Source organism: Thauera sp. WH-2, from assembly GCF_048321015.1.
Lineage (GTDB): Bacteria > Pseudomonadota > Gammaproteobacteria > Burkholderiales > Rhodocyclaceae > Thauera.
The window spans coordinates 1-55,976 of the sequence record NZ_JBLWFG010000011.1; the positions used below are offsets into that span (position 1 = coordinate 1).

At 65.0% G+C, this 55,976-nt stretch carries 53 protein-coding genes, 1 tRNA gene and 1 pseudogene; 32 read left to right on the forward strand and 23 right to left on the reverse strand.

The window, feature by feature from the left end:
- Positions 1-131: 131 nt before the first annotated feature.
- Complete coding sequence (locus tag ACNKW1_RS14545; RefSeq protein WP_418365323.1) at positions 132-1,100, reverse strand: TAXI family TRAP transporter solute-binding subunit; 969 nt, start codon at positions 1,098-1,100, stop codon at positions 132-134.
- A 158-nt stretch (positions 1,101-1,258) separates the two neighbouring features.
- On the opposite strand from ACNKW1_RS14545, the gene ACNKW1_RS14550 reads away from it, so the two are divergent.
- Positions 1,259-2,146 (forward strand): helical backbone metal receptor, encoded by an 888-nt coding sequence (locus ACNKW1_RS14550; RefSeq protein WP_418365324.1) that lies wholly within the window; start codon positions 1,259-1,261, stop codon positions 2,144-2,146.
- A gap of 96 nt (positions 2,147-2,242) precedes the next feature.
- Here ACNKW1_RS14550 and ACNKW1_RS14555 read toward each other — a convergent pair whose 3' ends face one another.
- The 3 genes from ACNKW1_RS14555 to ACNKW1_RS14565 form a co-directional block, all read right to left on the reverse strand.
- Positions 2,243-2,752 carry a putative toxin-antitoxin system toxin component, PIN family gene (locus ACNKW1_RS14555; protein ID WP_418365325.1) on the reverse strand — a complete coding sequence of 170 codons (510 nt, stop codon included), beginning with the start codon at positions 2,750-2,752 and terminating at the stop codon, positions 2,243-2,245.
- Between the two features lie 111 nt (positions 2,753-2,863).
- Complete coding sequence (phaC, locus tag ACNKW1_RS14560; RefSeq protein ID WP_418365326.1) at positions 2,864-4,687, reverse strand: class I poly(R)-hydroxyalkanoic acid synthase; 1,824 nt, start codon at positions 4,685-4,687, stop codon at positions 2,864-2,866.
- A 33-nt stretch (positions 4,688-4,720) separates the two neighbouring features.
- On the reverse strand, positions 4,721-5,767 hold the full coding sequence (locus ACNKW1_RS14565) for an MBL fold metallo-hydrolase (protein WP_418365327.1): 1,047 nt from the start codon (positions 5,765-5,767) through the stop codon (positions 4,721-4,723).
- Between the two features lie 200 nt (positions 5,768-5,967).
- Here ACNKW1_RS14565 and ACNKW1_RS14570 point away from each other — a divergent pair, with 200 nt between their 5' ends.
- The 6 genes from ACNKW1_RS14570 to ACNKW1_RS14595 all read left to right on the forward strand — a co-directional run bounded on the left by ACNKW1_RS14570 (position 5,968) and on the right by ACNKW1_RS14595 (position 11,412).
- Complete coding sequence (locus ACNKW1_RS14570; RefSeq protein WP_418365328.1) at positions 5,968-6,411, forward strand: MerR family transcriptional regulator; 444 nt, start codon at positions 5,968-5,970, stop codon at positions 6,409-6,411.
- Between the two features lie 93 nt (positions 6,412-6,504).
- Complete coding sequence (locus ACNKW1_RS14575) at positions 6,505-6,972, forward strand: PaaI family thioesterase (RefSeq protein ID WP_418365329.1); 468 nt, start codon at positions 6,505-6,507, stop codon at positions 6,970-6,972.
- Positions 6,973-7,034: 62 nt separating this feature from the next.
- On the forward strand, positions 7,035-8,177 hold the full coding sequence (gene can, locus ACNKW1_RS14580; protein WP_418365330.1) for a carbonate dehydratase: 1,143 nt from the start codon (positions 7,035-7,037) through the stop codon (positions 8,175-8,177).
- A gap of 35 nt (positions 8,178-8,212) precedes the next feature.
- Positions 8,213-9,424, forward strand: coding sequence for an acetyl-CoA C-acetyltransferase (locus ACNKW1_RS14585; protein ID WP_418365331.1), 1,212 nt, complete (start codon positions 8,213-8,215; stop codon positions 9,422-9,424).
- A gap of 11 nt (positions 9,425-9,435) precedes the next feature.
- Positions 9,436-10,569, forward strand: a complete 1,134-nt coding sequence (locus tag ACNKW1_RS14590) for an acyl-CoA dehydrogenase (RefSeq protein WP_287365913.1) — start codon at positions 9,436-9,438, stop codon at positions 10,567-10,569.
- Positions 10,570-10,719: 150 nt separating this feature from the next.
- Positions 10,720-11,412 (forward strand): DUF3334 family protein, encoded by a 693-nt coding sequence (locus ACNKW1_RS14595; RefSeq protein ID WP_418365332.1) that lies wholly within the window; start codon positions 10,720-10,722, stop codon positions 11,410-11,412.
- 88 nt (positions 11,413-11,500) lie between these two features.
- On the opposite strand, the gene ACNKW1_RS14600 is transcribed toward ACNKW1_RS14595, so the two are convergent.
- Positions 11,501-11,983, reverse strand: coding sequence for an acyl-CoA thioesterase (locus ACNKW1_RS14600; protein WP_418365333.1), 483 nt, complete (start codon positions 11,981-11,983; stop codon positions 11,501-11,503).
- A 207-nt stretch (positions 11,984-12,190) separates the two neighbouring features.
- Positions 12,191-13,237: an AraC family transcriptional regulator gene (locus ACNKW1_RS14605; protein WP_418365334.1), complete on the reverse strand. Its 1,047-nt coding sequence runs from the start codon at positions 13,235-13,237 to the stop codon at positions 12,191-12,193.
- Positions 13,238-13,398: 161 nt separating this feature from the next.
- Here ACNKW1_RS14605 and ACNKW1_RS14610 point away from each other — a divergent pair, with 161 nt between their 5' ends.
- From ACNKW1_RS14610 to ACNKW1_RS14675, 14 genes are all read left to right on the forward strand, one after another.
- Positions 13,399-14,580, forward strand: coding sequence for an isovaleryl-CoA dehydrogenase (locus ACNKW1_RS14610; protein WP_418365335.1), 1,182 nt, complete (start codon positions 13,399-13,401; stop codon positions 14,578-14,580).
- Between the two features lie 20 nt (positions 14,581-14,600).
- Entirely contained in the window at positions 14,601-15,203 is a 603-nt protein-coding gene (locus tag ACNKW1_RS14615; RefSeq protein ID WP_418365336.1) for a 2-hydroxychromene-2-carboxylate isomerase, read from the forward strand.
- Positions 15,204-15,318: 115 nt separating this feature from the next.
- Positions 15,319-16,926 carry a carboxyl transferase domain-containing protein gene (locus ACNKW1_RS14620; RefSeq protein WP_282809524.1) on the forward strand — a complete coding sequence of 536 codons (1,608 nt, stop codon included), beginning with the start codon at positions 15,319-15,321 and terminating at the stop codon, positions 16,924-16,926.
- Positions 16,927-16,935: 9 nt separating this feature from the next.
- Complete coding sequence (locus ACNKW1_RS14625) at positions 16,936-17,721, forward strand: enoyl-CoA hydratase/isomerase family protein (RefSeq protein ID WP_418365337.1); 786 nt, start codon at positions 16,936-16,938, stop codon at positions 17,719-17,721.
- Positions 17,722-17,837: 116 nt separating this feature from the next.
- Positions 17,838-19,850: an acetyl-CoA carboxylase biotin carboxylase subunit gene (locus tag ACNKW1_RS14630; RefSeq protein WP_418365338.1), complete on the forward strand. Its 2,013-nt coding sequence runs from the start codon at positions 17,838-17,840 to the stop codon at positions 19,848-19,850.
- Between the two features lie 105 nt (positions 19,851-19,955).
- Complete coding sequence (locus ACNKW1_RS14635) at positions 19,956-21,647, forward strand: AMP-binding protein (RefSeq protein WP_418365339.1); 1,692 nt, start codon at positions 19,956-19,958, stop codon at positions 21,645-21,647.
- Positions 21,648-21,663: 16 nt separating this feature from the next.
- Positions 21,664-22,599, forward strand: a complete 936-nt coding sequence (locus tag ACNKW1_RS14640; protein ID WP_418365340.1) for a hydroxymethylglutaryl-CoA lyase — start codon at positions 21,664-21,666, stop codon at positions 22,597-22,599.
- Positions 22,600-22,746: 147 nt separating this feature from the next.
- Complete coding sequence (locus ACNKW1_RS14645) at positions 22,747-22,944, forward strand: DUF1289 domain-containing protein (RefSeq protein WP_418365341.1); 198 nt, start codon at positions 22,747-22,749, stop codon at positions 22,942-22,944.
- Positions 22,941-23,138 carry a DUF1289 domain-containing protein gene (locus ACNKW1_RS14650; RefSeq protein ID WP_418365342.1) on the forward strand — a complete coding sequence of 66 codons (198 nt, stop codon included), beginning with the start codon at positions 22,941-22,943 and terminating at the stop codon, positions 23,136-23,138. Before ACNKW1_RS14645 ends, ACNKW1_RS14650 begins: the two co-directional genes overlap by 4 nt.
- Positions 23,135-24,055: an MBL fold metallo-hydrolase gene (locus tag ACNKW1_RS14655; RefSeq protein ID WP_418365343.1), complete on the forward strand. Its 921-nt coding sequence runs from the start codon at positions 23,135-23,137 to the stop codon at positions 24,053-24,055. Before ACNKW1_RS14650 ends, ACNKW1_RS14655 begins: the two co-directional genes overlap by 4 nt.
- Before the next feature lie 85 nt (positions 24,056-24,140).
- A complete protein-coding gene (locus ACNKW1_RS14660; protein ID WP_418365344.1) occupies positions 24,141-25,595 on the forward strand; it encodes an alanine/glycine:cation symporter family protein in 1,455 nt (484 codons plus the stop codon).
- 83 nt (positions 25,596-25,678) lie between these two features.
- On the forward strand, positions 25,679-26,578 hold the full coding sequence (gene rapZ, locus ACNKW1_RS14665) for an RNase adapter RapZ (protein WP_418365345.1): 900 nt from the start codon (positions 25,679-25,681) through the stop codon (positions 26,576-26,578).
- Entirely contained in the window at positions 26,575-26,964 is a 390-nt protein-coding gene (locus tag ACNKW1_RS14670) for a NusG domain II-containing protein (protein ID WP_418365346.1), read from the forward strand. Before rapZ ends, ACNKW1_RS14670 begins: the two co-directional genes overlap by 4 nt.
- Positions 26,945-27,511, forward strand: coding sequence for a Gx transporter family protein (locus tag ACNKW1_RS14675; protein WP_418365347.1), 567 nt, complete (start codon positions 26,945-26,947; stop codon positions 27,509-27,511). Before ACNKW1_RS14670 ends, ACNKW1_RS14675 begins: the two co-directional genes overlap by 20 nt.
- A 59-nt stretch (positions 27,512-27,570) precedes the next feature.
- Here the strand turns inward: ACNKW1_RS14675 and ACNKW1_RS14680 are convergent, their stop codons facing one another.
- Entirely contained in the window at positions 27,571-28,455 is an 885-nt protein-coding gene (locus tag ACNKW1_RS14680; protein ID WP_418365348.1) for a dienelactone hydrolase family protein, read from the reverse strand.
- Positions 28,456-28,599: 144 nt separating this feature from the next.
- Positions 28,600-28,863 (reverse strand): translation initiation factor IF-1, encoded by a 264-nt coding sequence (gene infA / locus ACNKW1_RS14685; RefSeq protein WP_418365349.1) that lies wholly within the window; start codon positions 28,861-28,863, stop codon positions 28,600-28,602.
- A 412-nt stretch (positions 28,864-29,275) separates the two neighbouring features.
- Here infA and ACNKW1_RS14690 point away from each other — a divergent pair, with 412 nt between their 5' ends.
- Complete coding sequence (locus ACNKW1_RS14690) at positions 29,276-30,247, forward strand: ABC transporter substrate-binding protein (protein ID WP_418365350.1); 972 nt, start codon at positions 29,276-29,278, stop codon at positions 30,245-30,247.
- 5 nt (positions 30,248-30,252) lie between these two features.
- Positions 30,253-31,854 (forward strand): diguanylate cyclase domain-containing protein, encoded by a 1,602-nt coding sequence (locus tag ACNKW1_RS14695; protein ID WP_418365351.1) that lies wholly within the window; start codon positions 30,253-30,255, stop codon positions 31,852-31,854.
- A 126-nt stretch (positions 31,855-31,980) separates the two neighbouring features.
- Here ACNKW1_RS14695 and ACNKW1_RS14700 read toward each other — a convergent pair.
- The 11 genes from ACNKW1_RS14700 to ybgC form a co-directional block, all read right to left on the reverse strand.
- A tRNA-Lys gene (locus ACNKW1_RS14700) sits at positions 31,981-32,056 on the reverse strand.
- Positions 32,057-32,172: 116 nt separating this feature from the next.
- Complete coding sequence (locus ACNKW1_RS14705) at positions 32,173-33,285, reverse strand: YeeE/YedE family protein (protein WP_418365352.1); 1,113 nt, start codon at positions 33,283-33,285, stop codon at positions 32,173-32,175.
- Between the two features lie 90 nt (positions 33,286-33,375).
- On the reverse strand, positions 33,376-34,083 hold the full coding sequence (queC, locus tag ACNKW1_RS14710) for a 7-cyano-7-deazaguanine synthase QueC (RefSeq protein ID WP_418365353.1): 708 nt from the start codon (positions 34,081-34,083) through the stop codon (positions 33,376-33,378).
- 58 nt (positions 34,084-34,141) lie between these two features.
- Positions 34,142-34,813: a 7-carboxy-7-deazaguanine synthase QueE gene (gene queE, locus ACNKW1_RS14715; RefSeq protein WP_418365354.1), complete on the reverse strand. Its 672-nt coding sequence runs from the start codon at positions 34,811-34,813 to the stop codon at positions 34,142-34,144.
- 4 nt (positions 34,814-34,817) lie between these two features.
- A complete protein-coding gene (ybgF, locus tag ACNKW1_RS14720; protein ID WP_418365355.1) occupies positions 34,818-35,543 on the reverse strand; it encodes a tol-pal system protein YbgF in 726 nt (241 codons plus the stop codon).
- A gap of 12 nt (positions 35,544-35,555) precedes the next feature.
- Positions 35,556-36,065 (reverse strand): peptidoglycan-associated lipoprotein Pal, encoded by a 510-nt coding sequence (pal, locus tag ACNKW1_RS14725; protein ID WP_418365356.1) that lies wholly within the window; start codon positions 36,063-36,065, stop codon positions 35,556-35,558.
- A 67-nt stretch (positions 36,066-36,132) separates the two neighbouring features.
- Positions 36,133-37,410 carry a Tol-Pal system beta propeller repeat protein TolB gene (gene tolB, locus ACNKW1_RS14730; protein ID WP_418365357.1) on the reverse strand — a complete coding sequence of 426 codons (1,278 nt, stop codon included), beginning with the start codon at positions 37,408-37,410 and terminating at the stop codon, positions 36,133-36,135.
- A 39-nt stretch (positions 37,411-37,449) separates the two neighbouring features.
- Complete coding sequence (locus tag ACNKW1_RS14735; protein ID WP_418365358.1) at positions 37,450-38,355, reverse strand: energy transducer TonB; 906 nt, start codon at positions 38,353-38,355, stop codon at positions 37,450-37,452.
- A complete protein-coding gene (tolR, locus tag ACNKW1_RS14740) occupies positions 38,352-38,768 on the reverse strand; it encodes a protein TolR (protein WP_418365359.1) in 417 nt (138 codons plus the stop codon). Before tolR ends, ACNKW1_RS14735 begins: the two co-directional genes overlap by 4 nt.
- A gap of 18 nt (positions 38,769-38,786) precedes the next feature.
- On the reverse strand, positions 38,787-39,455 hold the full coding sequence (gene tolQ, locus ACNKW1_RS14745; RefSeq protein WP_418365360.1) for a protein TolQ: 669 nt from the start codon (positions 39,453-39,455) through the stop codon (positions 38,787-38,789).
- Complete coding sequence (gene ybgC / locus ACNKW1_RS14750; protein WP_418365361.1) at positions 39,452-39,835, reverse strand: tol-pal system-associated acyl-CoA thioesterase; 384 nt, start codon at positions 39,833-39,835, stop codon at positions 39,452-39,454. The genes tolQ and ybgC overlap by 4 nt, the downstream gene beginning before the upstream one ends.
- A 265-nt stretch (positions 39,836-40,100) precedes the next feature.
- Here ybgC and ACNKW1_RS14755 point away from each other — a divergent pair, with 265 nt between their 5' ends.
- The 4 genes from ACNKW1_RS14755 to ACNKW1_RS14770 all read left to right on the forward strand — a co-directional run bounded on the left by ACNKW1_RS14755 (position 40,101) and on the right by ACNKW1_RS14770 (position 44,228).
- Positions 40,101-41,252: an STAS domain-containing protein gene (locus ACNKW1_RS14755; RefSeq protein ID WP_418365362.1), complete on the forward strand. Its 1,152-nt coding sequence runs from the start codon at positions 40,101-40,103 to the stop codon at positions 41,250-41,252.
- Positions 41,253-41,321: 69 nt separating this feature from the next.
- Positions 41,322-41,858 (forward strand): ATP-dependent protease subunit HslV, encoded by a 537-nt coding sequence (hslV, locus tag ACNKW1_RS14760; protein ID WP_418365363.1) that lies wholly within the window; start codon positions 41,322-41,324, stop codon positions 41,856-41,858.
- Positions 41,859-41,868: 10 nt separating this feature from the next.
- Positions 41,869-43,206 carry an ATP-dependent protease ATPase subunit HslU gene (gene hslU, locus ACNKW1_RS14765; RefSeq protein ID WP_418365364.1) on the forward strand — a complete coding sequence of 446 codons (1,338 nt, stop codon included), beginning with the start codon at positions 41,869-41,871 and terminating at the stop codon, positions 43,204-43,206.
- Between the two features lie 146 nt (positions 43,207-43,352).
- On the forward strand, positions 43,353-44,228 hold the full coding sequence (locus ACNKW1_RS14770) for an AEC family transporter (protein ID WP_418365365.1): 876 nt from the start codon (positions 43,353-43,355) through the stop codon (positions 44,226-44,228).
- A 39-nt stretch (positions 44,229-44,267) separates the two neighbouring features.
- On the opposite strand, the gene ACNKW1_RS14775 is transcribed toward ACNKW1_RS14770, so the two are convergent.
- The 4 genes and pseudogenes from ACNKW1_RS14775 to ACNKW1_RS14790 form a co-directional block, all read right to left on the reverse strand.
- Positions 44,268-45,047 (reverse strand): slipin family protein, encoded by a 780-nt coding sequence (locus ACNKW1_RS14775; protein ID WP_418365366.1) that lies wholly within the window; start codon positions 45,045-45,047, stop codon positions 44,268-44,270.
- Positions 45,041-46,594 carry an NfeD family protein gene (locus ACNKW1_RS14780; protein ID WP_418365367.1) on the reverse strand — a complete coding sequence of 518 codons (1,554 nt, stop codon included), beginning with the start codon at positions 46,592-46,594 and terminating at the stop codon, positions 45,041-45,043. Before ACNKW1_RS14780 ends, ACNKW1_RS14775 begins: the two co-directional genes overlap by 7 nt.
- Before the next feature lie 106 nt (positions 46,595-46,700).
- Positions 46,701-47,111, reverse strand: a complete 411-nt coding sequence (locus ACNKW1_RS14785) for an RNA-binding S4 domain-containing protein (protein WP_418365368.1) — start codon at positions 47,109-47,111, stop codon at positions 46,701-46,703.
- 137 nt (positions 47,112-47,248) lie between these two features.
- Positions 47,249-47,875 (reverse strand): annotated as a pseudogene (locus ACNKW1_RS14790) (complement resistance protein TraT); the annotation flags it as partial.
- Positions 47,876-47,994: 119 nt separating this feature from the next.
- Between ACNKW1_RS14790 and ACNKW1_RS14795 the strand changes: the two are divergent.
- From ACNKW1_RS14795 to gmtX, 5 genes are read left to right on the forward strand one after another with little or no spacing between them, the layout of a single operon-like run.
- Positions 47,995-48,435: a VPA1267 family protein gene (locus ACNKW1_RS14795; RefSeq protein WP_418365369.1), complete on the forward strand. Its 441-nt coding sequence runs from the start codon at positions 47,995-47,997 to the stop codon at positions 48,433-48,435.
- Positions 48,432-50,630: an AAA family ATPase gene (locus ACNKW1_RS14800; protein ID WP_418365370.1), complete on the forward strand. Its 2,199-nt coding sequence runs from the start codon at positions 48,432-48,434 to the stop codon at positions 50,628-50,630. Before ACNKW1_RS14795 ends, ACNKW1_RS14800 begins: the two co-directional genes overlap by 4 nt.
- Positions 50,627-52,108, forward strand: a complete 1,482-nt coding sequence (gmtY, locus tag ACNKW1_RS14805) for a gamma-mobile-trio recombinase GmtY (RefSeq protein WP_418365371.1) — start codon at positions 50,627-50,629, stop codon at positions 52,106-52,108. The genes ACNKW1_RS14800 and gmtY overlap by 4 nt, the downstream gene beginning before the upstream one ends.
- Positions 52,105-55,056 carry a VPA1269 family protein gene (locus ACNKW1_RS14810; RefSeq protein ID WP_418365372.1) on the forward strand — a complete coding sequence of 984 codons (2,952 nt, stop codon included), beginning with the start codon at positions 52,105-52,107 and terminating at the stop codon, positions 55,054-55,056. Before gmtY ends, ACNKW1_RS14810 begins: the two co-directional genes overlap by 4 nt.
- Positions 55,040-55,753, forward strand: coding sequence for a gamma-mobile-trio protein GmtX (gmtX, locus tag ACNKW1_RS14815; protein WP_418365373.1), 714 nt, complete (start codon positions 55,040-55,042; stop codon positions 55,751-55,753). The genes ACNKW1_RS14810 and gmtX overlap by 17 nt, the downstream gene beginning before the upstream one ends.
- Positions 55,754-55,976 lie beyond the last annotated feature (223 nt).

The window sequence follows — 55,976 nt, forward strand, 5'->3', positions numbered from 1 at the left end:
TTTCGTCCTGGCGGTTCATGTGCGCTGCCTCGAATCCATGCACTCAGGGACAAAAACGGCGGGGAGCCGGGGCCCGCCGCCGCTTCTGCTACAGGGTACGGCGCTCTGCCCCAGGGCGCCGCAAGGAGGAATTACATCCAGCCTTTTTCCTTGTAGTACTTCACCGCACCCTCGTGCAGCGGTGCGGACATGCCGTCCTTGATCATCTTCTGCGGTTCAAGGTTGGAAAAAGCCGGATGCAGTTTCTTGAAGTCTTCGAAGTTCTCGAACACGGCCTTGACCATGGTGTAAACCGCGTCCGGGGATACCTTGGCAGAGGTCACGATGCTCGCAACCACGCCGAAGGTCTGGGTCGACTCGGGATTGCCGGCATACATGCCACCCGGGATGGTGGCCGGGGCGAAGTAGGGGTACTGGGCGAGGATCTTGTCTACGCCTTCGCCGGCGACGTTCACCAGCTTGGCGCCGCAGGTGGTGGTCGGATCCTGGATGTTGGCGGCCGGGTGGCCGACGACGTAGGCGAAGCCGTCGATCTTGTTGTCGCACAGGGCTGCGCCGTGCTCGTCGGGTTTGAGCTCGGAGGCAAGCGAGAAATCGGAGAAGCTCATGCCCATGGCCGGCAGCAGCACCTCGAGTGTGGCGCGCTGGCCCGAGCCCGGATTGCCGATGTTGAAGCGCTTGCCCTTGAAGTCTTCCATCTTGGTGATGTTGGCTTCCTTGCGCGCGAGCACGGTCAGCGGCTCGCCATGAAGCGAGAACACGGAGCGCAGGTCGGCGAAGGCCCCGCTGTCCTTGAACTGGACTTCGCCGTTCAGGGCGTTGTACTGGATATCGGACTGCGAGACGCCGAAGTCGAGCTCGCCTGCCTTGATGGTGTTGACGTTGTATACCGAACCGCCGGTGCTTTCGACCGAGCAGCGGAAGCCGTGCTGGGCACGGTCCTTGTTGATCAGACGGCAGATTGCGCCGCCGGCGGCGTAATACACGCCGGTCACGCCCCCGGTGCCGATGGTGACGAACTTCTGCTGGGCGTGCGCAGGCGCTGCCCCAAGGGTGCCGACAAGTGCGAAGGCGGCTGCCAGGGCGGTCAGTTTCTTCATGAAGCTCTCCTGTGAGTGAATTGACGAGCCGGCGATCGGCTCGGGGCCATGGCGACACATGCGCCGCGGGTTCGTTGGGGCGAAGCATCCCACAAAACGTGGGATGCGGGCACTCGGGGTTTCCCGAAGAGGGGGTGGTGTCGCGCTAGAATCGGTGCATGAACGGAAACAACGATATGGGGCCCACGGCCGCTGGTGCCGGGGCTCGGGCGTGCCCGACGAGTCTTGTCGGGCTGATTGACGCGGCGGGGACGCAGCACGCGTATGCGGGCACATCGGCGCGCATCGTGTCGCTGGTACCATCGCTCACGGAGCTGTTGTTCGATCTTGGGCTGGGCGATCAACTGGTAGGGCGGACGGGGTTCTGCGTGCATCCGCGGGACGCGCTGCGTACCGTCCCCAAGGTTGGTGGCACCAAGGACGTCCGGATCGAGCGCGTGCGCGCGCTTTCGCCGACACATGTGCTGGTCAACATGGACGAGAATCGGCGCGAGACGGTCGAAGAACTCGCAGCCTTCGTGCCGAACATCATCGTTACCCATCCCGGTACGCCACTCGACAATCTGGCGCTCTTCCACCTGCTTGGCGGTGTCTTCGGGGCTGAGCGGGCGGCCCTGCAGCTCGGCGAGGATCTGCGTGCGGCGCTGGCCGAGGCGTCGGCGTTGCGCACGGAGGTGCCGGATGAAGCGGTGCTGTACCTGATCTGGCGTGAGCCGTGGATGACCGTCGCGCGTGATACCTACATCGCCGCGACCCTTGCCGCGGTCGGCTGGCATACGCTGCCGGAAGTGGCGGGTGGGGAGACGGGTGCCGCGCGCTACCCGGCCTTCACCTGGGACGCGCCGTGGCTGCTTGGGGTCGAGCGCGTGCTGCTGTCCACCGAGCCCTATCGTTTCCGTGACGCACATATCGGCGAGGTGGCGGGTCTGGCCGGGCGGCCGGCGGCGCTGGTGGACGGCGAGATGGTGTCCTGGTACGGCAGCCGTGCGGCCAGGGGGGTGCGCTGGCTCTGCGCACTGCGCCGCAGCCTTGCGGTGGGCGCCTGAGCGTAGTCTGCCTGCCAGCGATAAGGGTGATTGCGACCGGGCGCTTGCGACAGGGGCGCCTGCATTCAGGGCGCCTACCTCGGCGCCGGGGCAGGTTCAGGCGCCTGCTGCGGCGGTGACCGTCTGCTGGAAGCGTTCCGGCGTTTCGACAGCGAAGTACGGTCGGATGGCCACGTGGCGACGCAGGCGGAGCAGCGCCTTGTCGCGTGTCAGCAGGTGTTTGGCCTGGCTTGCCCAGGCGATTTCGAGGAACTTCTGGTCGTCTGCGTCACTGCAGCGCGGCAAAGGTCTCGCCATCGCGTCGGCGACGTCTCGCGTTTCTGTGGCGAGCGTGACGCGGGCGCAGTATGCGGCGAGGAGGCTTGCCTGTGCTGCTTCGCCCTGAGCGAACTGGCGGTAGGCGAGCACGCGCCGCAACTCCTCCAGCGCATCTTCACGGCTGAACAAACGGCAATTTGCGGCCTCGATCCAGTCGCGCAGCCCGCGGAGCGCCGGGTCGCGGAACATCCATAGGGCGAGCACGGCATTGGTGTCGAGCACAAGGCCCGGCGGCGGTGCCGCAACAAGGGCGTCAGGCGAGAGCAGAGGGGTGGGAGGCGCGGTCACGTCCGGGAGCGTGGAGGGGCGGGGTAGTCAGGGGGCGCGAGGCAGGGTAACGCGCACCGGTAAACGGAAAAACGGGGAGGGTTGCCCCTCCCCGCTTCAGTGCTGCGATTCTCAGCTTGCGGCCGTGGCGTCGATGCGAATCTTGACGAAGCTTCCCGGTGCATCCTCTAGCGCCTTCAGCTTTCCGCTGGCGGGGTCGCGTGCGTCGACCTGCTCGTTGTCGTGCGCAGTGACCCAGGCCTGCCAGTCGGTCCACCACGACCCCGGATGTTGCTGGCTGCCCTCGAGCCAAGCGTCAGCTGTTTCCGGCAGTTTGGCGGTGGGGTTGAGCCAGTAGCCGTACTTGTTCGCGGCGGGCGGGTTGACGATGCCGGCGATGTGGCCGGAGCCGCCCAGCACGAAGCGGGTCGGGCCGCCGAAGCGACGGGCACCCATGTAGGTGCTCTTCCAGGGGGCGATGTGGTCTTCGATCGTGGAGATGAAGTAGCACGGCACCTTGATCTTGCCGAGGTCGATCGGGGTGCCGTCGATCTCGATACCACCCGGCTCGATGAGGCGGTTTTCCATGTACATCTTGCGCAGGTAGAAGCTATGCATGGTGGCGGGCATGCGGGTGGAGTCCGAGTTCCAATACAGCAGATCGAACGGGAACGGGTCCTTGCCCATCAGGTAGTTGTTCACCACGAAGGACCAGATCAGGTCGTTGGCCCGCAGCATGTTGAAGGTGCCGGCCATCTCCGAGCCTTCCAGATAGCCGCGCTCGAACATCTTCTTCTCGAGGCTGGTGACCTGGCCTTCGTCGATGAACACGCCGAGTTCGCCCGGATCGGTGAAGTCGGTCATGGTGGTGAAGAAGGTGGCCGAGGCGATGCGCTTCTGCCGTTTCGCCGCCAGATAGGCGAGCGATGTGGCGAGCAGCGTGCCGCCCAGGCAATAGCCCGCGGCATTGACCTCCTTTTCGCCGGTTTGCTGCTCGATCGCGTCGAGGGCAGCGATGATGCCTTCCTTGACGTAGGCGTCGAAGCTCTTCGCGGCTAGGCGCTCGTCCGGGTTCACCCAGGAGATCACGAACACCGTGTGGCCCTGGTCGACAGCCCACTTGATGTACGAATTCTTTTCGCGCAGGTCGAGGATGTAGAACTTGTTGATCCAGGGCGGAACGATCAGCAGCGGCTTCTTGAGCGCCTTTTCGGTGCTCGGGGTGTATTGCAGCAGCTGCATCATCTCGGTCTGGAACACCACCTTGCCCGGCGTGGTGGCGACATTCTTGCCCAGCTCGAAGGCCGTGGTGTCGGTCATCCTGACGCGCAGGTTGCCGCCGCCGTCCTCGACGTCGCGCAGCAGGTTGTTGAGACCCTTGAGCAGATTCTGGCCGTGGCTCTTGACGGTCTCGCGGAAGACCTCGGGGTTGGTCATCGCGAAGTTGGATGGCGACAGGGCGTCGATGTACTGGCGGGTGTAGAAGGTGACCTTCTTCTGCGTCTGTTCGTCGAGGCCGTCGACACCGCTGACGGTGTCGTGAATGTGGCGTGCGGCGATGAGATAGGACTGCTTGATGAAGTCGAACAGGAAGTGCTCTTCCCATTCCTCGTCCTTGAAGCGCTTGTCGGTTTTCTCGGGCGTGGCGATCGGGGTGGCGTTGAGGCCGGCCACGCGCATCATCGATTGTTGCCAGAGCGAGAAGTAGTCCCAGACCAGGTTCATCTGTGCCTGGGCGAGCTTGTAGGGGTTGGCCAGCAGCTTGGCCATCATGTCCATGAAGGCCTGTGCGATGCCGAGCTCGTCGGCCGGTGCCGAGACGCCCTTCTTGAGCTGGCGGTGCACGTGTTCGTTGATCAGGTGCGAGGCGCGGCGGGCGACTTCAGCGTAGGTCTTGGCGACTTCCTGCGGGTCGGGCAGGTCGCACTTGGGGGTCTCGTTGGTGGGTGCAGCCATCTCGTACGGGCTCCTGTTGCTGGCGGGGCGGGGTTATCGGTTAAGAGTGAAGTTAGGGGTGAAACGAATCAGTCCGTCCGCTTCGATCCGTCTCGAGAGCGCTCCCTGAGTCTCGAGATGGTTGAGGTGGGCAATGGCCTCCCCCATGGCGAACATGACCTGATGGGTGTCCAGTTCGCGGGGAAACAGCGTCGATAGCAATTCCGCTGCAGTCTTCGGCGTGCCGCAGGCGGCCAGCAGAAGCTCGCAGCGTTCGCGATGGTGTGCGGCCAGCTGCTCCACCCGGGCCTGGATACCCTTGAATGGTTTGCCGTGCGATGGTAGCACGAGCGTATCGGCCGGCAAGGTGCACAATTCCCTCAATGACTTGAGGAACCAGCCCAGTGGATCGTCATGCGGGGTGGCGGCATAGACGCTGACGTTGGTGGAGATGCGCGGCAGCAGCATGTCGCCCGAAATGAGCACGCCGAGCTCGGCGCAATACAGGCTCGCATGTTCGGGTGCGTGGCCGTGGCCGATGATCACCCGCCATTCGTGTGCCCCGATGCGCAGGCTGTCGTCGGCGAAGAGGCGGTGAAAGCTCGCAGGCAGCGCGGGTGCGCCATGGCGGTAGGCATTGCCGCGGCGGGACAGCGCGTCGTGCCGCGCATCCCGGAGGCCATGGCTGGCGAACTGCGCGAGCATGTCCGTGACGCAATAGCCGGGCAGTTGATGCCAGATCGCTTGCGCGGCCAGAAACTCGCCCTGGGTCATCTCGATGCGGGCGCCGTCGCGCGCGGCCAGCCAGCTCGCCAGGCCGATGTGGTCGGGGTGGTGGTGGGTGACGACCACACGCCGCACCGGTCGTCCGTCCGCGGCCAGCACGGCGTCCCATGCTGCACGGGTATCGTCGAGGGCATAGCCGCAGTCGATCACAGCGAGGCTATCGCCGTCGTCCAGCAGCCAGAGGTTGATGTGGTCGAGCGCGAACGGCAGGCGCATGCGCAGCCAGCGTACGCCCGGTGCGACGGGGATGGTTTCACCCGAGGCAGGCAGGGTATCGAAGGGAAAGGCGAGTGCGGGGCCGGTGTTCTCGATCATGGGGGTGTCCTGTGTCGATGTCGGGGATGGTGCGCGCAGTGGGCGTGCTGGGGCGCAGCCGATGCGGTCCGGTCGTGGAGCTCGATTGCCCAATTGACTGGAATCTGATTAACTTCGGATCGATTTTTCCTTAATCGGCTAGCAAAACAAGGCACTGCAGCGCATTGTCCGCATGGGCCTGCGGGTTGCGCCGACCGAGCATGGTCAACGAACAAACCTACACGATCACCGAGCTTGCGCGCGAATTCGGCATTACGCCTCGTGCAATCCGCTTTTACGAAGACCAGGGGCTGCTCACACCAGCCAGGGCCGGGCGTGCCCGCGTCTACACCAAGGCCGATCGTACCCGACTGAAGCTTACCTTGCGTGGCAAGCGGCTGGGGCTTTCGCTGGCCGAGATCCGCGAGTTGCTGGGCATGTACGGTGGCGTACAGGATTCCGTGCCGCAACTCGAACGATTTCTGCGCGTGCTGGCCGAGCGGCGTGCGTCGCTCGAGCAGCAGCGCCGCGACATCGAAGCGGTCCTGGAGGAGATCGACATGATCGAGCGCCAGTGCCAGGCTCTGCTTGGCGACAACGCGGAAGGCGCTGCAGCGGCCAAGGCGGAGCTGGCGCGCTGCATCGATCGGGTCGGGACGGCCTGATCGGGTCAGGTTGGCTCCATTGGTGTGAAGTGTGATTTACGTTGACGTAAACGTTAAAACAAAGAAAATACCGATACAAGAAGGAGACGAACGATGCGAGCAGAGATGCAGCCATTCCAGCCACGTGACCCTGCCTACGCAGAGCGGGTCCGGTCGAGCTTCGCCCTTCAGCACGCGATGACCCTGATCGGCGCACAACTGGTGGTGGTCGAACCGGGCTACACCGAAATCCATCTGCCGCATCGTGCGGAGATCACCCAGCAGCACGGCTTCATTCATGGCGGGGTTGTTGGCATGATCGCTGACTCGGCCGCGGGGTATGCGGCCAACACGCTGACCCCGCCCGACACCAGCGTGCTTACCGTGGAGTACAAGCTCAACCTGGTCGCGCCTGCCGACGGCCAGCGCCTGGTTGCGCGGGGCGAGGTCATCAAGCCCGGACGCACCCTGATCATCACCCACGCGGAGGTTTTCGCGGTGCGTGACGAGAAGTGGACCCTGTGCGCCGTGATGCAGCAGACGATCATGGCCATGCACGGCCGCAAGGAGCGTGACGCATGACGTGCCCTGTCTGCAGATGCGCAGGCCCGTATCTGAATCCTGGTTCCAGGGGGGCGTGAGCGATGCCTTCGCGTCTTTGCGTGCTCACCGCTGCGGACACTGCCGAACTCGGGCATGTGCGCGGGTTCTTCCGCCAATACGCGGCCTGGCTCGGTGTGGATCTGAGCTATCAGGGCTTTGCCGATGAGGTCGCGAACCTGCCCGGTGCCTACGGCGAGGCAGATGGCCGTCTGTTCTACGCCGAGGTCGATGGCAAGCCCGCCGGCTGCGTGGGCATCCGCCGCTTCTCCGAAGGTGTGTGCGAGATGAAGCGGCTCTACGTCGATCCAGCCTTTCGCGGCCTGGGCGTCGGGCGCAAGTTGGCCCTCGCTGCGATCAAGGCCGCGCACCTGCTCGGCTACCGCCGCATCCTGCTCGATACCGTCCCGGCGATGCGGATCGCGGTGAAGCTGTACCGTGAGCTTGGCTTCAAGGAAGTGCCTGCCTACTACCCCTCTCCGGTGGAGGGGACGATCTTCCTGACCCTCGACCTGGAGAACTGGTCGGAGGACGAGGTCAACAACGAGAACCTGTTCCATCTCTTCGACTACAACCAGGCGTGGTCGCGCCAGATGCAGCAGATCGACCCTGGCTTCTTCGGCAAGCTGGCGCAGCTGCAGGCGCCTGAGTATCTGTGGATCGGTTGCTCTGACTCCCGCGTACCTGCCAACCAGATCGTCGGCCTGTTGCCGGGCGAGGTCTTCGTCCACCGCAACATCGCCAACGTCGTTGTGCACACAGACCTCAACGCATTGGCGGTGATTCAGTACGCGGTCGATGTGCTCAAGGTGAAGCACATCATGGTGGTTGGCCACTATGGCTGCGGCGGTGTAAAGGCAGCACTCGAACGTACTCGGGTCGGGCTGACCGACCTGTGGCTGCGCCATGTGCAGGATGTGCATGTACGCCACCTGCAGGCGGTTGACACGCTGCCACCCGAGCGTCGTCACGCTCGCTTGTGCGAACTCAATGTCATTGAGCAGGTGGCCAACGTCGCGCAGACCGTGGTCGTGCAGGACGCCTGGCAGCGCGGCCAGCGGCTGACCGTGCATGGCTGGATCTATGGCCTCAAGGATGGCCGTATCCATGACCTGGGACTCAACGTCAGCCGTCCCGACGACCTCTTGCCGCGCTATGCCGCGGCCCTCGAAGCGCTCGGTGATTGAGCGCCAACCTCTTACGCATTCAACAGGAGAACTGCATGTCCGATCCCGTCGTCATCGTTTCCGTCGCCCGTACCCCGCTGGGCGGCTTCCAGGGCGAGTTGTCCAGCCTGACCACACCGCAACTCGGCGCCATCGCCATCCAGGCGGCGGTCGAGCGCGCCGGCCTCAAGGCCGAGCAGGTCGAAGAAGTCATCATGGGTTGCGTGCTGCCCGCCGGTCTGGGCCAGGCGCCCGCCCGCCAGGCCGCGCTCGGCGCCGGCCTGCCGCTGTCGGCCGGCTGCACCACCATCAACAAGGTGTGCGGCTCGGGCATGAAGGCCACCATGCTCGCCCACGACCTGATCCTGGCAGGCAGCAACGAGGTGATGGTCGCCGGCGGCATGGAATCCATGTCCAACGCGCCCTACCTGCTGCCCAAGGCGCGCGGCGGCTATCGCCTCGGTCACGGCCAGATGTTCGATCACATGTTCCTCGACGGCCTGGAAGACAGCTACTCCAAGGAGAACAAGGGCCGCCTGATGGGCACCTTCGCCGAGGAGTGCGCCAGCCACTTCAGCTTCAGCCGCCAGGCGCAGGACGAGTTCGCCATCGCCTCGACCACGCGCGCGCAGGCCGCGATCAACAACGGCGACTTCACCTGGGAGGTGGTGCCGGTCACCGTGTCCGGCCGCAAGGGCGACGTCGTCGTCGACAAGGACGAGCAGCCGCTGAAGGCGCAGATCGACAAGATCCCGGGCCTGAAGCCTGCGTTCAAGAAGGACGGTACAGTCACGCCGGCCAACTCGAGCTCGATCTCGGACGGTGCCGCGGCGCTGGTGCTGATGCGCAAGTCCACCGCCGACAAGCTGGGCCTCAAGCCGGTCGCGACCATCGTCGGCCACGCCACCCATGCGCAGGCGCCAGCCTGGTTCACGACGGCCCCGGTGGGTGCGATGCAGAAGGTGCTGGCCAAGGCCGGCTGGTCGACCGACGACGTCGATCTGTGGGAGATCAACGAGGCCTTCGCGGTCGTCACCATGGCGGCGATGCACGAAATGAAGCTGTCGCACGATAAGGTCAACGTCAATGGCGGTGCCTGCGCGCTGGGCCATCCGATCGGCGCCTCGGGCGCGCGCATCCTGGTCTCGCTGGTCGGCGCGCTGCGCAAGCGCGGCCTCAAGCGTGGCGTGGCCAGCCTGTGCATCGGCGGTGGCGAGGCGACGGCGATGGCGATCGAGGTCGATGCCGCGGTGGGCTGCGGCGGTTAAGGGGGCGCAACATGATTCTGACTCAGGAACAGGAACTCATCCGCGACTCGATGCGCGCCTTCGCGCAGGAGCGCCTGGCCCCCTTCGCCGCCGAATGGGACCGCAACCACACCTTCCCGCGCGAGGCGCTGAACGAGCTTGCCGAACTCGGTGCGCTCGGCATGGTGGTGCCCGAGGAGTGGGGCGGGGCCGGCATGGACTACATGAGCCTGGTGCTGACGCTGGAAGAGATCGCCGCCGGCGACGGCGCCACGTCGACCATCGTCAGCGTGCAGAACTCGCTGCCCTGCGGGATCATCAACCGCTTCGGCACCGATGCGCAGAAGGAAGCCTGGCTGAAGCCGCTGGCGCGTGGCGAGAAGCTCGGCTGCTTCTGCCTCACCGAGCCGCACGTGGGCTCGGATGCGTCGGCCATCCGCACTTCCGCGGTGCGCGAAGGCAACGAGTGGGTGCTGAACGGCGTCAAGCAGTTCATCACCACCGGCAAGCACGCCGATGTCGCCATCGTGTTCGCGGTGACCGACAAGGCCGCCGGCAAGAAAGGCATCACCTGCTTCCTGGTGCCGGCGAACGCACCGGGCTACCAGGTTGGCCGCATCGAGGAGAAGATGGGCCAGAAGGCGTCCGACACCACCCAGATCCTGTTCGAGAACTGCCGCATCCCGGCCGACTCGGTGATCGGTGCGGAAGGCGAAGGTTACCGGATCGCGCTGTCCAACCTCGAAGCCGGCCGTATCGGCATCGCGGCGCAGTGCCTGGGCATGGCGCGCGCCGCGCTGGAAGCGGCGGTGAAATACGCGCAGGAGCGCGAGAGCTTCGGCAAGCCGATCTTCGAGCATCAGGCAGTCAACTTCCGCCTCGCCGACATGGCGACTCAACTGGAGGCCGCGCGCCAGCTCGTGTGGCACGCCGCCAGCCTCAAGGATGCCGGCCGTCCGTGCCTGAAGGAGGCCTCGATGGCCAAGCTGTTCGCCTCCGAGATGGCCGAGCGCGTGTGCTCGGACGCCATCCAGGTGCATGGCGGCTATGGCTACGTCACCGACTTCCCGGTCGAGCGCATCTACCGAGACGTGCGCGTGTGCCAGATCTACGAAGGCGCCAGCGACATCCAGAAGCTGGTGATCGGCCGCGCGCTGGCGGGCTGACCGGCTCCGTAGCCATGGCGTTGTGTGGGTCTCGCCCATGCGGCTGGCCCTTGCTTTCAGGCAGGGCGGCCGCATGGTGCGGGCCCGCACCGGCGCCGCAGTGTGTTATAGAGAGGGCACCACTCCTCACCGCGTACAAGGACGCCCCTCATGAGTAGCTCTCGAGACTACGCCGTCGTCTTCGGCACCGAAGACCTCCTGAAAAGCTTGTGCGACTCGGTCGCAAAGGTACTGACAGTCGCGACGCAGAGCGAAATCCGCTACTCGGGAATGGTCCAGCGCATCTCCAAGACCTGCCTGAAGCCCGACATCGGCTGCTTCGTGCTGTTCGATGGCGGATTCTCCGGTCTGGTGGTCATCAACTTCTCTGCCCAGGCTGCGATGGAGCTGTATCAGAAGTACCTGCTCAGCATGGGGATGTCGAAAAGCGATCTCGCTGCGTCGCACACCGCCGATGAGGTCAGCAACGTCATGGGCGAACTGATGAACCAGATCGTCGGCGATTTCACCGGCAAGGTCGGTCGTGAGCTTCAGACGCACATCACGCAGAATCAGCCCAAGATGCTGGTCCTCAACAAGCAGGTCATTCTCAGCGTCGACACCAAGCTCGACAACCCTGAGGCGCGGCGAGTGACCTTCTACACCGGCGAACACAACATCTTCTACCTCGAGCTTGCGGTCGATCGTACCGAGTTCATCAAGCTCAATGATTTCGATGCCAATGAGGTAATCGACCCGGATGCTTTGCTCGAGCAGAACTCGAACGTTGCAGCCGGTGGCAAGGTTCACGGCGCCCAAGAGGGCGAGGGTCACGACGAGCTCCTGAAGTCGCTCGGCATGTAGGGCACCTCGGGCCGGGGCGCGCCGGGCGCAGGCTTCGCAGCACGCACAGCCGAACGGCCGGGCCGAACTCTGCCAGGCGCCCTCGGATTTACTCCCCGCCGTGCACCTCAGCGAACTTGCGCTCCATCTCGCGCCGCATCGCGCGGCGCACCTCGGCTTCGCGGAAGCGCCGGCGTTCGTCCGGCGTGCGGGGCTCCAGCGGTGGCACCCTCGTTGGCCGGCCTCCATCGTCGACCGCGATCATGGTGAAGAAGCAGCTATTGACGTGGCGTACGACCTTGGCGCGGATGTCTTCTGCGACAACCTTGATGCCCACCTCCATCGAGGAGTTGCCAGTGTGGTTGACCGAGGCGAGGAAGGTGACGAGTTCGCCGACCTGAATGGGCTGGCGGAACATCACCTGGTCGACGCTGAGTGTGACGACATAGTGGCCGGCGTAGCGGGCAGCACAGGCGTAGGCGACCTGGTCGAGCAGCTTGAGGATGGCGCCCCCATGGACCTTGCCCGAGAAGTTTGCGGTATCGGGCGTCATCAGGACGGTCATGGTGAGCTGGTGGGCGGGCAGGTCCATTGTGGTGTCTCGTGTTGATCCAGAAAGGTGCGACCCAGGCCGTGCCGGTCTCCGGCCTGGCACGGCAGTGTCGCCCCCGGCGAGGCGGGGCGCAAGGCTGGAACGCAGGCTTCAAGTGGGTGTTCGTGGTGTTGGAGACGCTGGAGTTGGTGATGGAGCACAATGTGCTCGTGAAGCGCAACGAGGTGACCCAATCCCCGCTGGGGGCTAGGGTGCCGGGCCAGCGTCTGTCCGGTACACGCTTGGCGCCACCCCCGTCCACTCCCGGAACGCGCGCGCAAAGCTCTTCTCGCTGTCGAAGCCGATCGCTGCCGCGACCTGCTTTACCGACTTCCGTGTCTGCAGCAACAGCCTGATCGCGTGCTCGCGCCGCACCTCGTTCTTCAGCTTCTGCAGGGACACGCCTTCTTCCTTCAGCTGCCGGTGCAGGGTACGCACTGAAGTATTGAGCTGGGCGGCGACGTCCTCGGCGGTGTGGGCCGCGGCGGGGGCGGCGGCGAGGAGTTGGGCGACGCTGTGCACCAGCAGGCGGTCGCGGCGATACTGCCGCACGGTCAGTGGCAGGGCGCGTTGCAGCATGGCCTGCAGCGCCTTCTCGTCGCGGCGCACGGGGAGCGCCAGGTAGCGTGCGTCGAAGCTGATCGATGCGGGTTCTGCGGCGAAGCGTGCGGGGCCAGCGAAGAGATAGGCGTAGGCGTCGGCATGGCCCGGGGCCGGGAAGGGGAAGGTGGCCTCGGTGAGCGCGATGCGCGAGTCGACCAGCCAGCAAGCGTAGCCGAGCAGGTAGCGCAGCGTGCTGACGAGGCAGAACTCGCGCAGCTCACCGAGTTCTGTGTTTTCGCTGACACGGATCGTGGCGAGTCCCCCGCGCTGCGTAAGTGTGAAGACGATGTCTTCTGTGAGCAGGCGGTGGTGCCGGCACCAGCGCTTGAGGGCTACTTCCAGCGTCGGCGCGGTGAGCGAGGCGCGGCACAGCATGCCGTAGCTGCCCCAGGGGAGCCGGCGCGAGAACCAGCCCAGGGCCTCGTCATCGAGCGCCTGCATCGCCACCCCCGAGAGCAGCTCCATCTGCGCGGCGGTGACGCGCGCGGCGGAGTCGTCCAGCAAGGCGGCTGAGATCTGCGCCTGCGCGAGCGCGCTGGCCGGATCCATGCCCCGGCTACGATACCCGGTGACGATCGCGCGAATGAAGGCGATCGGTGTCGCGGCGCGGCCGCGGGTGAGTTCCGCAGGCGAGGGGGCGAGGATCTTCATGTGCCGCAATGCTAGCTGGCGTGGCACGAATTGCAACCATGATGGCACTCATGGACCGCGGTGCGCCGCTAATCTCGGTCCATCCTCGGGCATGCGCCGTCCATAATGGATTTGCGCAAGACGCCCACCGCGCCAGGACAACCTCGAGAAGGAGACACCCCATGAACGTGCCCAGCCTGAACTTCCACTTCGGCGAGACCATCGACGCGCTGCGCGACACGCTGCAGGCCTTCTGCGCCGCGGAGATTGCCCCGCGCGCGGCCGAGGTCGACCGCGTCAACGAGTTCCCCGCCGACCTGTGGAAGAAGCTCGGCGACCTCGGCGTGCATGGCATGACGGTGAGCGAGGAGTACGGCGGCACCGACATGGGCTACCTGGCCCACATCGTCGCGATGGAAGAAATCTCGCGTGCCTCGGCGTCGGTCGGCCTGTCCTACGGCGCGCACTCCAACCTGTGCATCAATCAGATCCGCCGCAACGGCACCGAGGCGCAGAAGCAGAAGTACCTGCCGAAGCTGATCTCGGGCGAGCACGTCGGCGCGCTGGCGATGTCCGAGCCCAACGCCGGTTCCGACGTGGTGTCGATGAAGCTGCGCGCCGACCGCAAGGGCGATCGTTTCGTCCTCAACGGCGCCAAGATGTGGATCACCAACGGCGGCGATGCCGACACCCTGGTGGTCTATGCCAAGACCGACATCAACGCCGGCCCCAAGGGCATCACCGCCTTCATCATCGAGAAGGGCATGAAGGGCTTCACCTGCGGCACCCACCTCGACAAGCTCGGCATGCGCGGCTCCAACACCTATCCGCTGTTCTTCGACGACGTCGAGGTGCCGCTTGAGAACGTGCTCGGCGGTGAGGCCAACATCGGCCGCGGCGTGCAGGTGCTGATGTCGGGCCTGGACTACGAGCGCGCGGTGCTGTCGGGCGGCCCGCTCGGCATCATGGCGGCGTGCATGGACGCGGTCGTGCCCTACATGCACGAGCGCAAGCAGTTCGACACCCCGATCGGCGAGTTCCAGCTCATGCAGGGCAAGATCGCCGACATGTACTCCACCTGGAGCGCCTGCCGCGCCTATGCCTACGCAGTGGGGCAGGCCTGCGACCGCGCCGACCACGCGCGCACGCTGCGCAAGGACGCTGCCGGCGTGATCCTCTACACCGCCGAGAAGGCCACCTGGATGGCGGGCGAGGCGATCCAGGCGCTGGGCGGCGTGGGTTACACCAACGAGTATTCGGTGGGTCGCCTGTGGCGTGACGCCAAGCTGTACGAGATCGGCGCCGGCACCAGCGAGATCCGCCGCATGCTGATCGGCCGCGAGCTGTTCTCCGAGACGCGCTGAGTCTCCCGCGGAGAGGAAACATGGCCGAGCCGATCGACTTCTATTTCGACTTCTCCTCGCCCTACGGCTACTTCATGGCGGAGAAGATCGACGCACTGGCGGCCGCACATGGCCGCAGCGTGCGCTGGCGTCCCTTCCTGCTGGGGGCGGTGTACAAGGTGACAGGCGAGGTTCCGCTGCCATCGAAGCCGCTCAAGGGCGACTACTCGAAGCATGATTTCGAGCGCTCGGCCCGTTTCCTCGGCCTGTCGTGCCGCATTCCCGAGGCCTTCCCGATCGGCACCCAGATCGCGGCGCGCGCCTTCTACTGGCTCGACGAGCGTGACCCGGTCGCAGCACGCGCCTTTGCGCTGGCCGCCTACCGTGCCTATTTCGGCGAGGGGTGCGACATCTCGCAGGAGACGGCGGTGCTCGACCTCGCCGCGGCCCACGGTGCCGACCGTGCCGGGTTGGCCGAGGCGCTTGCCGGCGAAGCCGTCCGCAACCGGCTGAAGGATGAGTGTGCCCAGGCCATCGCGCGCGGCGTGTTCGGTTCGCCCTTCGTCATCATCGATGGCGAGCCTTTCTGGGGCGTGGACCGCATCCCGCAGATCGAGCGCTGGCTGCAGATGGGCGGGTTCTGACATTGGAGGCGCCGTGCCGGCTGGGTAGCCCGGGGCGAGCCTGAATCAAGTAACGGCCGGACTGCGGGGGCGACCGAGATCAGCCACGCAGGACGAGATACGAGGACGAGGGGACATGAGCACGATCAAATCTGCCATCAACACGCGCAGCGAGGACTTTCAGGCCAACGCCGCCAGCCTGCGCGCCCAGGTCGAGGACCTGCGCGCCAAGGCGGCGCAGGTCAGCCTCGGCGGCGGCGAGTCGGCGCGCGCCAAGCACACTGCGCGCGGCAAGCTGCTGCCGCGTGACCGCGTCGGCCACCTGCTCGACCCGGGCACGCCCTTCCTCGAGGTCGGCCAGATGGCGGCCTACGGCATGTATGACGACGAGGCGCCGAGCGCCGGCGTCATCACCGGCATCGGCCGCGTGCAGGGCGTCGAATGCATGATCGTGGCCAACGACGCCACGGTGAAGGGTGGCACCTACTACCCGATGACGGTCAAGAAGCACCTGCGCGCGCAGGAGATCGCCGAGCAGAACAATCTGCCCTGCATCTACCTGGTCGACTCGGGTGGCGCCTTCCTGCCCAGGCAGGACGAAGTCTTCCCCGACCGCGACCACTTCGGCCGCATCTTCTTCAACCAGGCCAACATGTCGGCCAAGGGCATCCCGCAGATTGCGGTGGTGATGGGCTCGTGTACCGCGGGTGGCGCCTACGTGCCGGCGATGTCGGACGAGACCGTCATCGTCAAGAACCAGGGCACGATCTTCCTCGGTGGTCCGCCGCTGGTGAAGGCGGCGACCGGCGAGGTGGTGAGCGCCGAGGATCTGGGCGGCGGCGACGTGCATACGCGCCTGTCGGGCGTGGCCGATCATCTGGCCGAGAACGACGCCCACGCGCTCTACATCGCACGCCGCATCGTCTCCAACCTCAACCGGACCAAGCCGATCAACCTCGCGCTGGGCCAGGGCGAGGAGCCGCTGTACGACCCGGAAGAGATCTACGGCATCATCCCCTCCGACACCCGCAAGCCCTTCGACGTGCGCGAGATCATCGCCCGCGTGGTCGATGGCTCGCGCTTCGACGAGTTCAAGGCGCGCTACGGCACGACGCTGGTGTGCGGCTTCGCCCAGCTCCACGGCTACCCGGTGGGCATCGTCGCCAACAACGGCATCCTGTTCGGCGAGTCGGCGCAGAAGGGCGCGCACTTCATCGAACTGTGCGGCCAGCGCGGCATCCCCCTGCTGTTCCTGCAGAACATCACCGGCTTCATGGTCGGTCGCAAGTACGAGAATGGCGGCATCGCCAAGGACGGCGCCAAGATGGTGACCGCGGTGGCCACCGTGCAGGTGCCCAAGATCACCATGCTCATCGGCGGTAGCTTCGGCGCCGGCAACTACGGCATGTGCGGCCGCGCCTACTCGCCGCGCTTCCTGTGGATGTGGCCCAACTCGCGCATCAGCGTGATGGGCGGCGAGCAGGCCGCGAGCGTGCTGTCCACCGTGCGCCGCGACGGCATCGAGGCCAAGGGCGGCAGCTGGAGCAAGGAAGAGGAAGAGGCCTTCAAGGCGCCCATCCGCGAGCAGTACGAGTTCCAGGGCCACCCTTACTACGCCACCGCGCGCATGTGGGACGACGGCGTGGTCGATCCGGCGCAGTCGCGCCGCATCCTCGGCCTCAGCCTGTCGGCCGCGCTCAATGCGCCGATCCAGCCGACGAAGTTCGGCGTGTTCCGGATGTAAGGGGGCGAGATGAGCTACGAGACCCTGGAGATCGTCCGCGAAGCCGGCGTCGCGACGATCTGGATGAATCGTCCGGACGTGCACAACGCCTTCAACGCGCAGCTGATCGCCGATCTCACCGCCGCCTGCATCGTGCTCGATGCCGACGACACGGTGCGCGCGGTGGTGCTGGCCGGGCGGGGCAAGAGCTTCTCCGCCGGCGCCGATCTCAACTGGATGAAGGCCGCCGGCGAGGCGAGCGAGGCGGAGAACTTCGCCGACGCGATGAAGCTTGCCGGCATGCTGCGCACCCTGGCCGAGATGAAGAAGCCCACCATCGGACGTGTGCATGGCGCGGCACTGGGCGGCGGCATGGGGCTGGCGAGCGCCTGCGACATCTGTATCGCCTCCGACCGCGCGGTGTTCGCGACCTCCGAGGTCAAGTTCGGGATCATCCCCTCGGCGATCAGCCCCTACGTGATCCGCGCCATCGGCGAGCGCCAGGCCTACCGCTACTTCCAGACCGCCGAGCGCATCAATGCGGCGCGTGCGGCCGCGCTGGGACTGGCGCACGAGGCGGTGGCCACCGATGAGCTGGACGCCAAGGTCAAGGAAGTGGTCGAGGCGCTGCTGCAGGGCGGCCCGAAGTCGCAGGCCGCGGCCAAGGATCTGATCCGCGCGGTGGCTAACCGGCCGGTGAGCGACGCGGTGGTGGAAGACACTGCGCGCCGCATCGCGAGTCTGCGCGTGACGCCCGAGGCCAAGGAGGGCCTCGCCGCCTTCCTCGACAAACGCCCCGCGGCCTGGATCGCCTAGTGGGCGACGGTGGGCGTGCCCACCCGTATCGATTAAGCGCCTGTTTGCCGTGGGAGCGGGCTTGCCCGTGAGTCGTCCTGACGGCCCGCCTGAAGAACACAAGGTTTGGAGACACCATGTTTGACAAGATCCTGATCGCCAACCGCGGTGAAATCGCCTGCCGCGTCATCAAGACCGCCCGCCGCATGGGCATCAAGACCGTTGCGGTGTATTCCGAGGCCGACGCCAACGCGCGCCATGTACGGCTGGCCGACGAGGCCGTGCTGATCGGCCCGGCAGCGGCGCGCGAGTCCTATCTGGTGATCGACAAGATCATCGCCGCGGCCAAGGCCACCGGCGCCCAGGCCATCCACCCCGGCTACGGCTTCCTGTCCGAGAACGAGGATTTCTGCCACGCCTGCGAGCGCGAAGGCATCGTCTTCATCGGCCCGCCGGTGTCGGCGATCCGCGCCATGGGCTCGAAGTCCGAGGCCAAGAAGCTGATGGAAGCGGCCGGCGTGCCGCTGACCCCCGGTTACCATGGCGACGACCAGAATCCCGCGTATCTGCACCAGCAGGCCGACGCCATCGGCTACCCGGTACTGATCAAGGCCGCGGCCGGCGGCGGTGGCAAGGGCATGCGCCTGGTCGAGAAGTCGGAGGACTTCATCGACCTGCTCGCCTCCTGCAAGCGCGAGGCGATCTCCAGCTTCGGTGACGACCACGTGCTGGTCGAGAAGTACATTACCAAGCCGCGCCATATCGAGATCCAGGTCTTCGGCGACACCCACGGTAACGTCGTATACCTGTTCGAGCGCGACTGCTCGGTGCAGCGCCGCCACCAGAAGGTGCTGGAAGAAGCGCCCGCGCCCGGCATGACGCCCGAGCGCCGTGCGGCGATGGGCAAGGCCGCAGTCGATGCGGCCAAGGCAGTGGGCTACGTCGGCGCCGGCACGGTGGAGTTCATCGCGAGTGAGAGCTTCACGCAGGACGGCTCCTTCTACTTCATGGAGATGAACACCCGCCTGCAGGTCGAGCACCCGGTCACCGAGATGATCACCGGGCTGGATCTGGTGGAGTGGCAGCTGCGCGTCGCCTCGGGCGAGAAGCTGCCGCTGGAGCAGGAGCAGTTGCAGATCCGCGGCCATGCGCTCGAAGCGCGCATCTACGCCGAGGACCCGGCCAAGGGCTTCCTGCCCTCCACCGGCAAGCTGGTCCATCTGGCGCCGCCGGCCGAGTCGCTGCACGTGCGGGTCGACACCGGGGTCGAGGAGGGCGACGAGATCAGCCCGCACTACGACCCGATGATCGCCAAGCTGATCGTGTGGGACATCAACCGCGACCGCGCGTTGGCGCGCATGCTGCAGGCGCTGGCCGACTACCGCGTGGTGGGCGTGGCCAACAACATCGAGTTCCTGTCGCGCCTGACCGCCTGCCCGGCGTTCTCCGGCGCGGACCTCGACACCGGCCTCATCGAGCGCGAGAAGACCTATCTGTTCCCGGCCGACGAAGGCGTGCCCGCCGAGGTGCTGCAGATTGCCGCGCTGGCCGAGCTGCTGCGCGAGACGGCGCTGGCCGACAAGCGTGCCCAGCGCACGGTGGATGCGCGTTCGCCCTGGCATGCGCGAGACGGCTGGCGCATGAACGCCACCGCGCGCCGCACCCTGCTGTTCCGCGCCGGCGAGGCGGAGCATGCGGTGGATGTCGCCTACCTGCCCGGTGCCTACCGCCTGACGGTCGACGGTCGCAGCGTCGAGGCGCGCGGCGAGATGAACGAGCGCGGCCTGTTGCGGGTGGAACTCGACGGCACCCGCATGGACGCCACCGTGATCGCCGCCGCTGGCCGCCGCCATGTCTTCGCCAAGGGCCGCGCCTGGCAACTCGCCGCGGTCGACCCGCTGCATCACGGCGGTGAGGGCGGTGGTGCCGAGGGCGGCCTGCTGGCGCCGATGCCGGGCAAGGTCATCGCGCTGGTCGCCGCCGAGGGCGCCAAGGTGGAGAAGGGCGCGCCACTGCTGATCCTGGAGGCGATGAAGATGGAGCACACCATCACGGCGCCGTCCGCAGGCACGGTCAAGGCCTTCCGCTTCGGCGTCGGCGACCAGGTGGGCGACGGCGCAGAGCTGGTGGAGTTCGAAGCCGCTACCTGAGCAGCCTGAAAGTCACGACCGAGCAAGCGGAAAGGGGCTTGAACCCGAGGGCGCGATCCGGCCGCAAGAGCCGGCGCGCCCGGCATGGAGAGGAGACACACACCGATGAGCAGTACGCAGAGCTACGTCCACGGCGCATCCGAGAAACAGCTGATCGGCCAGACCATCGGCCGCTTCTTCGACGAGGCCTGCGCCCGCCATGCCGAGCGCGAGGCGCTGGTGGTGCGCCACCAGAACGTGCGCCTGACCTACGCGCAGTTGAAGAGCAAGGTTGACGCCCTCGCCTGCGGCTTGATGCGCCTCGGTCTCGAACCGGGTGAGCGCATCGGCATCTGGTCGCAGAACACCATGGAGTGGGCGCTGACCCAGTTCGCCACCGCCAAGGCGGGCCTCGTGCTGGTGAACATCAACCCCGCCTACCGTCGTTCCGAGCTCGAGTACGCGCTCAACAAGGTCGGCTGCCGCGCGCTGATCCTGTCGCCGGCCTTCAAGACCAGCAATTACCTCGAGATGATGGCCGACCTCGCGCCCGAGCTCGGCCATTGCGAACCCGGCCTGCTGCGCAGCCACCGCCTGCCCAGCCTGGAGATGGTGATCCGCATGGGTGCGGACAAGTCGCCCGGCATGCTCAACTTCGACGACTTGCTGCGCGTGCCGACGCGGGAAGAGCTGACCGCGCTCGGCCTGCTGTCGGAGAAGCTGCAGTTCGACGACCCGATCAACATCCAGTTCACTTCCGGCACCACCGGCCACCCCAAGGGCGCGACCCTGTCGCACCACAACATCCTCAACAACGGCTTCTTCGTTGGCGAGGCGATCAAGCTGGTGCCGGGCGACCGCCTGTGCATCCCGGTGCCGCTGTACCACTGCTTCGGCATGGTGATGGGCAACCTCGGCTGCGTGACCCACGGCGCCACCATGGTCTACCCGGCCGAGGCCTTCGAGCCGCTGGCAGTGCTGGAGACGGTGGCGCAGGAGAAATGCACCGGCCTCTACGGCGTGCCGACGATGTTCATCGCCGCGCTCGACCATCCACGCTTCGCCGAGTTCGACCTCTCCAGCCTGCGAACCGGCATCATGGCCGGCAGCCCGTGCCCGATCGAGGTGATGAAGCGGGTGATCGGCAAGATGAACATGGCCGAGGTGACCATCGCCTACGGCATGACGGAGACCTCGCCGGTGAGTTTCCAGAGCGGCACCGACGATCCCATCGACCGCCGCGTGTCGACGGTGGGGCGCGTCCAGCCGCACCTGGAGGTGAAGATCGTCGATACCGAAGGCCGCATCGTGCCGCGCGGGACGCCGGGCGAGTTGTGCACCCGCGGCTACTCGGTGATGCTCGGCTACTGGAACGACGAGGCCAAGACCCGGGAGGCGATCGACGCCGGCGGCTGGATGCATACCGGCGACCTCGCGGTGATCGACGACGAGGGCTACTGCAACATCGTCGGCCGCATCAAGGACATGGTGATCCGCGGCGGCGAGAACATCTATCCGCGCGAGATCGAGGAGTTCCTCTACGCCCATCCCAAGGTGCTCGACGTGCAGGTGGTCGGCATCCCCGACCAGAAGTTCGGCGAGGAGCTGTGCGCTTGGGTCATCGTACGCGAGGGCGAGCGCCTGACCGAGGACGAGGTGCGCGCGTATTGCCAGGGCCAGATCGCGCACTACAAGATTCCGCGCTACATCCGCTTCGTCGACAGCTTTCCGATGACTGTGACCGGGAAGATTCAGAAGTTCCAGATCCGCCAGAAGATGAAGGAAGAGCTGGGGCTGGACGAGGCGAAGACCGCCTGACATCGAGGACGCATCCATGACCACATCCAAGTTGCCTGCCACTGTCCGCATCGTCGAGATGGGGCCGCGCGATGGCCTGCAGAACGAGAAGCAGCTCGTTTCCACCGACACCAAGGTCGAACTCGTGCGCCGCCTCGAGCGTGCCGGGCTGAAGGCGATCGAGACCACCTCCTTCGTGTCGCCAAAGTGGGTGCCGCAGATGGGTGACAACAACGAGGTGCTGACCCGCGTGCTTGCGGCTGCCGCACCCGGTGTTGCCTATCCGGTGCTGACGCCCAACCTCAAGGGCTTTGAGGCCGCGCTCGCGGCCGGCGCACGGGAGGTCGCGGTGTTTGGCGCCGCCTCCGAGTCCTTCAGTCAGAAGAACATCAACTGCTCGATCGCCGAGTCGCTCGAGCGCTTCCGCCCCGTCACCGAGGCGGCGCAGGCGGCGGGCGTGAAGGTGCGCGGCTATGTCTCGTGCGTGGTCGGCTGCCCCTACGAGGGCGCGGTGGCGCCGCAGGCAGTGGCGGACGTGGCGGCGACGCTGATGGAGATGGGCTGCTACGAGGTGTCGCTGGGCGACACCATCGGCGTCGGCACCCCGGCGAGCATCCAGCGCATGCTTGAGGCGGTGATGAAACGCGTGCCGGTGGACAAGCTTGCGGGCCACTACCACGACACCTACGGCATGGCGGTGGCCAATGTCTACGCCTCGCTGGAGCTGGGCGTGGCGGTGTTCGACGCCTCGGTTGGCGGCCTGGGCGGCTGCCCGTATGCGGCCGGCGCCTCGGGGAACGTCGCCACCGAAGACGTGGTCTGGATGCTGAACGGCCTCGGCATCGCCACCGGCATCGAGCTCGATGCGCTGGTCGACACCGCTGCCTGGATCAGCGCCCAGCTTGGTCGTGACCCCGCATCGCGCGTGGCGCGCGCGGTGCTGGCCAAGCGCGCAAAGGCAGCCTGCGGTTAGGCGTTCGGGCTGTGGGTGGGTCTGTGCCGGAGCCCGATGAACGCGGGCTCAGATCGGGCGAGAGGGGCGCGAGTCGTTCATAATTGAGCCGCAGATCAATGAGGCGGTGCGCATGGACGCGCCGTCCGTAACCAACAGAGACCGTTCATGAGCATTCCCTCCCCCTGCACCAACGTCTGCCGCATGAGTCCCGACACCGGCTGGTGCGAAGGCTGCCAGCGCACGATCGACGAGATCACGCGCTGGAGCCGGACCAGCGACGACGACCGCCGCGCCATCCTGTCCGCTGTCGCCGAGCGCCGCGAATGGCTCGCAGAGGCCAGCCCTGCGGAGTCGCGCGCATGAGCGGCGACGCGCTCTGTGTCGGCGTGTGCATGATCGACTGGGATTCGGGCGTGTGCCTGGGCTGCGGTCGCACCGCGGACGAGATCAATGGCGTGCCGGTCGCAGCGCCGCCCGAAGCCTTGCAGCCCGCGACCGACCAGCCTGTGGCGCTGCCGCCCAATGTCGCCGCGCAGGTCGGGGAGGGCAGCGATTGAGTGCCTCGGCCCGCCTGCCTTCGACGCTGCAGGTCTTTGAGCGCGGCTGGCTTTCGGCCAACAACGTCCTGCTGTTCGATGGTGACGAGGCGACCCTGGTCGACTCCGGGTACCTGACCCATGCTGCGCAGACCGTGCAGTTGGTGGCTGGGGCGCTGGATGGACGCAGGCTCGCACGCCTGATCAACACGCACTCGCACTCCGATCACATCGGCGGTAACGCCAGCCTGAAGCGTGCGTTCGGGTGTGCGATCACCGTTCCCGAGGGCATGGCGCGCGCCGTGGCCGAGTGGGACGAGGACGCGCTGCTGCTTTCGATCGGGGCACAGTCCGGGGAGCGGTTCCGTTTTGATGCGACCCTTGGCGCGGGCGCGCGCTTTCTGGCCGGAGAGCTCGAGTGGGAGGCACTGGCCGTTCCTGGCCACGACATGGATGCGCTCGCCTACTACAACCCGGATCGCCGCATCCTGATCTCGGGTGATGCGCTGTGGCGCGATGGTTTCGGCATCCTTTTCGCCGAGGTGATGGGCAGCGACGATGCCTTGACGCAGGCAAGGGGTACGCTGGAGGCGATCGGTCGGCTTTCGGTCGATGTGGTGATCCCGGGGCATGGCGCGCCCTTCTCGGAGTTCGACGACGCGCTCGAGCGGGCCTTCGCGCGCATCCGTGCATTCGAGGCGGACGGTGCGCGTATGGCGCGCAACGCGATCCGCGCCTGCATTACCTTCAAGCTGCTCGAAGTCCGCAGCATGCGGCTCGAAGACTTGCCCGCCCATCTGGCGCAGACGCCGCTCTACCGCGTTGCGAATGCCCGATTCCTGGGGCTGGACTACGATGCGTTGGCGACATGGGTGGTCGGTGAGCTTGAGCGTGCAGGCGTGGCGCGCCGGGAGGGCGGGCTGCTCCTCGCAGCCTGATGCGGGTTTTCCACTAGGCGTAGATTTTCATTGATCTGCAACAAGCGGATACAATCGAGCCCTTAAATTTCCCGGAAGTGTTGTCATGCAAGAGACCGTAGACTGGATCAACGGCTGGGTGTGGAGTCCTGCGCTCGTCTATCTTTGCCTGCTGGTGGGCCTCTATTTCTCGATCCGCACCCGCTTCATGCAGGTGCGCCATTTCGGCGAAATGGTGCGTGCAATGTTCCGCGGCACGAGTTCGGACGCGGGGGTTTCGTCCTTTCAGGCGTTGACCATCGCGCTTTCGGGCCGGGTCGGAACGGGCAACATCGCGGGTGTCGCCACCGCGATCGGCTTCGGCGGTCCGGGCGCCATCTTCTGGATGTGGATGGTGGCCTTCCTCGGTGCTGCCACGGCATACATCGAATCCGCGCTCGGTCAGATCTACAAGGTCGAGCATCACGGCCAGTATCGTGGTGGCCCCGCCTACTTCATCGAGAAGGGTCTGGGTTGGCGTACCTATGCGATCGTGTTCGCGGTCGCGACCATGATCGCCTGCGGCGTGCTGCTGCCCGGCATTCAGACCAACAGCATTGCCGCCAGCATGCAGAACGCTTTCGGTGTGGCACCGGCGGTGACCGGCACGATCATCGTGATCCTGCTGGGGCTGATCATCTTCGGGGGCGTGCGCCGCATTGCGCAGGTCACGCAGGTCGTCGTGCCCTTCATGGCGCTGGGCTATGTCCTGGCGGCGGCCGTGGTGGTGGCGCTCAACGTGGAGAAGGTGCCCGAGGTCATCAACCTGATTCTTTCCTCGGCGTTCGGACTCGATGCCGGCTTCGGTGCGATGATCGGTCTGGCCATCCAGTGGGGTGTCAAGCGCGGGGTGTATTCCAACGAGGCAGGTCAGGGCACCGGTCCGCATGCGGCCTCCGCGGCCGAGGTGCCGCATCCGGCGGCGCAGGGGTTGGTGCAGGCATTTTCGGTGTACATAGACACCTTGTTCGTGTGCTCGGCCACCGCATTCATGATCCTGATCACCGGCACCTACAACGTGACGGGTGCCGACGGCACGCAGGTGTTCACCGGGCTGGCCAACATCACCGCCGGCACAGGCTTCACTCAGGCTGCGATGGAGCAGGTGCTCCCCGGCTTCGGTGCAGTGTTCGTGGCGGTTGCGCTGTTCTTCTTCGCCTTCACCACGGTGCTCGCCTACTACTACATCGCTGAGACCAACCTGGCCTACCTGACACGCAACCTGCGCTCCGAGGTGCTGATCTTTGTGTTGCGTGTGGCGCTGATCGGCTCCGCACTGTACGGCTGCGTGCGAACCAGCGACCTGGCCTGGGGGCTTGGCGACATCGGCGTGGGCATGATGGCCTGGCTCAACCTGGTCGCCATCATCATGCTGCAGAAGCCTGCGCTCGCCGCGCTCAAGGACTACGAGGCACAGCAGGCACGGGGGCGCCTCGAGCCCCAGTTCGACCCGCGCCCGCTTGGCATCGAGAATGCCGACCTGTGGGTAGCACGCGCCGAGAAGCGCAAGCAGGACGCCTGATCGGAGCGGGCGGCGGCCTGCATGCACGACGGCCCGCCGACGCTGGGGTATAGTGTCCGCGGGCCTTTTCTTCTCCTGGATCGATGCAGATCGTACTCATCAGCGGGCTTTCGGGTTCGGGCAAGAGCATCGCGCTCAACGTGCTCGAGGACGCGGGCTACTATGTCGTGGACAACCTTCCCGCCGCTCTGCTGCCCGGCTTGGTCGAGCACCTGCGCGGGGCAGGCTGGGAGCGCATCGCGGTGGCGGTGGACATGCGTTCCGGCGCAAGCATCGAGGCCCTGCCCAAGGTCGTCGAGGCCTTGCGTTCGGAGGTGCGCGACCTGCGCTTCATCTTTCTCGATGCGCGTGACGACACGCTGATCGCGCGTTTCTCCGAGACTCGGCGGCGTCACCCGCTCGCGACCGGGGGGACGAGCGTGGAAGAGGCGATTCACCACGAGCGCGACGCCCTTGAGTGCATCGCCGAGCTTGGCCACAGAATCGACACCAGCGACATGCACCCGAACACGCTGCGCGCCTGGGTGAAGGATTTCATCCAGATGTCTGCGGCGCAGGGCATGACCCTGATGTTCGAGTCCTTCGGCTTCAAGTACGGCATCCCACTCGATGCCGACCTCGTGTTCGATGTGCGCTGCCTGCCCAATCCACACTACGACCCCAAGCTGCGCCCGCTGACTGGGCGCGACCAGCCGGTGGTCGATTTTCTGCAGCGCGTGCCCGAGGTCGGACGCATGTGCCAGGACATCCATGATTTTCTTGCGGGCTGGCTGCCCGCCTACCTGCGGGACAACCGCAGCTACCTCACCGTGGCGATCGGCTGCACTGGCGGGCAGCATCGCTCGGTGTATATAGCCGAGTGGCTCGCGGTGCGTTTTCGCGACCAACTCGACGTGATCGTCCGCCACCGCTCTGCGGCGAGGCGTGCGGCGGATCGTGCTGCGGCGCGTGTGCATGCACGGGAGAACGGTAGCGACACGTGAAGCGGTTCCTGAGTTCATGGCGCGGCCTGCTTCGCCCAGGGGATGTGCTTGTAGCGCTGGCGGGGCTATTCGTGTGCGCTTACGCCCTGCTGAGCCTGTGGCGTGGCGGAGCGCCCGACGGGGCAGTGGTCCGTGCGGGTGGCAAGGTGGTGGCCAGCGTAGACCTGGGCCGCGAGCGATTCATCGAGGTGCCCGGGCCGCTTGGCGTGACGTTGATCGAGATCCGACCAGGCCGCGCGCGCGTCGCTTCGGACCCGGGGCCCAGGCAATATTGCGTGCGTCAGGGCTGGCTGACCCAGGCCGGGGCGGTAGCGATCTGCGCACCGAACGAGGTCAGCCTGAGCCTTACCGGCGGGGTGGCGGAGTATGACTCCCTCAATTATTGAAATACGGCCCACGCCCGAGGATCGCAGGATCGCGCGCCATGCGGCAGCGGCCATCGTGCTTACGGTCGCGGAGGCCGCGATCCCCTTGCCGCTGCCCGGGGTCAAGCCCGGTCTGGCCAACATCGTCACCCTGGTGGTGCTGGCGCGCTGGGGCTGGCGCGAGGCGGTGTGGGTGTCCCTGCTGCGCGTGCTGGCCGGCAGCCTCCTGCTCGGCCAGTTTCTGGCGCCGGGATTCTTCCTGAGCCTTGCGGGGGCGCTCGCCAGCCTGCTGGTGCTGGGGCTGGCCATGCATCTGCCGCAGCGCTGGTTCGGGCCGGTCAGTCACAGCATTCTCGCTGCCTTCGCCCATATCGGCGCCCAACTGATCGTGGCACGGCTATGGCTGGTGCCTCACGATGGCGTGTTCTATCTGTTGCCGGTGTTCTCGCTCGCGGCCGTGGTGTTCGGCTTGGCGAATGGGCTCGTGGCGGCCCGACTGCTTCGGGAGCTGGAGCTAGTTGCGTCCCGGCGGGTTGCGGACCATGGCGCGAACGGCGTGCGGCGCTGACGTGCGCCGGTGAAGGGGGCATGGAGGCGCGCCCGTGCTGGGCGCGCACTACGCGATGCTCAGCCGCGCTGGTTCGCGAACCAGTCCAGCAGCCGCTTCCAGCCATCCTCTGCCTCTGCCTTGCGATAGCTGGGCCGGTAGTCCGCATGGAAGGCGTGCGGTGCATCGGGATAGACGTGGATGGTGCTTTGCGCACCCGCCTGCTCCAGCGCCTCGCGCATCGCGTCGACATCCTCCAGCGGAATCCCCTGGTCCTGGCCGCCGTACAGGCCGAGCACCGGCGCATGCAGGGCGCCGGCAATGTCGATCGGGTGATGCGGGTTCTTGTCCGAGGGCAGGCCATCGAGCCGGCCGTACCAGGCGACGCCTGCCTTCAGCGCGGGATTGTGTGCGGCGTACAACCAAGTGATGCGACCGCCCCAGCAGAAGCCGGTGATGCCGAGCCAGTCCGGGCTGCCGCCGTGGTTGCGGGCCCAGCTCGCACACGCATCGAGGTCATTCATGACCTGCGTATCGGGCACTTGCGAGACGATCTTCTGCAGGATCTCGCCCACGCTCTCGATGCTGCGCGGGTCGCCCTGGCGGAAGAACAACTCAGGGGCTACGGCCAGGTAGCCCTCGTGCGCGAGACGGCGACAGACGTCGCGGATGTGCTCGTGTACGCCAAAGATCTCCTGAACCACGAGAACCACTGGTTGAGGCGTGGTGCTCGCGGGGCGGGCGTAGTAGACGGGGAGGGCGCCGCCTTCGACCTCGATCGTGGCGTTGCCGGTGTCCAGCCCCCCAGGCTCGGTGTGGATCGTGGTGCTGGCCTGGACCGGCTGCACGGCAAGCGCGAAACCGGCAGCCGCGAGCGTGGTGACAAAGCCGCGCCGGTCGAGTCGGGCAGAAGGCAGCAGGGCGTCGAAATCGGCCTGCTTGTCGAGGTGGGGGCGATGGGGCATGGTCGATGTCTCCTATGGCTTCACTTTTAGAGCCGCTCTAAAAGTGAAGCATGCGAGCCGACCAAAGGCAAGCACTCCGCGGGTGCGGTGAGCCGGGCCGCCGCCGCGCATGCGCCCTCAGGGCGCAGCGGGCGGACGGGGTGTTCAGCGACGGCGCTGAGGTGCTGCGGTGGCGCCTGCAGGACGGCCGGGCAGGTGGCGGAACGTGATGCGCCCCTTGCTCAGATCATAGGGGGACATCTCGAGCGAGACGTTGTCGCCCGCGATGATGCGGATGTGGTGCTTGCGCATCTTGCCGCCCGAGTAGGCGATCAGGTTGTGACCGTTGTCGAGGGTCACGCGGTAGCGGCCGTCGGGCAGCACCTCGGTGACGGATCCGTGCATTTCGATGAGTTCTTCCTTGGCCATGTCGAGGCTCCTTGTCTTATGCCGCCTGCCCCCGCGCTCCATGCTGCGGGGTCAGCCTGCCGTATCTGGGCTTGGGTAGGGGAATTCCGTGCAGCGGCTAGGCTGCATCGGCCTGGTTTTCAAGGCGGTTTCTGTCGATTTCGGGCGCCTTGAAGACCTGCGCCGGCAGAAAACGCATTCTGGTTCGGCGATTCTGGAGGCGGAGCGCTTACGCGCTTCGAATCGTCGCCGCGGTGCGCTCTGGACACTGCCTTGAGTGTGGCAATGCCGCGAGTCGATTGGAAAAATTGATTGAAATCGAACCCCATGATAATACCTTTTTCTTGTTCTGAAGTCCATGCGTGGCGCGGATCACACTGTAGCCCCATGGTGGCGGCGCACGCGTTACGAGGGTGGGATATGCTCACGGCTCATGCTGCGCCGTCGTTTCCTGTCCCTCCTTGCCGCCTCGATTGCCGTCCCGCCCTTTGCGACAGCGTGTCGCAAACAGGGGGCGTTTCGCGTCGGGATTCATCCGTGGCCCGGTTATGAGCCACTCTATCTCGCGCGGGAGTTCGGCTGGCTGCCGGCTGCTGTCGACTTGCGGGCGGGGCGTAATGCCGGCGATTCGATCGCGGCTATGGTCGCAGGGGAGGTCGATGCCGCAGCGTTGACGCTCGACGAGGTGCTGGTCGTGCGGGATCAGGGGGTGCACGCCAGCGTTGTGCTGGTGTTCAACCACTCGGTGGGTGCCGATGCGGTGATGGTGCGCGCGGAAATCGAGTCTCCGGCACAGGTTCGCGGGCGCCGGGTGGCGCTGGAGCGTGGTGCGGTAGGGGAGTTCGTGCTGCACAGGCTCCTGCAGGCCGCCGGGTTGCGGGAGGTCGACGTCACCCTGATCGACATTCCCCCGGACCGGCAACTCGATGCGTGGCGTGCGGGCGAGATGGACGTCGCGATTGCCTACGAGCCCACGCTTTCCCTGCTCGAACGTGAGGGCGGACGGCGTATCTTCGACAGTCGGCAGTTTCCAGGCCTCATCTTCGACGTGCTCGCGGTGCGGAGTGATCGTCTGAGTGGGCAGAAGAAAGTACTTGATGCCCTGTTGGCGGCACATTTTCGTGCGCTCGCACACATGCGCGTGAACCGTGAGGACGCGCTGCGTCGGATCGGTGCCTGGCGGGGCCTTGGTTTCGAGGAGACCGAGCGCAGTTTCGCCGGGCTGAGCCTACCGGACGTATTGGGGAACCGCGCCTATCTCGATCCCGCGGGGGCGCGTAGCATCGTTCCGGCCGCGCGTGAGCTGGCGGGGCTGATGCGCGGTGCCGGTCGTCTCACGTCCGATGACCGTCTCGATCGGCTTGTCGATCCGGACTTCCTTCCGCGCAACCGGGTGTCCCTGTGATCGCGTTGGCGAAGCGCGCCCTGCTCGCGCTGCTCCTGCTTGTAGCTCTGCCGGCGCAGGCGGCGCAGGAGCTGGTGCTGGGGGTCTTCGCGTTCCGTCCGAAGCCGGTGATGATCGAGCGGTACCAGCCCCTTGCCGATTACCTTTCCACCAAACTCGGTGGCGTGCGGGTGAGGCTGGAGGTGCTGGAGCAGAGCGAGCTCGAGGAGGCCGTGGCGACGCACCGGATCGATCTGGTCATGACGAACCCGACGCACTACTTGTTGCTGCGCGTGCATAGCAGCCTGTCCGGTGCACTGGCGACCGTGATTTCCGCGCAGGACGGCAGTATGGTGAGCACGCTTGGTGGCGTCATCATCACCAGAGCGGAGCGCACGGATCTCGTGCGGCTTCAGGATCTGAGGGGGCGGCGAATCGCGATCTCCGGTCCGCGCTTCATGGGCGGCTACCAGGCCCAGGTATTCGAACTCATCCAGGCTGGCGTACGGGTGCCAGAAGATGTCGATTTTCTCGAAGTCGGGCGTCACGATGCCGTCGTCGAGGCGGTGCTGGAAGGGCGCGCCGATGTGGGATTCGTCCGTACCGGCATCCTGGAAAGTCTCGCCGCGGAGGGGCGCCTCGACCCCGCCCGCCTGCAGGTGATCCATCGCCAGCGGCTGGCGGGTTACCCGTATGCGGTGTCGACCCGGCTATATCCGGAATGGCCTTTCGTTGCGCTGCCGCATGTGGAGGGCGCGATGGTCCGGCGCATATCGGCCGCGTTGCTCAGCCTTGAGGCTTCGCACCCGGCCGCACGTGCAGCCTACATCGGCGGCTTTTCGCCGCCGCTCGACTATCTGCCCGTGGAAACCCTGGCGCGCACGCTGCGTCTGCCGCCCTTCGATGCGGCGCCGCCCTTCTTGTGGCGGGACGTATGGAGCAGATATGCGGCGTTCATTGTTGCGCTGGGTGTCGCGGCGGGGCTCGTGGTGGTGCTGTTCCTGATGGTGGCACGCCGCAACCGCCAGCTCGCGCAGTCAGTTGCCGCATTGGTGGAGGCGCAGGACACCCTGCATCACATTGCTTACCACGACGCGCTGACCGGGTTGCCGAACCGCGCCTTGCTGGCGGACAGGCTGCGTCAGGACATGCGGCGCGCGCGCCGTGACGGGCACAGGATCGCAGTGGCATACATCGATCTGGATGGATTCAAGGCCGCCAACGATACCTACGGCCATGCGGTGGGGGATCGCCTGCTGGTCGAGGTGGCGGGCAGGCTGCGTGAGGTGTTGCGTGATGGGGATACCGTCGCCAGGCTAGGCGGGGATGAATTCGTCGCGGTACTGTCGGGCGTGGAGCCCAGGCACCATGGCGTGGCCGTCATCGAGCGCCTGCTTGCTGCGATTGCGGAGCCGGTCAGCATCGATGGGCGCACACTGCAAGTGTCGGGCAGTGTCGGCGTGAGCTATTTTCCGCAGGATGGAGAGATCGAGGCGGATCAGTTGCTACGGCAGGCAGATCACGCCATGTACGATGCGAAGACCGCTGGGCGGAACTGCTACAGGATCTTTCGGCCCGACGAGGCCGCGTTTGACGAGGGTGTCGCCACGCGCCGGGAATACGTCTGAGCGGGCGATCGTGGCGCGGAGGGCATGAAAGCTCTCCGCGGTGGGCCTTGACAGTGCACGGATGGTACGCGCCGTACAAACAAAAAGGGCCTTGGTTGACCAAGGCCCTGTCTGCTTCGTTTTTGATGGTAGGCCGTGCTGGGCTCGAACCAGCGACCAACGGATTAAAAGTCCGCTGCTCTACCAACTGAGCTAACGACCCGAAAAACGAGCGCGAATTATAGTTGCGGCCAGCATGGCGTGTCAAATTCTCTGTCGGTTTTTCCGCATGCTGGCGGGCCGTCGTGAAGGGGCCACCCGCCCTCGCCGGCATCCCGGTCAAGCATCGGCATCGCGCATCAGCAGCCAGTACTGGAGTTTGAGCGTTGCGGCCGAACCTGCAATGATCGCCGCGGTGCTGAGCAGGGCGCCGAGTGCGAGCGTGGACAGGCCGGTGACGCCCTGGCCAATCGTGCACCCTAGGGCGGTGACGCCACCGAAGCCCATCAGGAGGCCTCCGCCCATGTGGCGCACGAGATCTCCTGCGTCGCGAAAACTCTCGATGCGGAAGCCCCGGCTGCTCAGTGCATGCACTGCCGAGCCGGCGATGACGCCGAGCGCGCTGGCGATGCCGAAGGTCACGACCCTGCTGGTGTCGCTCCACATCTGCAGGAGTTCGAGGATGTAGGCGTAAGGGCCAACGAAGGTGAGGGACTCGGCACGCCCACTGTTGGTGGCGATGAAGGCTTCCTCAAGCGTTTCCGGGTGTTCGGCGATGTAACCGATGTGCCCGCTCACATACCATCCGGCGATGACCGTGGCGCCGACGACGAGGCCGCCCAGCAGGACGTCGCCACGCCACGCCTCGCGGCTCGCTAGCGACCACAGCGCGAGCCCGCCGCCGAGTGCTGCCATGCACAGCAGCAGCGCCGCGGATGGATCCATGCCTGCCGCTGCGACGAAAGCGGGAAGGTCCTGGCCGTGGGGCAGCTGGATCGAAACCGCGTCGAGGTAGTTCACCCGCCACACCCCGAACAAGCCGCGCAAGGTCATGGATGCTCCGATCGCCACGAATACGAAGACCACGATCGACTTCAGGTTGCCGCCGCCGATGCGGATCAGGGTCTTGCTGCCACAGCCGGAGGCGAGGGTCATGCCGATGCCAAAACACGCACCGCCCACCAGATGCGACAGCCAGATCAGGCGGCTGGAGGTATAGATGGATTTCGAAGCATCGAACAGGCCGAGCGCCTGCAGGGCGCCGGTGCCCAGGATGGCGACGGCGACTGCCAGCGCCCACATGCGCATGCGGTTCCAGTCACCCATGTTCACGATGTCGGACACCGCGCCCATGGTGCAGAAGTTGCTGCGGCTGCCTGCATAACCGAACACGGCGCCGATGGCGAAAGCGAGCCAGACGATGGTCGTGGCGGAGACCAGGGGTTCTTCCATGATGTTGGGGGTTCCAGGCCGAGTACCGGCGTGCGTGCTTGTCCGGGAGTGGTGGAACGATTCTAAACGCGAATCAGCCCGCCGTCCTTGTCATGCGGTTTGTGGCTGGTAGCGGGTCGGATCGGGAACGCCGGCTGCGGCGAAGCCTGCGGCGCGCAGCCGGCAGGCCTCGCAGCGCCTACAGGCGCGACCGTCCTCGTCCGCCTGGTAACAGGTGACCGTGATGCCGTAGTCGACCCCAAGGGCCGCGCCGCGACGGATGATGTCCGCTTTGCTGAGCTCGATCAGCGGGGCATGGATGCGCAGGGGACGGCCTTCGACGCCGGCCTTGGTGGCAAGCCTCGCCATTGTCTCGAAGGCGCGGATGAACTCGGGCCTGCAGTCCGGGTAGCCGGAGTAGTCGATGGCGTTGACGCCTATGAAGATGTCGCTGGCGCCGAGCACTTCCGCCCAGGCGAGGGCGATGGAAAGCATCACGGTGTTGCGCGCAGGGACGTAGGTGACCGGGATGCCCGCGCCGGGTTCGCTGGTTGGCACTGCGATGTTCGGGTCCGTCAGCGCGGAGCCGCCGAACTGGCCCAGGTTAACACTGGCCACCCGGTGTTCGCGGGCACCAAGGGCTGCGGCGACTCGCCCTGCTGCCTGAAGCTCTGCGGTATGCCGCTGGCCGTAAGCGACCGAGAGGGCGTGGGCCTCGAAACCCATGTCATGCGCGATCGCAAGGCAGGTGGCGGAGTCGAGCCCGCCGGAAAGCAGCACGACGGCGCGCGGTGCGGAGGCAGGAGGAGGCGCTTTCATACGGTATTTTCCATCAGTGGAGCGCAGCCGGGAGCGCCCCGTGCAGTGCCCGGGGCGCTCAGCGGCCCCGGGCGTCGTTCCAGAGCACTTTGTGCAGTTGAAGCTGGAAGCGTGCCGGCAGGCGGTCGCGGACCAGCCATTCGGCCAGCGTGGCGGGCTCGATGGCGCCTGCGACCGGAGAAAGCAACACTTCGCAGCGACGGTCGAGCGCATGCTCGTTGATCATCTGCCGCGCCCAGGCGTAGTCCTCGGCGTCGGCGAGCACGATCTTGACCTCATCGCCCGCCCGCAGCAGGGGAATGTTCTCGTAGCGATTCTTCGCGACCTCGCCGGAGCCTGGTGCTTTGAGGTCCATGATCCGAGCTACGCGCGGGTCAACCGCGCCGATGTCCAGCGCACCACTGGTTTCGAGCGAGACGGCGTAGCCGGCGTCGCACAGCGCGCTCAACAGGGGCAGGCAGCCTTTTTGCGCGAGCGGCTCGCCGCCGGTGACACAGACATGGCGCAGACCGTGTCCGGCAACCTGGGCGAGGATGTCCTCGAGGGCGAGCGTCGCGCCGCCGCTGAAGGCATACGCGGTGTCGCACCAGGTACAGCGTAGGGGGCAGCCCGTCAGACGCACGAAGACTGTGGGCAGTCCGACGCTGGACGACTCTCCCTGTACGGAGGCGAATATCTCGGTGATGCGCAGGCGAACGGCTGCAGCCGCGCCCAAATCCCTCTCCGGCATGGACTCAGGATGTGCCGAGCCGCTGGCGCGCCACTTGAGCAGCGTTGCTCTGCGGATAGCGTTCGGTCAGCGACTTCAGTGTGTTGCGCGCGCTGGTGGCGTCACCCATGGCCTGCTGGCTGTTGGCCAGGCCCAGCATTGCGTCGGGTGCGACATTGTCGTTAGGCCATTTTTCGATCACGGTCTTGAAGTGACGGGTGGCGCTTGCCACGTCACGGGCCTGCAGGGCAGCGTTCCCCGCCCAGAAATGGGCGCCTGCAGTGAAGTCGCCGCTCGGGTAGCGCTCAGTGAAGGCCTGGAAAGCGGCGAGCGCCTCCTTGTGCTTGCCGTCCTTGAGCAGATTCAGTGCGCCCTGGTACTCGGCCGACTCCTGGGCCGGGTCGGCGGCCACGCCGGGCGCAGGGGCTGTGCCCGTGCCGCCGCCTTCCAGGTGACGCAGGCGTGCGTCGAGGTCCACATAGAAATCCTTCTGCCGCTGTTTGAGCGTTTCCACTTCGTTCATCAGCAACTCGATCTGGCCACGCAGGCGGGCCACCTCGGCTCGCAGCTGTTCGTTTTGCATGGCGAGTTCGAGCTGACCGCGGCTCGTAGTCTCGAGCTGGCCCTGGACATCCTGGCGCAACTGGATGATCTGGTTGCGTGCCTCGGTATCCCCCCCGAAAAGCTGGGCATGGGCCGGGCCCGCCGGGCTCAGGGCGAGAAATACGGCAAGCGGCAGAAGGCGTTTCATGTCGGGACTCTCTTAGAACTCGCCCGAGTACAGCATGTCGCCGCGGCGGTTCTCGGCGTAGCAGTTCTCGGTGCGATCATCGCAACGGGGCTTCTCTTCACCCAGGCTCACGGACTCGATCTGCGATTCCTGCGCGCCCAGCAGCAGCAGAGCCTGCTTGACGACGTCAGCACGCTTCTGACCCAGCGCGAGGTTGTACTCACGGCTGCCGCGCTCGTCGGTATTGCCCTGGACGAGCATGCGCATCTGCGGGTTCTGGACGAGGAAGCGGGCATGGGCTTCGATCAGCGGACGTGCCTTGGGCTTGATGACGAAGCTGTCGAAGTCGAAGAACACGCTGCGCTTGGACAGGATGTTGTTCGGGTCGGTCAGCGCTGCGATGCCGCTGCCGCTCAGGCTGGACGCGTCGACGGTGGCCACGCCGGAACGGTCTTCGACCGAGGCGCCGGAGGTTTCGGGGCCCGTGCTCGAGCAGGCCGCGAGCGTCATGGCCAGCAGGGCGGGGAGGATGAGTTTCTTCATGGGTGATGCTCCAGTACGTGAATTATGGACAGCAGAGAGTTTTGCGGCTTGGCTGCCGCTTCTTGGATTACCGGATCCTCGGACCCCAGGCGGGTTCGCGGACATCGGCGGCCTGCACCGTAAGCCGCTGCCGGATGCGCCCGTCGGTCGACACCGCGGACAGCACGCCTCGCCCGCCACTGTCGGTGGCGTAAAGGATCATGCGGCCGCTGGGGGCGAAGCTGGGCGATTCGTCGCGTGCCGAATCGGTGAGGATGGTGGTCTGCCGGGTGGCGAGGTCCTGCACGGCCACCTGGAAGCGGCCGGCATTGCGGGTGATGAAGGCGAGCAGCTTGCCGTCGAACGAGAGCCGCGGCGAGACGTTGTAATTGCCTTCGAAGGTCACCCGCTGGGCGCTGCCGCCGCTGGCAGGAATGCGGTAGATCTGCGGGCTGCCACCGCGATCCGAGGTGAAGTAGATGTTGCCGTCCGCGCCCCAGAACGGCTCGGTGTCGATGCCGGAGGATTGCGCGAGCCGGCGCACGCCCGAGCCGTCGGCGCCCACTACATAGAGCTGGGAGAGCCCGTCCTTGGTCAGTACCACCGCCAGCTGGCTGCCGTCGGGCGACCAGGCGGGTGCGGAGTTCGAGCCCTTGAAGTTGGCGACCACGCGGCGTTGCCCTGTGGCGAGCGTGTGCACGTAGACGATGGGCTTCTTCTGCTCGAAGGACACGTACGCGAGGCGCTGTCCGTCCGGCGACCACGCGGGCGAGATGATGGGCTCGCGCGAGCGCAGGGCGGTGGCGGGGTTCATGCCATCGGCGTCGGCGACCTGGAGTTCGAAGTTGGGGCCGGACTTGATCACGTAGGCGATGCGGGTGGCGAAATAGCCCGGCAGCCCGGTGAGCTTCTCGTACACGAAGTCGGCGATGCGGTGGCCGACGAGGCGGTTCTGCGCCGGACTCATGGGCAGCGCCATGGCGCCCAGTTCCTGCTGCTTCTGAGCGTCGAAGAGGCGGAAGCGTACCTCGTAGCGGCCGTCGCTGAGCGGAATCAGGCTGCCGGTGAGCACGGCGTCGGCGCCGCGGCTGCGCACGGCGGCGAGGTCGGGCAGCACCGATTCGGGCATCGGCAGCGGGCCAGTGTCGATTAGTGCGAACAGGCCGCTGCGCTCGAGGTCGGCGCGCACCACGTCGGTGACACTTTGCGGCAGGCGGCCTTCGTTCTCGAAGATCGGGATGATGACCGGAAAGCGGGAGGCCCCGGTACCGGTGATTTCGATCGATAGCTGCGCCTGGGCGCCAAGCGCGAGGCTGGCAAGCAGGGTCAGGACGAAGAGTCGGAAGGCGTTGAAGGTTCTGATCATGGGTTCTTGCTCCAGCCGCGAATTATAGACATGGCGGGCTCAATCTTCGGCCAGCGGACGGAATTTCAGTTCGAGGGTGCGCTGGAACTGGCTGCGGTTCTCAGGTAGTGGCAAGGGACTTGAGCGCCGGATTGCGCGCTCGATCGCCTCGTCGAGCGCCGCAATGCCCGAACTGCGCTTGAGGCGCACGTTCAGCACTTCGCCGCTCGGCAACTGATCGACCTCGAAAACCGCTTCCGGGTTGCCGCTGAGGCCGGGTGGGCGCAGCAAGTTGCCGCGCACCTTGGCTGCAACGGCGGCGCGGTACTTGTCGATATCGCCGCCGGGCGCGCCCTGTGCTGCCGGACCCTGTGCTGCAACGCGCGCGCCCTCCTGTGCCATCAGGCTGGCCAGGCGTGCCTGCTCGGCACGCTGGAGTTCCTGCTCCAGGCGCTGCGCGGTCGGGTCAGGAGCGGGTTTGGGCTGGGGTTTGGGCAGTGGCTTCGGTTCGGGTTTGGGCTTTGGCTTGGGCTCAGGCTTGGGTTCGGGTTTCGGCTTGGGCTCGGGCTTCGGTTCCGGTTTGGGTGCGGGCTTCGGCGGCTCCGGCTTCTCCTCGGGCGGTTTGGTCGTGATCTCGGGTTTCGGCACCGGCGCAGGCTTCGGCGGCTCGGGCTTGGGTTCAGGTTTGGGCTCGGGCTTGGGTTCTGGCTTCGGCTCAGGCTTGGGGACCGGTTCCGGTTCCGGTTCCTGTTTCGGTTCGGGCGTCGGCTGCGGGCGCGCGGCGGCGGGTGCGCTACGCGCCGGAACCGACGCCAGGCCGACCTCGAGCGCCGCCGGGGGCGGGCTCTGCCAGCGGACGCCGAAGAACAGGAACAGGAAAAGCCCCGCGTGCACGGCGATCGCCAGGCCCATGGATTGCCATTTGCCCGGCGCCTCGCGGCGGGGCGGCGCTGCGTGTTCCCTCATTTCTGGGTCGTCGCGCTCTGGGTGACCAGGCTGATCTTGCGCACCCCGGCGTTGCGCGCGGTCTCGAGCACGTCGATCACCTTCTGGTAGTCGAGCTTGCTGTCGGCGGCGACCAGGAAGGGCTGCTCGGGGTTCTTCGCGAGCGCGTCCTTGAGCGCGGTGGACAGCTGGTCGCGGCGCACCGGGCGCGGGGTCCCGCTGTTGCTTGCGCGCAGCGCATAGGCGCCGTCGGCCTTCACCTCGATGAAGATCGCTTCGGCTTGCGGTGGCGGTGTGCCTGCCCCGGCGGACGGGACGTTGATGGTGCCCTGCTGGATCATCGGCGCGGTGACCATGAAGATCACCAGCAGCACCAGCATGACGTCGATGTAGGGGACGACGTTGATCTGGTTCATGAGACGGCGTTGGCGCATCGGTCGCTCTCCGTCCGCTCAGCGCAGGTTGCGCTGCAGGATGTTGGAGAACTCCTCCATGAAGCTCTCGAAGCGGATGCCGAGGCGGTCGATGTCGTGTGCAAAGCGGTTGTAGGCGACCACGGCCGGGATTGCGGCAAACAGGCCGATCGCGGTGGCGACCAGTGCTTCCGCGATGCCCGGGGCAACCTGGGCGAGGGTGGCCGAACCCACGCTGGAGAGGCCGCGGAAGGAGTTCATGATCCCCCACACGGTACCGAGAAGGCCGATGTAGGGCGATACCGAGCCCACTGAGGCGAGGAAGGCGAGATGGGCTTCAAGGTCGTCGATCTCGCGCTGATGCGTGGCGCGCATGGCGCGGCGCGCGCCGTCGAGCGTGGCGCCGTGGTCGTGGCCCTTGGCGCGCAGCTTGGTGAACTCGCGGTAGCCTGCCTCGAAGATGCGCTCCATGCCTTCAGCCTGGTTGCGGCTGGCGGATTCGTACAGGGTGTTCAGATCGCCACCGCTCCAGAACTCGCGCTCGAAGCGGTCGGTTTCGGCACGCGCCTGGCGGATCTGGAAGGACTTGCGAAAGATCCAGTACCACGACACGAGCGAAAGCGCGGCGAGCAGCGCCATCACGAGCTGGACGAGGACGCTTGCCTGCGAGATCAGGCTGATGATGGAAAGGTCGTGCGTGACGGTCATGCTTGGCTTCGGATCGAGGAGAGCAGGTTGGGCGGGATCGCCGTGGGTTTGTTTAGCTTCATGTCGACGCAGGCAAGCTGGGCCTGCGCGGTAAACAGCAGCTGCCCGCTACGCAGGATCGACTGCTTGAAGACGATGCTTGCGCGGCGCAGGCTTTCGATGCGGGTCTGCACTTCGAGTTCGTCGTCGAGACGGGCAGGGGACAGAAAATCCGCCTGCACCGAGCGCACGACGAAGCCGATGCCGGCCTCCGACAGCAGTGCCTGCTGGCTGACGGCGAGTGCGCGAAGCCACTCCGTGCGGGCTCTTTCGCAGAACTTGAGATAGTTCGCGTAGTACACGACGCCCCCCGCATCGGTGTCTTCGTAATAGACTCGCAAGAAATGGCTGCGAGCACCGGCGTCTTGCGGCGCAGAAGTCGCGCTCGCCCCGCGGGAGACCGTGCTATGTGGTTGCATCGCAGCATTCTAGCCGAGCCTCTCTCGTGGGTGCACGCGTGTTGCAATTGTTGATGATTGTTTTGACAATTTCTCCTTAGTCTCTGTCTTGAAAGAAATTTTCTGAAAATGTTGTTCGCCGTTTCAGGGTTGTCCGGCGGTGTCCGCCGGGGGCGCTGAGACGGGACCGATTGGTTGGGATACGACTGTGGCACTTCCCTTTTTTGGCAGGAAGAACACCCCCCGTGAGCTTGCTCCGGAGCAGGTGCACGCCAACGTTCAGGAGCCTGCGCCGCCTCCGACAGAGCTCTCGGAGCTGAATTTCGATTCGGCGCATGGCGATGAGCAGGTCGAGGTCCAGGAGTGCGGGGGCGGTATCGGCGCCGTGTTCGAGGATGCCGCGGTGCTCTACGCCAATGGCAACGAAGGGGAGGCGCTTGCCCTGCTCGAGCCGGCCGTGACCGGCGAGGGCGCCGACGTGGGCGAGGGGGCCTGGTTGATGCTCCTGGATCTGCTTCGCCTGCGCGGCATGGCGGAGCGGTTCGAATCGCGGGTCATCGATTACGCAACGCGCTTCGAGCGCTCACCGCCGCCCTGGGAGGACCTTTCCGGCATGGGCGCCCGGCCACGGGCTGGCGGCTTTCCGCTGATCAACCTCAGTGGCCAGCTTTCGGCCGCGGCCGAACGTCAGTTTCAGCAGATCACCCAGATCGGGCGGCGTAGCGGCGGGATCCGTATCGACGTCAGCAAGGTCAAGGGCGTGGATGACGGAGGCTGCGGGGTGTGGCGGCGCACGCTCGCGGAGCTCGCCGCCGAGCGCATCGAGTTCAGCTTGCTCAACGTGGATTCGCTCGCGGCGCTGCTCGAGAAGCGGCTGAGCGTTGGGCGGGCTGAGGAGCGTGACACTTGGTTGATGCTGCTCGAGCTGCTGCAGTATGCCGGCGATCAGGCGCGCTTCGAAAACCTCGCGGTGGATTTCGCGGTTACCTTCGAAGAGTCGCCTCCGTCGTGGGAGCAGCGCGCCGCTAAGACGGACGCCGGCGCGGCCCCGACCCCGGCGCGGCCGGAGCCGGTCAGCACGGCGTCCGACGCCTTCGTCTTCGAGGGCGAACTCAGCGGCTCGGGTAACGACAGCCTCAAGCAACTGGCGGTCTTTGCCGCCGAGCGCCGGGAACTCACGGTGGACTGTCGGCGCCTGCGCCGGATCGACTTCGTCTGCGCCGGAACCTTGTTCAACATTCTCGTCACCCTGCAGGCTCAGGGTAAACTCGTGCGTCTCGTCAATGTGAACGCCATGGTGGCGGGCTTGCTGCGCGTGATGAGCGTGGATCAGGTGGCGAAGGTCACCCTGCGCCATTGAGCAAGCTGTACGAGCCATCCCTGCATCCGCAAACCCTGAGCGCCGGCACCGGGCCGGCGAGGAATCATCATGGAACAATATCGCGGCACCACCATCCTGTCGGTGCGGCGCGGCAATCGCGTCGCTCTTGGCGGGGACGGCCAGGTCACCCTGGGCAACATCGTCATCAAGGCCTCGGCGCGCAAGGTACGCACGCTCTACAACGGTCAGATCCTTGCCGGTTTCGCGGGCGGCACTGCGGATGCCTTCACCTTGTTCGAGCGGTTCGAGGCCAAGCTCGACAAGCACCAGGGCAACCTGCTGCGCAGCGCAGTCGAGCTCGCCAAGGACTGGCGCACCGACCGCATGCTGCGCCGGCTCGAGGCCATGCTGGCGGTGGCCGACCGTGAGCATTCACTCGTGATCACCGGCAATGGCGACGTGCTCGAACCGGAGCAGGGCATCGTTGCCATCGGTAGCGGTGGCGCCTACGCCCAGGCTGCAGCGCGTGCGCTGATCGAGAACACCGAACTCGATCCCAAGGAAGTCGTGTCCAAGGCGCTCGGCATTGCCGGCGACCTGTGCATCTACACCAATCACCATCACACCATCGAAGTGCTGGATTGAGGCTGAACGCATGACCCAGATGACCCCGCCGGAGATCGTCTCCGAACTCGACAAGCACATCGTCGGCCAGGACAAGGCGAAGAAGGCCGTTGCGATCGCGTTGCGCAACCGCTGGCGGCGTGCCCAGGTGGACGAGCCGCTGCGCAGCGAGATCACCCCCAAGAACATCCTCATGATCGGCCCCACCGGCGTCGGCAAGACCGAGATTGCGCGCCGCCTGGCGCGGCTGGCCAATGCGCCGTTCATCAAGATCGAAGCGACCAAGTTCACCGAGGTTGGCTATGTCGGCCGGGACGTGGACACCATCATCCGCGACCTGATGGAGATTGCGATCAAGGACGGCCGCGAGCGCGCGATGAAGTCGGTGCGCGACCGTGCGCTGGACGCAGCCGAGGATCGCGTGCTCGATGCGCTGCTGCCACCCGCGCGTGCCGTGGGCTTCAGCACGGAAGCCGAGCCCACACAGGATTCGGCCACACGCCAGAAATTCCGCAAGAAGCTGCGCGAGGGCGAGCTCGACGACAAAGAGATCGAGATCGAGGTCGCAGCCCCCTCCATGCAGGCGGAGATTTTTGCGCCGCCGGGCATGGAGGAGCTCACCCAGCAGATCCAGGGCATGTTTCAGAACATGGGGGGCGGCAAGAAGAAGCAGCGCAAGTTGCAGATCCGGGAGGCGATGAAGTTGCTCGCCGACGAAGAGGCTGCGCGCCTGATCAACGACGAGGAGGTCAAGCTCGAGGCCGTGCGTTCGGTCGAGCAGAACGGCATCGTGTTCCTCGACGAGGTGGACAAGATCGCCGCACGCACCGACGCGCATGGTGCCGACGTGTCGCGCCAAGGCGTGCAGCGCGATCTGCTGCCGCTGGTCGAAGGAACGACGATTTCGACCAAGTACGGCATGATCAAGACCGATCACATCCTGTTCATCGCCAGCGGTGCATTTCACCTGTCGAAGCCCTCGGACCTGATCCCCGAACTGCAGGGCCGCTTTCCGATCCGCGTCGAGCTCGAATCGCTGTCGGTCGAAGATTTCGCCCGCATCCTCACCAGCACAGACGCCTGCCTCACGCGTCAGTACGAGGCCCTGCTCGCAACCGACGGTGTCCAGCTCGAGTTCACCGCGGAGGGTATCCGCCGCCTGGCCGAGATCGCCTTCCAGGTGAACGAGAAGACCGAGAACATCGGTGCCCGCCGGTTGTACACGGTGATGGAGAAACTGCTCGAGGAGGTTTCCTTTCAGGCGGGTCGTAGTAGCGCAACCCAGACGGTGGTGGTCGACGCGGCCTACGTCGACGCACGCCTCGACATGCTGGCGCAGCGCGAGGACTTGGCGCGCTACGTGCTTTAAGCGGCTTCGGCGCCTGTTCGCGGGCAAGCGCCCTCCCACGGGCAGATGCACCTGCCTGGTTTTGCTGTGGGAGGGACTTGCCCGCGATTGCCTTTCGATGGCTGCCTTCGTGGCAGCGACCGCAAATCCCGGACCCGAGCCGCCAAATGCTGATCCGCATCGTCGAAATCCTCTTCCCGCTGTTTTCCATCACCGCCCTGGGATTCTTCGTCGGCCGGCGCACGAAGCCGGACCTGTCGCATGCCAACAAGCTGAACATGGACGTATTCGTGCCGGCGCTGGTGTTCGCGGCGCTGGCCAACAAGGCCTTCGACGTCGCCGCCTTCCTGCCCCTGATCGGGGCGGGGACGGTCGTCGTGGTGGGCTCGGGGCTGGCGGCCTGGGGGCTGGCGAAGGCAACCGGTATCGAACCCAAGACCCTGGTGCCGCCGTTGATGTTCAACAATTGCGGTAATCTGGGTCTGCCGCTGGCGGTGCTCGCCTTCGGCGAGCTCGCGTTGGCGCCCATGGTGGTGCTGTTCATGGTGTCGAACCTGATCCACTTCTCGTTCGGCGCCTGGCTGCTGGACCATCGCGTGCGGCTGCTCACGGTGTGGCGGGTGCCCTCGGTGCTGGCCACGTTCGCGGGGCTGATGGTGAGCCTGACCCACTTCGAAGTCTGGCCGCCGCTGCTCATCGCGATCCGCATGCTGGGCGAGATCTCCATCCCGCTCATGCTGTTCGGCCTCGGGGTGCGCCTGGCGGATTCGCGCATCGGCGCGATCGGAATCGGTGTGTTCGGCGCCGTGGCGCGACCGCTGGTGGGCATGGCGCTGGCGTGGGCGGTGATGCAGGTGATCGAACTGCCGCAGCGCGAACAGGCGCTGATGCTCGTGTTCGGTGCGCTGCCGCCCGCGGTGCTCAACTACATGTTTGCAGAGCGCTACCAGCAGGAGCCAGGGAAGGTGGCCTCCATGGTGTTGATCGGCAACGTCGCGGCGGCGGTGTTCCTGCCGCTCGCGCTTGCGCTCGTGCTGGACTGATCAAGCGCTCCGCGCACCGGACGGAGCAGGGCGGGCGCCTCAGGCATTTCGGTCAGATCGCTCCGGATCAAGGCGCATCAGCTTGCCGAGCAGATCCACAGGCACCGGAAACACCAGCGTCGAGCTCTTGTCGCCTGCCACCTGAGTGAGCGTCTGCAGGTAGCGCAGCTGCATGGCGGCAGGGTCGCGTGACAGCATCTGCGCGGCTTCGAGCAGCGCCTCGGCGGCCTGCTTCTCGCCTTCGGCGTGGATTACCTTGGCGCGCCGCTCGCGTTCGGCCTCGGCCTGCCGGGCGATCGCGCGCACCATGGTTTCGTTGAGGTCTACGTGTTTGATCTCCACGTTGGCGACCTTGATGCCCCAGGCATCGGTCTGTGCGTCGAGGATCTGTTGCACGTCGGTGTTGAGCTTTTCGCGCTCGGAGAGCATCTCGTCCAGTTCGTGCTTGCCGAGCACCGCGCGCAGCGTGGTCTGGGCGAGCTGGCTGGTGGCGTTGAAGTAGTCCTCGACCTGGATGATGGCCTTCTGCGGATCGACGACGCGGAAATACACCACCGCATTCACCTTGACCGAGACGTTGTCTCTGGAGATGACGTCCTGCGAGGGCACGTCCATGGTGACTACGCGCAGGTCGACCTTCACCATCTGCTGCAGGCCGGGGATCACGATCACCAGGCCGGGCCCCTTGACCCGCCAGAAGCGTCCGAGCATGAAGATGACGCCGCGCTCGTACTCGCGCAGTACGCGCAGTGCGGCGAAGAGGAGGAAGACGAGGAGGAGGATGAGCGGGGCGAACCCGAACTGGAGATCGATCAACATGAGGCGCTCCTGTCGTGTGGCCGTGCGGCCGTGGGCGAAACTTCAAGGGTGAGGCCGTCCAGACGGTCGACGCGTACCTGCTGTCCGGGCCTCAGGCTACTGGCACTGCGCGCGCGCCAGGTCTCGCCGTGCACATGGACCCACCAGCCTCCGCCCTCGGCGGTCGATGTGATGGTGCCGAGGGTGCCGAGCATCTCCTCGCTGCCGCTCACCACCGGGCGGCGGAGGCTGCGCGCGGCGAAGGTGCCGATGGCGATGATGATCGCCGCGCTCGCCAGCGCCATGCCGACGATGAGTGCGACGGGCACGCCGAAGCCAGGGACGTCCGCATCCATCAGGAACAGGCCACCGACCACGAAGGCGATGATGCCGCCCACGCCCAGCACACCGAAGCTGGGTAGGAAGGCCTCGGCCAGCATCAGTGCCGCGCCCACTGCCAGCAAGAGCACGCCGGCCCAGTTCACCGGCAGCAGCTGGAAGGCATAGAGCGCGATCAGCAGCGAGATCGCGCCCGCCACGCCGGGTACACCGAAGCCGGGCGAGGTGAACTCGAAGAACAGTCCGTACATGCCGATCATCATCAGGATCAGCGCCACTTGCGGGTTGGCGAGCGCGGCGAGCACGCGACTACGCCAGTCCGGCTCCATCCGTTGGATCCCGATGCCTGCGGTGGCCAGCGTGCGCGTACCGTCGAGTACGGGAACCTCGAGGCCATCGAGCCTGTTGAGCAGATCCCGGCTGTCGAACGCGATGAACTCGATCACCCCCCGGGACAGGGCTTCCTCGGCCGAAAGACTGGCGGCTTCGCGCACTGCGCGTTCGGCGAAGTCCACGTCCCGGCCTCGTAGCTGCGCCAGACTGCGGATGTAGGCCGTGGCGTCGGACATGGATTTGGCCGCCATCGCGTCGGTGGGCGCAGCAGCGCGATGGCCGGGTGCCGTGGGGGAGGCGGCGGCAGAGCGCCCGGTGGCGGATGCATCCGCGCCTGTTCCGTCGTCTGGATGATCGGAGGCACGGTCCTGCTCCCGGGGCGCATCGCCGGCGCCCTGGGCCTTCTCGCTTGCGTCCTGCGCGGGCTGCGGCGCGTCATCCAGTGGTGCCCTCCGCCCGGGCTGCGCGCCGCCAATGCCGATCGCCACCGGCGTGGCCGCGCCAAGATTGGTGGCGGGCGCCATCGCCGCGATATGGCTGGCGTAGAGGATGTAGGTGCCCGCGCTCGCCGCCCGCGCGCCCTCTGGCGCGACGAAGGTGGCCACCGGCACCGGTGAGGCGAGGATGTCCTTGATGATCGCGCGCATCGAGCCATCCAGGCCGCCAGGCGTATCCAGCTCGATGACCACCACTTGCGCGCCGCTCGCTGCTGCGCGCGCAAGGCCCTTGTGAAGGTAGTCCGCGCTTGCCGGGCCGATCGCGCCGTCCATGCGAAGTACCAGCGCGCCTCCCGCGCTGGGTGTCGCCGATGTACCGGCCAGGGTCATCAGCAAGGCAGCGAGGATCGGCGCCACGCTGAAAAGTCTTCGCATCAGTACGAATGCGCTTGCGCTCATCCCATCGCCTCCGTCGTCCGCCACGAGCGGTCGTGATGCCACCCGTGTCTTTCGGAGTGTAGTTCGACTGCACAAGTTCGCTGCAGCGATGGGGGAGGAAGAAACCTCAATATCCGCTGAATCGGTCCATCCGGCGCCGGTCGCGCTTTGTCGGGCGCCCATGCAGGTCTGCCCCTGGTGCAGCGGCGAGCTTGTTCAGCTCGTGGGCGCGTTCGCGCGCTTCGATGCTCTCGGCGGTCTCCTCGTACAGCATCTGCGCCACGGTGGCCGAGCCACGTTTGTCGGCGATTGCGCGCACGAACACCGTGCGGGTCTCCTCGCCGAGGGTGATGTCGAGCCGGTCGCCCGTCTTCACGTCGCGCGCGGGTTTCACTGCAGCGCCATTGAGCTTGACCTTGCCACCCTCGACGGCCTCGGTGGCTCCGGTGCGGTGTTTGAAGAAGCGCGCGGCCCACAGCCATTTGTCGAGGCGGGTGCGGGCTGGGTTTGCGACGGCGTGCTTGCGGTGTTCGGTCATCTGCAGGGCATTGGTGAACGGAAAAGGGCACGGTCGACAGTATCGACAGAGCCCTCCCGAATGCAACGGCGCCATGGGACCGGGGTCCCGTCCAGTCCTTCCGCCAGCTTGCGCGGGGCGGGAGGGTCGGAGCCCTCTCAGAACAGGCCGGAGATCGAGGTAATGAGACCCTTCTTCAGTTCGGGGAGCGCTTCTTCGAAGGCAAGGTTGACCTTGTTGGCGGTCGAGCCGATGCGGGTCTGGTAGGTCTTGTAGCTCGACTCTTCCGCGTAGCTGACCTCGGACGCGCCGCTGTTACCCTGGCGCAGCTTGTGCCTGGAGCTGACCTTGGCCTTGCCGGTGCCGGCCATCCGCTCCTTGATCTGGAGGTCGGTGACCATCGAGAAGTAGACGTCCTTGACCGCGGCGCCGGCAATGCCTTCGGCGAGCGCACCCACCAGGCCGGCTGCCGCGATGCCGCGGCCGCTGGCGCCGCCGACGTAGGCCGCACCCGACGCGAGCATCAGCCCGCCAGCTGCGGAAACGCCGTAGCCCTGGTTGATCGCGGCCTCCATCGCCGTCGGGGCAGACTTGCCGACCTGAAGGATGTTGGCCTGCAGGATGTAGTGCGCCGCCTCCGGATCCTGCATGACACGGTAGCCCTTGGCCTCGATGGCGGAGAGGATTTCCGCGTGGACGGACAGATCGGGTTTGTCCGAAGTGTTGCGGATCTGCACGAAGATGGTTTTCTTGTCCGAACCGACCGGATCAAGGAAAACCGTGTCCGACTTATGTGGAGTTACCGAAGAATCATAATTTAGCCGAAGCTATGCCGCCTCTGAACCGATAGGCGACATTTTATTGCTTGACGGTTGTAGTTATGTGGAGTCCTATATTTAATATTATGAGTGCATTCAACAACCTCTCGGGCCAGCAAAAGGCCGGCCAGAATCTCGCCACATTCCTCTCGTGGGTCGCCAGTAAAACCGACGCCGACTACCGAGGGATGGTCAGGCGTGGTCAGCTCTCTCGACAGGAGATCGCGCGGGAGTGCTGCTTTGCAAAAAGCGTCTTGTTGCAAAACCCTCGCGTGAATGAAGCGCTGCGTGCCCTCGAAGCACAACTTCGCGAACGGAGTATCCTGCCGCCCGTCGCGGATGCTGCGCGCTCGCCGCCATCGGCCGACGCACCCAACTCGCATGTTGCGGCGGACAAGGCCCGCCTGAAGCGTCTCGAAGCGGAGAACGCTGGCCTGCGCGCCGAGGTGACGGAGCTTCGTAGCCAACTGGAACGCTACCGCCTCATGGACAACGTGCTGTCCAGCACCGGGAGACTGCCCCGGTGAGCGTGCCGAGTTTCACCGTTCGTGTCTGCGTCGTGCGTAGCCAGAACCCTCAAGGCCGAGGCGGTGCGATCTTTACCGCCATCCAGATCGACGAATACGGTGCGCGCCTGGATGCCAAGACGCATCTAGTCGTGAAGGCCCCACACTGGTTGCTACATGCGCCGATTGAAGTCGGTCAATTCTGGCGCGTGAGTGGGGAGACCACGCCCAATACCATTATCGTGAATGGCTATCGCCTGACCGAATTGACGCTAACCGCCGAAACGATGGAGCTGCTTCGCCCCTCGGGCGAGCACATCATTACCTTGCTTGCAGAAGGTGAGGCATTCGCCGGTATCGGTATCGTCAAGGCCCGTCGCCTCTGGGATCACTTCGGCGAAGACCTCTACGCAATTCTCGATGCAGGCAACGTGAAACAGCTCGAAGAAGTCATGACCGCCGAAGCGGCGGTCAGCCTTGCCGATTCGTGGCACCGCTGGGGTGACACCTTCACTCTGCAATGGTTGCAATCCAAGGGGTTTTCCGTAACCCTGGGTCGTAAGGTCATCGCGTATTTCAGCCCGCAGCCAGCCCTCAAGATCGAGGAGGACCCCTATCGGTTAATCAGTTTCGCAGCGGATTGGGCGACCACCGATAAACTTGCTCGTGAAACCCTCGGGATTGCTGAAGACGATCCGCGACGGCTCGCTGGGGCCGTCGAACAGTCCCTGTACGCTGCGTTTGACGCGGGACACACCTGCGTCAAACGCAGCGAGGCATCCCGACGTGTAGGCGCGTTGTTGAGTTGTAATCAGATCAACTTGGTCGACCGTGCGCTTGCTGAGGCGCACACAAGAGGTTGCTTTTTGCTCCGTGCCGACCGCCTGCATGCCGTAGGCCCCTACGTCATGGAGCGTGGCATCGCCGAGTCAATCGCGCAGCGTGCCGTACAACCGCAATCGTTGTTGGATCATGCCGCCTTCTCAGCCGTTCTCACTTGGTGTCAGGCCGACTCCGGCATGGTCCTCGAGCCGAGCCAGATCGATGCGCTGGCGGTGGCTAATGCTAACTCCATCGCCGTCATCACAGGTGGGGCAGGCACCGGCAAGACCACCGTGCTGCGTACCTTCTTCCACTTGTGTAGCGCGGCAGGTTGGCCGATCTTTGCCATGGCGCTCAGTGGCCGTGCCGCACGACGTATCGGCGAAGCCACCGGCCACCCCGCCAGTACGATTGCCGGTTTCCTGAACCGCTTCAACCTTGCCGAAGCCCCCGAGCGTGCCGTCGTCGTAATCGACGAAGCATCGATGCTCGATCTGCCGGCGGCCTATCGCCTGATCCGGCATCTGCCTGAGGGCTACCGCTTCCTGTTGGTGGGCGACCCGCACCAACTGCCGCCTGTCGGGCCGGGGCTGATGTTGCACGAACTGGCGCATCAGGCTGGCGTCCCTCGGATTGAGCTACAACAAGTCAAGCGCTACGGCGGCAGGGTTGCCGAAGCCGCTCGCGCAATCCGGCAGGGGCAATGGCCCGAACTACCCGACGATCCGCACAGCGAAATTGCATTTCTGCCCTGTGCGCTCCGGGATATCAACGACGTCGTACTTGACCTGCTGACCGACGATCCCAACGCCACGCAAATCCTCTGCGCCACCCGTACGGCGGCGGCCGGGGGCGCGAAAGCGATCAATGCCCTGTGCGCAGCGGCCCGCCATGCCAACAGCGAAGAATTGCTCCTCTGGAACCACGAGTTCGGTTCGGTACAAGGCACCGGCTTTCGCGTCGGTTCGCCGGTCATCTGCCTAGCCAATGATTGGGAGAAAAACCTGCAAAACGGCTCGCTAGGCGTGATCGTATCGGTCGAACCACCCCAACGCGACTCTGCGCCGGGGCAGTGCTTCGGCCGCATCCGCTGGGATGATGGACAAGAGCGCGACCTGACATCCGATCTACTACCGCAGCTAGAGCTCGCCTACGCCGTCACCATCCACAAGGCCCAGGGCAGCCAGTTCCCGCGCATCATCGTGCCGGTTCGCTCCTCGCGCTTGCTGGATCGCACATTGCTATACACGGCGATCACCCGCGCACAGGGACAGGCGATCCTAGTGGGCGACATGGCGGCTGCCAGGGCTGCTGTCGAAGCGCCGCCCCATGCGTCGCTGCGTCAAGTGGCTTTGGGATCGATGCTCGACGAGATCCTGGGGGCTATGCCGTGACCCATACTGTCGCCTACTACAAGGTAGTGCGTGATAACACCGGCATCCATGATGAAATCCCGGTGATCCTCACCGAATTCGGCCCGCTGCAGCCGCTGATCCACTTCATTCTCAAGCACCGGCATGTCCTGTCGGAGCGCAACATGAACAAGCTCGTGCAGGCGGTCGGTCTCCTGGTCGACTACATGCAAGCGAACCATGAGTCCTTCGACACGCCGCACGACCTGTTCGCAACCTTCGTCCAGCGGCTCTATAGCGGCACGGTAGGCGTCGACGGCGAAGACCCGAGCGACCTGTATTGGGATGCCCGCAAACCTGACCAGATACGCGTGCTGGTGAACCACCTCTCCAAATTCAGCGACTGGATGGCGCAGGAGCATGGCACCAAGCCACTGAACCCTTGGCGTCAGGCCACGCGCGCCGAGGAGCAACTAGCCTGGGCTGCGTGGCAGCATCAACGCAATCGCGCCTTCCTCTCGCACACCATGAGCACCGACATTGCCAGGCTCAAAGTGAGTCAGGCCAGAACTGCCCTGCTTAAAAAAAACCCCGTCATTGATCACGAGCCCGTCAAATTCTTCCCGGCCGATCGCATGCAGGATCTGTTGTTCCGGGGCTTCATCGTCCCGGGCAAGCAGAAGAGCCGCCGCATTGAGGAGCGGCTGAACCTGCGCGACATTCTGATCACGATGCTGATGGACTACGGCGGACTGCGTATGAGCGAGCCGTTCCACCTGTATATCCATGACGTGACGCACGACGAGACCAGTCCGGGCAGCGCCTTGGTCCGAGTGTTTCACCCGAGCTTGGGGCAGGCCCCGCCCGATCTGCTGAATGCCAATGGCAAGCCGGTCGTCTCTATTCGCGCCACGTACCTGCGCGACAAATACGGTCTTTTGCCGCGCACGGAGTACAAGGGCACGCACCGCCTGCACGCCGGCTGGAAGGGTAACGCGCTCGACAGCAAGCAGCACTTCATGCATGTGCATTGGGCACCGCTATGGGCGGGGGAACTGTTCTGGAAGTTCTGGGTGTTCTACATGGCACAGCGTTCCCGGCTTACCCCCGCTCATCCGTTCGCCTTCGTCACCCGCACAGGCGCACCCTACAGCATCGACGCCTTTGAGGATGCGCACGCCAATGCATTGCGGCGCATCGGCCTGGTATCGGCCAAGGCGCTGGGCACCACGCCGCATGGCCACCGCCATGCATACGGTCAGCGCCTATCCGACCTTCGCCTTGATGCTATATACCTGAAAAAAGCGCTTCATCATAAATCATTGGAATCTCAGGCCGTCTACACGGAACCGGATCGAATGAAGTTGAAACGTGCAATCGATGCCGCTCTGGCTTTCGCGAACGAGGCTCAGGAAGGGGCGGCACTGTCACCACCTGACTTCCTAGAATACGGTCTCAAAGAGGTCGATCCGTTGAGTATGTTCTCGGGCCAGAACTTCAGACTATCGAGAAGAAAATGATCAAAAAAAAACGAAGGCAGGTCATCAGAAAGTTCGATCCGGACTACCGCTTCCTACTCGACCTCGATCCAGCCCTGGAGGGCTGGCGTGCGTGGGCAGCCGAGTATAACCGCACTTTGCCCCCATTCAATGCGAACAATCAAACCGCACTGAGCGCATTCCTTGTCGTCTACCTGCACGGTCAAGGGCTGCATATGATACCGCCTGAAGAGTTCTGCGCGAGGGGGCGGAGGTTGCCTGAGCTCGATAAAGCACTGGGCTTGGATTTAATGGCCGGGGAAAGCAACATCAAGAAAAAACATGACACCGTCAGCGATTTTCTCGAGTGGGTGCTAAACGAAAAGCTCTCAGTGCTTGACGCCGGCGGTAATCGTATCGTTCCGTCACATCTCGCTAATCCTTTCCCCCGACGGATGATCAAGCGATATGGCAAGGAATCCGATCTGAGCTTCGACCACGTGCTCAAGCTTGACCCCCAGTTGGAAGACTGGCGCAACTTGGCCGCTGAGTGGCTCAAGGATCAGAGACGCGCTGTCCCCGCCCGCCGCGATGCGATCGCCAAATTCCTCACGATTTACATTCACGGTCAGAACCTGGAGCGCAATTTTGGGCGTTTCCTCATGCGTGAAACGCAAAAGCCAAAGTTTGACGAAGTACTGGTTGAGGCCAAACAAACCGGCGAAATGACACTTTCTGCCAATGGCATAATGCGTAACAATTATGCAAAAGAGTTTATCGACTGGGTTCTAACGACTAAACTGAGCGACCCCGACACAGGAGACTGGGACCGATCCCGCTTCCACAATCCGATCTCTCGCCTTACTTATTCCGGTCAGCCAGCAAGGGCCGAGTCGGACAAGAAGTCGCTCTCAATTCGCTACATCCGCGAACTGCGTTCCATGCTAGCCGAGGGACCGAACTTCCGCGATTGGAAATGGGCGCAGGACGCAATGACGGGTGGGAAAAGCGGCGGAGACTGGTTTGTGGTCGACCCTAAGACCATCGACCCCACAGACCCCGATTGCATGTTTCGACGACGAGCAGCGGGAAAACACCAAAGGAAGTCTAGAGGCTACTCAGCCGAGGTCTGGGAAATCTGGTCGCCCGTGCGCGCCGTCGCACTGTACCTCAAGTTGGAATTGCCCTTGCGCACCTTTCAGGTTCGAATGCTGGATTCGGGGGAAGCCGACACATGGCGCTATGTGCATGCGCAGAATGGAGGTGGTTTTGTGCTGAATCTCAGCCCGCTTGCCACCGGCAGCGAGAAGCGTCCTTTGCAGCGCGGCGTCTTCCATCAAAGCACGAACGAGCGCGAGGCAGGCCTCTACATAAACACCAACAAGACTGCCGACGTCAATAAATCTGAGAATCAAAGGGGCTACGTCATTCCCTGGGCCCCGGACGAAGTTTTGTACTGGCTGGATAAGCTACGCAATTGGCAGGAACGTTACAACCCAGTTTCTGAGCCAACTCCATGGACCAGTTTAGAGCGGAAACACTTTGGAGGGACACGGCCCCACCCCGAGGTGCTTGCGCAGCGTGGTTCAGCGTGCTTTCTTTTTCGTGATCCGATTGATGGCAAGGGCGACAAACCACTGACTGACGTCGCATTGAACCGTCTCTGGTATCACTTGCTCGCAAGGCTGGAGCAGCGCTGCGAGAAGAGTATCAGCCCCGAGGACAAACTACACGACGGCACACCATTGCGCTTCGTCAATCCTGACTCACACGCGCAAACATGGTTTTCTCTACACTCTCTGCGTGTGTCGCTCATCTCCTACTTCATCCTCGATAAAAAACTACCGATTGCTTTGGTATCCAAGATGATTGCCGGTCACGCGTCCATCATCATGACGCTCCACTACACCAAGGTCGGTAAAGCATACCTGCGCGAAGTGCTGAGGGAAGCGGAAAAAAATGAGCTGGAAGCCGAGCAGGCCAATCATCGCCGCTTTTTTCAGGAGGCGAGCTTCGAGCAGGTAAGCCAACGCTTCGCCTTCGTGTCGGAGGACGCGGTACGGGCTGTGATCGGCACCCGATCGGTCGCAGCCCTCGCCTTCGATGACAAAGGTATTTGCCCCAATGGGGCGACGCTCTGTGATGTGGGTGGTGAAAGTCTCGCCGACTCTCGGAATGAGCAGCAATACGCTCCCGTCCCAGGTTTCCCGCAGGAGCGTAACTGTGTCTGCTGCCGCTTCCTCCTGACCGGGCCGGCCTTCCTGCCCGGCCTGATCGCGCACTTCAACACTGTAAGCGAAAAGGTCCACCGCCAAAGCGGACGCTACAACGCACTGGATCAGAAACTGCGGAGTCTGGAGGATGGCCAGCGGAAAGCGGAGCGTGAAGACCAACCCTTCCTCCGAGTGCGCGAGCTGGAGCAACTCTCCAAGTACGCAGAGGGCGAGGCGCTGATCCTGAACAAGTTCATTAATGACTTGCAGTCTACGAACCACCTGATTCAGCGCTCCATCCAGATTGCCGGCGATAAGACCAATGGCGGTGTGAAGCTCGTTGCAAAGGGAAGCATGGCCGACCTAAAGGTCAGTTTCATCGAGTCACAGTCGGTGCTGCACCTGTTTGAAGTTGTCTGCGAAAACGCGGTGATCTACCCCGACATCGATGCCGGCTTCGCCACCGTCCGGCGTGCGCAGATGCTCGATGCCATGCTGCGCTACAACGACATGGAGCCGGTGCTGATGAACCTGACGCAAGAGCAGCAACTACTCGTCGGCAATGCGGTAATGCAACTGATTCAGGCGCGCACGGGCTCGATCGAGGGGGCGTTACCCTATGCCGAATGCCGCGCCAAGCTCAAAACCATCGGACTTCTTAAAGATGAGGTCTTAAGCGAGATCGCCCAGGTCAAAGCCAGAGAGCTCATCGACCATGCCAAGACCAAACGGGCGCTGTCCCTACCCAAGGAGGCACCTCATGACGATGCATCCTGACGATCTGCTTGAGCAGCTCAAAAAAAACGCCACCCCGCGCAAGCAACGCTCACTTGAACTGATCTACCAAGTGTGCCGCGAGCAGTACGAGCGCGGCAGCAGGGACTTCTCCGTGGCCACCATTGCCCTCATTGCGGCGGATCGGGGCGGTCCAAGCAAGGGAGCCATCCATAACAAGACGGGCGACGACTACAAAGGGCTGATTAAGGCGTGGGCCGAGCACACCGGCGGTGTGACCCGCAAGGTACGCCAGGTCAGCGAGAATCCCTACATTGAACTTCTCAACAAGATCGAGAACCCGGCGCTGCGTTCGATGATGTCGGGCATCCTAGCCGAAAACCGGCAGATGCGTCGTCAAATTACGCTGCTCAAGGCTGAAGGCAATCGCGTGATCGACATGCGCCCCAGGCCTGCCGAAAACCGTGAGCCGGTTCAGATACTGCCTGCATCGACCGGCCTGTATCCCTCCGAGATCGAGGCGTTGCGCCATGCTGTCAGCGACCGCCTACTCCGAGATGAAGGCTGGACGAGCGACGCTGAGGGACGCGTTCTCAACGAGGCCGGCCGGGTGATCTTCAAGCCGGGCTATGTCACGGCGATCCGAAAGATCATCGGCGAAGGTGACACCTTTGCGCGGCAGTCGGCGAAACAGGTCGGCGTTGGCACGGACAAGCTTGACGCACTGGAGCCTGAATGAGCGGAGGCGGTGTCAAGGGACCGTGGAATAAATGGGAGGGACCCACGGCGTCGTGTGCCGTGGGAGGGCACCCGTTTATGCCGCGAAAGCCCTTGATGCCGACGCAGCGGCCAACGCTCCGGGCTGCTGGGGGTGGGTTGTTTTATAACCCGCCCCCGGCTGCCTCACGGCGAGTGCGGGGTTTGGGGCAGCGCCCCAAGGAGTCTTGGCGACCAGGGTCAGA

Bases quoted from the DNA above. Each gene is read 5' to 3' on its own strand.
- ACNKW1_RS14545 (WP_418365323.1), bottom strand. From the start codon at position 1,100: ATGAAGAAACTGACCGCCCTGGCAGCCGCCTTCGCACTTGTCGGCACC.
- ACNKW1_RS14550 (WP_418365324.1), top strand. From the start codon at position 1,259: ATGAACGGAAACAACGATATGGGGCCCACGGCCGCTGGTGCCGGGGCT.
- phaC (WP_418365326.1), bottom strand. From the start codon at position 4,687: ATGGCTGCACCCACCAACGAGACCCCCAAGTGCGACCTGCCCGACCCG.
- ACNKW1_RS14565 (WP_418365327.1), bottom strand. From the start codon at position 5,767: ATGATCGAGAACACCGGCCCCGCACTCGCCTTTCCCTTCGATACCCTG.
- ACNKW1_RS14570 (WP_418365328.1), top strand. From the start codon at position 5,968: ATGGTCAACGAACAAACCTACACGATCACCGAGCTTGCGCGCGAATTC.
- ACNKW1_RS14575 (WP_418365329.1), top strand. From the start codon at position 6,505: ATGCGAGCAGAGATGCAGCCATTCCAGCCACGTGACCCTGCCTACGCA.
- can (WP_418365330.1), top strand. From the start codon at position 7,035: ATGCCTTCGCGTCTTTGCGTGCTCACCGCTGCGGACACTGCCGAACTC.
- ACNKW1_RS14585 (WP_418365331.1), top strand. From the start codon at position 8,213: ATGTCCGATCCCGTCGTCATCGTTTCCGTCGCCCGTACCCCGCTGGGC.
- ACNKW1_RS14590 (WP_287365913.1), top strand. From the start codon at position 9,436: ATGATTCTGACTCAGGAACAGGAACTCATCCGCGACTCGATGCGCGCC.
- ACNKW1_RS14595 (WP_418365332.1), top strand. From the start codon at position 10,720: ATGAGTAGCTCTCGAGACTACGCCGTCGTCTTCGGCACCGAAGACCTC.
- ACNKW1_RS14600 (WP_418365333.1), bottom strand. From the start codon at position 11,983: ATGGACCTGCCCGCCCACCAGCTCACCATGACCGTCCTGATGACGCCC.
- ACNKW1_RS14605 (WP_418365334.1), bottom strand. From the start codon at position 13,237: ATGAAGATCCTCGCCCCCTCGCCTGCGGAACTCACCCGCGGCCGCGCC.
- ACNKW1_RS14610 (WP_418365335.1), top strand. From the start codon at position 13,399: ATGAACGTGCCCAGCCTGAACTTCCACTTCGGCGAGACCATCGACGCG.
- ACNKW1_RS14615 (WP_418365336.1), top strand. From the start codon at position 14,601: ATGGCCGAGCCGATCGACTTCTATTTCGACTTCTCCTCGCCCTACGGC.
- ACNKW1_RS14620 (WP_282809524.1), top strand. From the start codon at position 15,319: ATGAGCACGATCAAATCTGCCATCAACACGCGCAGCGAGGACTTTCAG.
- ACNKW1_RS14625 (WP_418365337.1), top strand. From the start codon at position 16,936: ATGAGCTACGAGACCCTGGAGATCGTCCGCGAAGCCGGCGTCGCGACG.
- ACNKW1_RS14630 (WP_418365338.1), top strand. From the start codon at position 17,838: ATGTTTGACAAGATCCTGATCGCCAACCGCGGTGAAATCGCCTGCCGC.
- ACNKW1_RS14635 (WP_418365339.1), top strand. From the start codon at position 19,956: ATGAGCAGTACGCAGAGCTACGTCCACGGCGCATCCGAGAAACAGCTG.
- ACNKW1_RS14640 (WP_418365340.1), top strand. From the start codon at position 21,664: ATGACCACATCCAAGTTGCCTGCCACTGTCCGCATCGTCGAGATGGGG.
- ACNKW1_RS14645 (WP_418365341.1), top strand. From the start codon at position 22,747: ATGAGCATTCCCTCCCCCTGCACCAACGTCTGCCGCATGAGTCCCGAC.
- ACNKW1_RS14650 (WP_418365342.1), top strand. From the start codon at position 22,941: ATGAGCGGCGACGCGCTCTGTGTCGGCGTGTGCATGATCGACTGGGAT.
- ACNKW1_RS14660 (WP_418365344.1), top strand. From the start codon at position 24,141: ATGCAAGAGACCGTAGACTGGATCAACGGCTGGGTGTGGAGTCCTGCG.
- rapZ (WP_418365345.1), top strand. From the start codon at position 25,679: ATGCAGATCGTACTCATCAGCGGGCTTTCGGGTTCGGGCAAGAGCATC.
- ACNKW1_RS14675 (WP_418365347.1), top strand. From the start codon at position 26,945: ATGACTCCCTCAATTATTGAAATACGGCCCACGCCCGAGGATCGCAGG.
- ACNKW1_RS14680 (WP_418365348.1), bottom strand. From the start codon at position 28,455: ATGCCCCATCGCCCCCACCTCGACAAGCAGGCCGATTTCGACGCCCTG.
- infA (WP_418365349.1), bottom strand. From the start codon at position 28,863: ATGGCCAAGGAAGAACTCATCGAAATGCACGGATCCGTCACCGAGGTG.
- ACNKW1_RS14690 (WP_418365350.1), top strand. From the start codon at position 29,276: ATGCTGCGCCGTCGTTTCCTGTCCCTCCTTGCCGCCTCGATTGCCGTC.
- ACNKW1_RS14705 (WP_418365352.1), bottom strand. From the start codon at position 33,285: ATGGAAGAACCCCTGGTCTCCGCCACGACCATCGTCTGGCTCGCTTTC.
- queC (WP_418365353.1), bottom strand. From the start codon at position 34,083: ATGAAAGCGCCTCCTCCTGCCTCCGCACCGCGCGCCGTCGTGCTGCTT.
- queE (WP_418365354.1), bottom strand. From the start codon at position 34,813: ATGCCGGAGAGGGATTTGGGCGCGGCTGCAGCCGTTCGCCTGCGCATC.
- ybgF (WP_418365355.1), bottom strand. From the start codon at position 35,543: ATGAAACGCCTTCTGCCGCTTGCCGTATTTCTCGCCCTGAGCCCGGCG.
- pal (WP_418365356.1), bottom strand. From the start codon at position 36,065: ATGAAGAAACTCATCCTCCCCGCCCTGCTGGCCATGACGCTCGCGGCC.
- tolB (WP_418365357.1), bottom strand. From the start codon at position 37,410: ATGATCAGAACCTTCAACGCCTTCCGACTCTTCGTCCTGACCCTGCTT.
- ACNKW1_RS14735 (WP_418365358.1), bottom strand. From the start codon at position 38,355: ATGAGGGAACACGCAGCGCCGCCCCGCCGCGAGGCGCCGGGCAAATGG.
- tolR (WP_418365359.1), bottom strand. From the start codon at position 38,768: ATGCGCCAACGCCGTCTCATGAACCAGATCAACGTCGTCCCCTACATC.
- tolQ (WP_418365360.1), bottom strand. From the start codon at position 39,455: ATGACCGTCACGCACGACCTTTCCATCATCAGCCTGATCTCGCAGGCA.
- hslV (WP_418365363.1), top strand. From the start codon at position 41,322: ATGGAACAATATCGCGGCACCACCATCCTGTCGGTGCGGCGCGGCAAT.
- hslU (WP_418365364.1), top strand. From the start codon at position 41,869: ATGACCCAGATGACCCCGCCGGAGATCGTCTCCGAACTCGACAAGCAC.
- ACNKW1_RS14770 (WP_418365365.1), top strand. From the start codon at position 43,353: ATGCTGATCCGCATCGTCGAAATCCTCTTCCCGCTGTTTTCCATCACC.
- ACNKW1_RS14775 (WP_418365366.1), bottom strand. From the start codon at position 45,047: ATGTTGATCGATCTCCAGTTCGGGTTCGCCCCGCTCATCCTCCTCCTC.
- ACNKW1_RS14780 (WP_418365367.1), bottom strand. From the start codon at position 46,594: ATGAGCGCAAGCGCATTCGTACTGATGCGAAGACTTTTCAGCGTGGCG.
- ACNKW1_RS14785 (WP_418365368.1), bottom strand. From the start codon at position 47,111: ATGACCGAACACCGCAAGCACGCCGTCGCAAACCCAGCCCGCACCCGC.
- ACNKW1_RS14795 (WP_418365369.1), top strand. From the start codon at position 47,995: ATGAGTGCATTCAACAACCTCTCGGGCCAGCAAAAGGCCGGCCAGAAT.
- ACNKW1_RS14810 (WP_418365372.1), top strand. From the start codon at position 52,105: ATGATCAAAAAAAAACGAAGGCAGGTCATCAGAAAGTTCGATCCGGAC.
- gmtX (WP_418365373.1), top strand. From the start codon at position 55,040: ATGACGATGCATCCTGACGATCTGCTTGAGCAGCTCAAAAAAAACGCC.